Below are 43,317 nucleotides of genomic sequence, written 5' to 3'. Positions count from 1 at the left end.
GGGCCGAAGCGGCCGTCGACGAGCAGGGCCCACACGTTGCCGAAGGTGACGTGCCCCTCGACGAGTTCTTCGATGTCGACGCCGCGGTAGCGCAGCGCGCCGCCGTCCTTGTCGGGTTCGGCGATGTCGCTGGTGAACGCGACCACACCTTCCAGTCCGCTGACAAAGTCAGCCGGTACCAGGGACGCTGATGTTCGGACGACGGCAATCGGCGCAACTGTTTTCATCCGAACTCCTTTAGTGAACTTTGAAGAATGTCGCCCACACCGGGCTACCGCGTCCTGTGAGGTATGCCATTCCCAACCGTCGCGCCCGGCTTGCGAAGTGCGCGGCATCCAGTGTCTATCTGTGTGCGTATTCGATCTAAAGCGAGAGGAAACACGGACGGTCACGTTCTGGCCGCAGGAACGCAGGAACGCAGGTACTGGGTCGTAGGTTCTCTATGAACGCTGGTGTCGGTAGTTCGCAGTCTCCAGCGCGAATTTGGGCATCGCGATACTCCCGTACTGTCCATGGAGGAAGGCAAGTGGTTCTCGCGCGGAGTCTGCATACAGATCCCGAACCAGGCCCAGCACGATATGGTGATCACCCGCGTCGACGATGTCGTGGAACTCGCAGTCAATCCATCCGGCCGTCCCTTCGATGATCGGGGCTCCTGATGGCGCCTCATGCCAGCTCACGGACGCGAATTTGTCTGTGCCGCTCATGGCAAATGTCCGGCAGATAGCTTCCTGATCGTGGGCGAGGATGTTGACACAGAAAGACTTTGCGGTTTTGATCTTCGGAAAGCTAGTCGACGTCTTGGTAGGTAAGAACGCGACAAGAGGCGGCTGGAGCGACACTGAGGTGAACGAGCCCACCGCTAAACCCGCAGGAGAACCCTCCGAATCGACTGCGGTCACGATGGTTACCCCGGTCGGGTAATGCCCAAGTACCTTACGGAAGTGCTGGTTGTCCCACTCCCGGTCCTCGCCCTCCACGTGGGCGCGTACCGCATGACCGTCTGACGAGCACCAACCCTGCCGGCGGGCGTAGTCGAGCATCGCTGCGAACCTATCTGCCCATTCGGGTCCTCGCCCGTATCCCGCTCGGCTACGCAGCGCCGACACAGATAACCAGACGTGGTCCTCGTCCGCGACGGAACCGAGTTCCGCCCGTTCCAACAGTGCACCCAACTCGGAGGCCAACTGACCTCGCGTTCCCTGAACGTGCAGGCGCTTGCAGTCGCCGGGCTGTAAGACACTGACATCCACCGTGTCGTTGTCGTCAGAGACCAGCACAATCACGTAAACCTCCAAGATGCAACTGAAGAGTTGACCATGTCCTCGACCCGCCCCGCGATGAGGCGGCCGAACCTGAACTACGAAACAACTCAGAGAAACTCGATAACTTCGCTAGCGTCGAGTCGAGGCAACCGTTCGAACCAGGCCTCCGGTCCGGGCTTTCCCACGTTCACGATCAAGATGGAATGACGCGTCCCATCGGGGAAGAATTCGGCGTCAACGCCTGACGCATCGAATCCCGACATTGGGCCAGCGGCCAAGCCGGCGGCACGAATCGCCAAGATAAGATAGCCGGCCTGCAGGGCTGCATTGAACTCGCTGTTTTTACTACGGAAATCTCTATCTGCGTGGCGCGCTGCCGGATTTGGAACATAGGGAAGCAGCCGATCGAGATGTAGGTGGTAGTCGGCGTCGGCCGCCAGGATAAGCACGAGTGGCGCTGCTATCGCCTTCTCCTGGTTTGCGCCCAACATGTGAGGCACAAGCCGATGCTTCGCTTCTGGGCTGCGCACCGCATGGATGCGGAGGGGCTGCGAATTCCCGCTGGAGGGCGCCCACTTGAACAACTCATATATTTCCATGAGCTGTTCGTCGGTTACAGGCTCATCCGTGAACGAATTGGCCGTGCGGGCTCCTCGGAAGAGAAGCTCCTGGCCATCCTTATCGAGCGCAATCAAGCTGCCCTGATCCTGCGACGATGTGGTCACGATCGACGCACTCCTCTCTTGATGGATTTCGGCTGAGTCCGGGCCAGTTCACCGGACCCAGCCGATCACGGCCGAGGCGGGCGGCGATCGACCAGCCTTCCGTGTCATCGAATTGTATTCGAGATTTTCATCGGCGTCTAGCTCTGGATGAAACAGTATCCGGAGATTCTTTGCGTGAACGTTCTTGCTGCTGCTCGCGAGACCACACACCGGACGACTTGCGCACTCAGAATTCAGCACAGACCGACCGCCAGGTGGTGCCGGACCCAGTCTGACGAGAGGTGACCATTCGGACGGTAGCTTCCGGGACACGGTTTGGCCCCATACGGACTCGGGTCGAGTTTTGAACACGGGTACGAAGGTTCGAAACTACCCGAAATTCGACCCGTTCTCGCAGACCCGCAGTGGGTCCCCCCGGGTGGGCACAATCGGCCCCGTCAGCGTCGGTGTCCAGGCAGCCGGCAATCACGGCTCGAGGACGATTCAGCGCTCAGCTATGGCAGATGTGCATACGAACAGCGCTGATTGCCCACTGCCCCCTTCTTCACACCCGCGCGGACGCCGGGACAACCAGTTCCTTGAGCGGGGTGGAGATATCCGCCCCTCGCTGCGCAGGGATCGTCGCACCTACCGCAAGCGCCCGGCGGACTGCCATGTACTCCGGTGCGCGATTGACGCAGTCCGCCGCGATGAGCCGGCCGTTCTTGTAATAGAGCGCAGTGAATTTCTCTTCGTCGAGGTTTCCTCGCACGACGACATCGTCGAATCCTAAAGACAGGCCGGTGATTTGAAGCTTGAGCTCGGCCTGGTCTGACCAGAACCATGGCACGGCGGTATACGGAGTGGGTTGCCCCATCACACTCGCCGCCGCAACACGTGATTGGTCTTGGGCATTCTGCACTGACTCCAGACGTACATGGCCAGAAGCTGACATTGGATGCGGCATCGTGGTGCAATCGCCCGCGGCGACCACCCTGTGGTCACTCGTCCGGGCATATTTGTCGACAAGAATGCCACTTTCCACGCCAAGGCCAATCTGCTCGGCAAGTTCGGTCCTCGGAATGACTCCGACACCCACGACCACAAGTTGCGCCCGAACCAATTCACCGTCGTCCAATCGCACGCCGCTGACTGCTCCGTCGACGCTCTCGAGGCCTGCGACCGACCGACCGAGCAGCACCCGGCTTCCTCGCCGTCGATGAGCCTGGGCGAGAAAGTCGGAAACGACGGGAGCGACTGCACGTGCCACGAGACGAGGCGTGGCCTCGATAACAGTGACTTTCTTGCCGCGCACCCGCGCAACAGCAGCCGCTTCCAGCCCAATGAAGCCTCCACCTATGACCACGACATCGCTGACGTCGGGCAACGCCCGCGCGAGGAGATCGGCATCGTCGATGTCACGAAGGTAGAAGACACCATTCAAGTTCGATCCGGGTATCGACAACCGGCGAACCCGCGCACCTGTAGCAAGCGCGAGTGACCCGAACGGGAGTTGCCGTCCGGCCCCCGTTTGAGCGCTGCCCGCATCGAGATCGACGCTCGTGACACGCTCACCTAGGACGAGATCGATCTTGTTATCCGTGTAGAACTCAGGATTACGAAGGCTCAGGGACGAAGGTGTCGCGTCTCCAGCCAAGTAGGCCTTCGACAGAGGAGGGCGTTGGTACGGGTGGTACGGCTCCGCCCCGACCAACGTGATCGGTTCGGTGTAACCAAGTTCTCTCAGGGAGACCGCGATCTGGACACCGGCCTGACACGCTCCGACGATCAGGGTACCGGCGTTCACATCTGTTCCGCGGGGATGACGACGCTCAGGCCGTCGAGTTCGCTGGTGACCTTCAGCTGGCACGACAGTCGACTACCGGCGACTCGCTCGGCGAGCGCCCCGTCGAGCATGTCATCCTCAAGACTGACGGCTGGACCGACTACCGATTGCCATTGCTCGTCGACATACACGTGGCAGCTCGCACACGACAGGGCCCCTCCGCATTCTGCGATAATGCCAGGAACCCCGGCTTTGAGTGCCACGTCGGCGACCGTCTGCCCCACCGGGGCGTCGACTTCGTGTTGCACGCCTGCAGGATCGGTGTATGCGATCGTCGGCATGTGCGGTCCTTTCCTTGTCGAGCGAGACACCTGACCTCGAGCGCCCCAACGGCGACTACTCCCAGATTCGGACGGCCAGGCCAACGGTTCGTGTCCTTGACGAGCTGGTTCGCCCTGCTGCCAATCGCCGCAGTACCACTCTGACACCCGACCATTCTGCATCGAATTTGAATTCGACACAAGTGGTTACAAAATCCAATTTTGCAAAATCAATTCGAAGTTGAAGCTGGGTGGGCGGCACAGCCGACGCCAAGTCGGCAGGTCGGTCGTGCCATCACGAAACGGCATCCAATCATCGCGGGGAGGGACGCTCCAATGCCTCCTTCGCGCTGTACATGCCCATGCGATTGAGGTCGGCCGCATTCCACTACGCACCCTGCGCGCCACCGAAGTCATGGCCAGGTCGAATGACAACTCGGTTAAAGGTAGTCAACGCCGTACCTAGCTGACACTCCCTCGTTGGCTGCCGCGTCGGGAACGCGCCCGGGTGGGGGAAGTTCGAGTGATTCGGCCGGGATCCCGGCTTCGCGAATCAGATTCTCGAATCCAGCCGGCGCAGACACCATGAGCCAACGCGCGCGCTCGCTCTCCACCCCGTATGCATGGGGCGTTCCCTGGGGAGTGGTACAGGATTGACCAGGACCGAGGTGCACCGTCTCTTCGCCGACGTGAACCACCATCCGACCGTCGAGAACGTGAAACGATTCGTTCTCACAGGTATGAACATGCCATGGGCCCGCAAACGTTTCGGCTTCCATCTCAACCAAGGCGAATCTGCCATCGCTCGCCTTACCATCGATGTGAATACGCGCGAGGTAGTGGGCGAACCAGATTGCCTCGACGTTTGATTCTCTGGTCATCTGTACCTTTCCGAATTTCTTCTCCATGTGACAAACGGGGTTGCTCGCATGCCGAAGCCGCGAACGGGCATCAGTTGATTTGGTCATACTTTTCTTGACTTTGGATCAATGCCTCGGTAATCACTTCGAGTACTCGGTGCCCGTTCTGATTGTCCAGAGTCCCGATCGAGGTCACCGCTGCACGACCGCGGCTGTCGACGTTGAGTTGGTCGAGGACGAATCGGCCGGAGAGGCGGTCGCCGGCAGATACCGGCCGTCGGAACCGAACATCACGGATTCCGCGCCCAGCCATTATGTTCCAGTCCCACAGGTGCGACTCGACCGTGAGTTTTTGGAAGACCGCAAGGGTGTGGATCCCACTGGCGACGACATGGCCGAAAAAGCTGTCGCGTGCAGCAACGTGGTCGACATGAAATACCTGAGGATCCCAGGAGGAGGCGAAATCGACGATTTCCTCCGCTGTGATGAGATATGTCCCAAGGTCGTACTCGGCACCGACTTCCAGGTCTTCCGCGAAAATGGTGCGTCTTGCTTGTTCCCGCCCTGGCGATGGAAGGATCATGGTCAATCTCCGGCCTTCTGTTTCTCATCGAATGCTCGGCACACCAGTCAGCCGCACAAGACTTTCCGCCTCGACATCATCGCGAGGCGTGGTCGAGCGGAGCGGCACCGGAGCACGTTCCGGACGCAGTGATGGGTGGTGACACGTTCGGTCACGAGATACCGTCGACGCCTCGCTTCAGAACTGACTGCCCGTCGAACAGGAGCATCTGCATCGTCCACTGCAGTGATTCATAAATAGGGTCGGTCTTCTTACCGCGGCGGTGCAGCTGAAGGTTGTATCCGATGATCGCCGCATACTTGAGGCACGAGGACGCTACGTGCCAACACGCGATATGTGGATCGGCACCGTATTTTTCCAGGAGCGCTGACAACGAGATGTCAACATTTCCTGTGGGGTTCGGGTCGGGTGCATATCGGTGGCGCATCGAGGCGACGGCCAGGCACGCCAGGTCGGTCAAGGGGTGTCCGAGAGATGCAATCTCCCAGTCGAGGACTGCGCGAACGCCATCGGGACCGAAGAGGAGATTTCCATAATGGAAGTCACCGTGTACCAACACCGGCGTAGTAGGTGACGAACGTTCGTCCGCCGAATCCGTCAGGGCCCGGAGCAGTGTGTTGCCCAGATTGCGAGCCGACTCGGGTGAGCGATCGAGAAGAGGAATCCAGCGTTCGATCTCCTGGACAGGGTTGTAGGCGCATTCCGCGGAGATCCCTGATTGGTCCACTGGTACGTGCTGGATCGATTTCAGTGCTGCGATTGCGGCCTCAGCTACTCGAGCTTGGCCGTAACGGTCGGCATGCTCGCCCCACGGCGTACCCTCGACTTTTTCCATTAGGGCGAATGCCCGCCGGTCAATGACGGGATCGCTGCTTTCCGCGAGCACAACGGGGGCAGGCAACCCTTTCGCAGACAGAGCTGCCATGATCCGTCCTTGTCGGCCGATGTCGGCGGGACCACTGATTGAAACTCCTGGTGGCGACAACCGAAGCACGTGCCGACCGGCCCCGCGGTCACCGCCGATTTCCACCGTGAACGTGTGCCCGCTGTGGCCGTCCCCGAACTCGGTCAGATCAGTCACCTCGACGCCGGATGACTCCCACGCATTCCGCAAGTATCGCTGCAAACCGTCAAGAATGGCTTCTTGCTGTTCGATTGCGGTCTCGGTCATCAGTTTCCTCGAATCAGTCGTGCGCGCGTCATCGTCAGTCACTCGCCTCTGTAGTTCGGCGGACGTCGCGCCGCGAAGGCATGCAGGCCCTCGGTTGCGTCGTATGAGGTAGTTGCATAGTCGAAGACCAAGTTCAGTTCTTGTTGTAAGCCTTCGTCGAGCGTTGTCACTTGCGCGATGTTGACCAGCTCTTTCATTCTCGTGCGGCCGAGAGGAGTCAACTTGGCGGACTTCGCGATAAGTTCAAAGGTCCGCGACTCGAGTTCTTCCTTTTGAGCTATCAGTGCAATCAGGCCCGCTTTGTCGGCGGTCGCGGCATCGTACAGTTCCGCGGTCAACAGCCACTTCTTGGCCTGCTGCACGCCAATTGCGCGGACCAGCCGCTGACTTCCGCCCGCTCCCGGAAGCTGAGCGAACTGCAGATGTCCATCGCCGATGCGAGCCCCGTCACTCATCGTGATCAGGTCGCACGCCAGCGAGATCTCCAAGCCGCCCGCGACGCACGTCCCGTTGACCATCGCCACCGTGAGCGCAGAGACCGTTGAGAGCTTGCGACACACGTCTTCGAAATCCTCCATGAAGCGGCGAAAGCGCGCAGGGTCCCGATACAGAGTCTGATAACCCTTGAGATCACCGCCGGCGGAGAAAGTCGACCCGTTGCCGGTGAGAACGATCGCGTCCGGCGTGGCTTCACCTGCCATGAGGAGGTCCAGAAGCTCTGAAAGCGATGCGATCGTCTCTTTGTCGATCGGGTTGCGCTGTTCAGGTCGATTGAAGCGGATCACCGCGATGTCGACCCCATCAAAATCGATTCGATCGAGATTGAGGAGCTGCTGCTTCACCGACTGCGCGTCCCGACCGTGGCGGTGCTCGTGCCCGTTGCTCGAAGGTTCGTTTTGGACAGCGGCGTCTTCTACCAGCGTCTTCTCCATTTGTCCCTACTTTCCATGGGTCGTGGGGCGGCGCAGTGGGAGCGGGAGTTCGCCCGGGGGGCCGGACTGCTCGCTAACGAAATCAGTGGCTGGAGGGCGATACGACCTCCAGCCGGAAGGAATTCGATAGTCGCATTGTAATCCATATACGGCCACACTGCGTACTCACTTCGAACATAGTGAATCAAATCCGATATTCTTGTTCCCGTCGAGCAGTGACGCCATCCGTGTCGCGGCGCTCTATTGCCTCTGATAGTTGGAGCGTGGGTGGCCGAGGAAATGGATACTGCGCAACCGCCTCCCCACGTTGCTTGGCTCTTTTATCAAATCGAGAGCGAAGGCGTTGAAAGTCCACCGCACGAGCAACCACTCGTGTGGTGGACTTCAACGCCTGTCAGCTTCCTGCCATGCAGGGCGGACGGCGCTAGTTTCGTCTCCCCGCTTCAGGGATGGCTACCGGCCGGGCAGTTCACCTGACAACCATGGAGCCAGCGTCGACCGCGAGCGTGCAACCGGTCATCAGAATGGCGGCATCGCTGGCGGCAAAGGTCACCACTCGCGCGACGTCGTCCTCATTGGCATTTCGGCCGAGAGGAAGATCCGCGAAGGCTGCAGGGTTCCCCAGCTCCACGGTTTCACCCGATTCCCGGGCCTTCTGGACGCTGCGTTCACGCAGTTCCAGCAGGCCTGGCGTCTCTACCATGACCGGTGCGATATCGAGGACGCGGATCCCCTGCGGGCCCAGCTCAACCGCCAAGCCCTTGGTGATCGCGTTGACCGCGTGCTTCGAGGTCGTGTAAATGATGGTGCCGGGGTTGGGAACCCGGTAGGAGGCCGTCGAGGCGATATTGATAATGACTCCCTCCCGTCCGGCAGCGACCATCAGGGGTGCGACGACGCGACTGACGTTGAGCACCCCGCGCACGTTGACGGCGAGAACTCGGTCGAAGTCCTCGTCTTTGATCTCGTTGTAGGGACTCGGGACACCAAGCAGGCCGGCGTTGTTGATGAGGATGTCGATCTCACCAAGCTGGTCCCGAATGGACTGCACGGCATCGATCGTCGATTCCGGTGAGGTGACGTCCATATGTACGGCAACGGCTTTCGCTCCCCCTGCCGCAATCTTCTCAGCCGATTCCTGCGCGAGAAGCATGTCGATGTCGGCGATGGCAATGGTCGCGCCGGCCTCGGCCAAGCGTGCAGCGATCGCTGCACCAAGGCCTCGGCCACCGCCCGTCACCAGTGCCACTCGTCCGTTGAGTGAGTAGAGATCAGCGAGTGAACGAGACGACACATCTCGAGCAACCATGACAGTTCCTTCCACTAGATCAGTTCTTGCTTGCACTACATAGCTGCCGCTCAGATGCGTTCGAAGCCGAGCAACGTCACACCGTCGACTACATACGGGACTGCCCGCACCTTGGTGTTCTCGTCGACGTGGCCGTCTGCGATACGGCCGAACAGCCGCACGCCTTCCGCGTCGAGTTGCACTGCGACCACCGTGTAAGGGGTGTGACCGACGAACAGCTCGTCGAGCGCGTGGTGTACGACGATCCACGAATAGACAGTGCCCTCACCGGTGGTGCGGCTCGCGTCGATGTCAGCGCTTCCGCAATGTGGACATCCGGGAATGGGTGGGAAGAAGTGCCGATCACAGGCGCGGCAGTGTGGGATCATCACACGGCCGTCAGCGAGTTCGGTCCACCACCATTCGGTATCGGGGTCGACGTCGGGGGCGATGGTTACTGCCTGCAGCACGTCGGTCATTAGGAGTCCTTCCTGAGAATGATCGCTGAGCCGTCGACCAGTACACCCGAGGTGGCTACGGCAACCTCCGCGCCGGCGACTTGACGTGGTCCTCCGCGGCCTTGGATCTGCAGCGCAGCTTCGGACACGGTGTTCATACCGTGTACGTAGCCCTCGTTGAGCAGGCCACCATGAGTGTTGGTGGGTAGCTCACCGGTGAGTGTCGTCTGCCCGTCACGGACGAAGGCGCCTGCCTGGCCGCGTTCGACGAAACCGAGTGCTTCGAGGCCGTAGAGCACTGCCGGGCTGAAGCAATCGTAGATCTCGGCGACATCGACATCCTTGGGGCCTATTCCGGCTGAACGCCACAGACGATCCGCGAGAGAGTGCTGGCAATTGCGGCTGAGGTCCGGCCAGTAATGGACGTCGGCGATGTCAAGACCCGACCCGCGGCCGGTGACCCAGGCGCCGCCGTCGATGACGGCCGGAGCGACCTCGAGGTCGCGGGCTCGCTCCAACGACGTGACGACGACGGCAACGGCTGCATCCACCTCGACTGTGCAGTCAACCGCGCGGAACGGCTCGACTACGTACCCGCGACTGAAGTAGTCGTCGAGAGTCATCGGTTTACGCCGAACCGCTCGATCGTTGATCGCGGAGTACTCGCGTTGGCGCATCACGACAGCCGCAAGGTCCTCCTCGGTGGTTCCGGTCTCGATCATGAAGCGCCGCGCCCACATGGCGATGTAGTAGGGGTACGCAGAGAAGCCGATCGGATAGCGGAACTGCCCGCTGGGCGAATCAAAACGGGTCGAACCGACCTTCTTTCCGGTGCGCCCGTTGAGAGCCCGGTACACAATCACCGTCTCCGCCAACCCCGATGCCACTGCCATCGCCGCGTTCATGACTGCGAACGAGGGTTGCGAGCCGCCGTTATTCAGGTCCAGCACATAGCTGAGGTCTCCGCACCCCAAACCGGTGGCGACTGCTTGACTGGACACCGAGTCGTTGAAAAGCCCGTACGTGCATACACCGTCGACGTCGGCCGCGGACAGCCCGCAATCGTCTAAAGCACTCCTCGCCGCTTCGAGCGCAAGATCGAGGACCGACCGTCCCCCGGATGCGGTCAGGTCGGTGTATCCGACCCCAGATATCGCGGCCTTGCCGACGAACGCGGGCCGCGCTTTCTCGTGAATGATCATGTGCTGGAGGCTCCTGATGAGAGTGGAAGTACGTAGTAGGAATTCATCGATACCCCGCTCAGCGCCTCAACCGTCTACCAGAAGCCGACTGGCGGGTGAGTTGCAACGATGGATATCCGATGTGGTGCAACGGCAGGCCTATGGCCCGATGATCACCGCATGCCTGTGGCAGCTCGGGGGCCACTCTGCGGTGGACGATCAGCGACTCGTGCACGGGGACACAGGCCTGGGCGCGCCCGAGCATGCTGAAACTCACCGCGACACACCATCGAGTTGATCGGCAGAGCGACCGTTACCTGGCATCGCACCATTAGTGGCTGCGTGATGGGATGTTGCGAAGTTGCCGAATTCCTCGATCAGTCGCATGTGATCGCCGAATGTCCGCAGTCCTTGACCGATTGTGCGGAAAGCTACGCGCGAGATTCCCAGCTTCGCGAAGCGGTCGAGGTCACGAGCCCAGTCGTCACGTCCCCCTTGGACGTCGAGGAAGAACTCTGTCCCGAAATCGGACTGCTCTCTTCCTTCCGCATGCAGGCAGGCGATGATGTCGGCAACGGCGGTCTCGACGGCCTCACCTCGAGCGGGATGGATAAAGCCGTCGCCGAGTCGCGCTGCTCTCTCGTACGCCCGCCGGCTGCTACCGCCGAACCAGATAGGAGGCATCGGTTGCGGTCTCGGGACGATACCCGCTCGATCGATGTGGTGATGTGGCGTGTCTACCGATATCACCGGCTCGGACCACAGGCGCCGCAACACGGCGACTTGGTCCTCGATCATCGCACCACGTTTCGCGTACCCCATGCCGAGGCTTTCGTACTCCACGTAGTTCCAGCCGACTCCTACTCCGAGGACCATGCGCCCTCGCGAGAGAATCTGGACCTCCGCCGCTTGTTTGGCTACCAGGGCGGTCTGACGTTGGGGAAGAACCAGGACACCGGTCATCAGTTCGACGTTCTTGGTCAACGCCGCCAGAAAGCCCATCAGAACAAGTGGTTCGTGAAAGAGGCTGTGTTCGTCATAGGGGCCGGTGAGGGCTGCCGGCCGATTCGACCGTTCTGCCCCCACCACGTGGTCGTAAATCACGACACGGCCGAAGTCGAGCTCCTCGATCAGCTGCGCAAAGTCCACAACTTCATCCGGATCACCGGACATTTCCACCTGCGGCAGCACTATGTCGATCTGCATGGACGTCCGCTCCTTGAGGTTTGCTTGGTCGATTCGCCTCGTGTGCGCGGGCGGGTTAGGCGACTCAATCGACCAGCGATTCCGACGCAATGTTCTGGACCAGAACATGTTTCTGTATCTTGCCCGTGCTCGTCGTGGGAAGGGCATCGAGGATCTCGAGGCGCTCGGGCAACTTGAAGTTGGCGAGGCCCTGGGATTTCAGGGCATCGATCAAGGCCTCGAATGTCAGCGTCGCCTGGGCGTCGAGGACGACGCACGCGCAGGAGATCTCACCGAGGCGGGCGTGTGGGAGTGGGACGACAGCGCAAGCGGCGACGCCCGGCAAACCCTGGATCATCTCCTCGATCTCCCGCGGGGCCACATTCAGGCCACCGCGGATGATGATCTCCTTGCTGCGCCCAACGATGGTGAGGTAGCCGTCGGCATCGAGTATGCCCAGGTCCCCTGTCGCGATCCATCCGGTCGGCGCGAACGTCCTTGCTGTTCTCTCGGGGTCGTCGAAGAATCCGACGGATGCGCTGGGGCTTCGAACAAAAATTTCGCCCGCTTCACCCGTCACCGGCACTCCGTCGACTCCGCGTACCTCGAGCTCGACGCCTGGAAATGCCGCCCCGTCGGTCTCGTAGCGCTTCTCGTCAGCGCTGTCCGGTCGGTTCCAGGTACCGATCAAGATCTCGGTGGACCCGTACAGCCGAAGAACGGTCATTCCGATCGACGATGCTTGCCGAACCAGGGACGACGGAACCGGAGCGCCTCCCGAGGAGAACAGGCGCATCGAGGACATATCCGCGCCCGTCCTGAGCGCTTCGGTGACCACATCGTTGAGGAAGGTGGTCGCCGCAACCGTGTAGCTGCACCGTTCCGCGGCAATCAAACTCACTGCCTCGGCCGCATCCCACCGATCCTGCAAGCACAGCGTCAGGCCGTGGTGAATCGCCATCCGCACCCCGTAATTGAAACCGGTGGAGTGGCCGATCGGCGATGGCATCCACACGATGTCCTCGACGGTGATACCGAGATGCTCGGCGGCCGCACGCACACCAAATCCAGTCGTGGATTCGGTATGCATCACTGCTTTCGGTGTGGATTCGGTCCCCGACGTGAAAAGCAATTCCGACACGGCCTCGGGGTCCTGGCCCGCTATGAAGGGGGCCGCAGCGTGGGTCACGAGGATGTCGGCAAACGCGTCCGGGCTCTCCGTCGGGTCCGGGACAACAACATATGCGGTCAAGGCCGGGAGGTCCGCCGCAAGTTCCGCGGCGAGTTCTGCGTGGTCGAACTTCCGGTAGATCCCGGGCGTGATCAGGAGCTTTGTTCCCGCCGCCGACAACATGTGGCGCAATTCCTTGCCGCGGTAGATCGGCAGCATCGTGTTCAACACTGCTCCCCGCGCCAGAACAGCGAGATCGATCACGACGGTCTCGTACCAATTGGGCAGCTGCACGGCGACGACGTCGCCGTCGGACACCGACAGGTCCTCGAGCATCGCGACCGCGCGGCGGACGTCTGTGTAGAGCTCACCGAAAGTCTTGCGTCGCGCGCCTCCGAGATCGACCACCGCTACCTTGTCGGGCGTCCTCTGTGCGTGCTCGGCAAGACGGTCCGCAAGGGTCTGAGAAGTCCAATAGCCGGCATCGCGGTAGTGCTGGCGCCGCTCGGATGAGGTGACGACGTCCTTGAGTGCGGACGAGTCGACTCGGCTCTCTGCCATGGTTTCACCACGACCTCTCTGCAGGTTTGAACACACGGAACACCACACCACTAGCCATAAAAACCGAAAACGAATACGATCAGAGCGTAAACCAATCGAACTATCTAGGGCAATCGCTACTTTCCGGCTGCCCGGTTCCGACTACTACTCTTCCCATCAAAGGAATTCCGGTGACCTCGATCTCCCGTGACACGACGACCTCACTGACCCGTCCGACGACGACCCCCGTTCACGATCTCCGCGGCAAGACCGTCGTCATCACCGGCGGGAATGGCGGCATCGGGCTTGGCCTTGCCCAGGGTGTGGCCCGGGCGGGCGCACGCGTCGCCATATGGGGCCGCAATGCAGGCAAGAACGAGGCCGCACTGGCTGAACTGAAGAACACCGACCCAGAGGCGGTAGCTTTCACAGTCGACATCGCCAACGAGCAGGCAGTGGAATCCGCATTCGCGGAGTCCGTGCAAGCCCTGGGCCATGTCGACGCGTTCTTCGCGAACGCGGGCATCCCCGGCGAGTCCTCATCTTTTGTCGACATGACGTTCAATCAGTGGCGCGACGTGCTGTCAGTCAATCTCGACGGGACGTTCCTGTGTCTGCGCGAAGCGGCAAGGCACATGGTCGCCCGTGGCACCGGATCGCTCATCCCCGTCGCATCGATCATGAACTTCTACGGCGGCGAGCGCAAAGAGCACTACGCCGCGAGTAAGGCGGGGATCGAAGCCCTCTCGCGTGGCCTCGCTGTTGAACTGGCCAAGCATGGCGTCCGGGTCAATTCGCTCGTGCCCGGCTGGACCGACACGGAATTGGTCAGTCCCGGTGCCGGCTTCATCGACACGGCGAACTACGACAAGGTTCGCGAGTACACCCGCCGGCGGACACCGATCCAGCGATGGGGAACATCGAAGGATATGGCCGATGTCGCTGCCTTCCTCGCTGATCCTTCGCTGGTGTTTCACACGGGAGACACCCTCGTGGTGGACGGTGCCTACACCCGCTTCTGACACCACACGTCCGCGAAATTTTCACACGACGAGTACGACAGTTCCGCCTTTACGTATTATTTTCGTAGCATCCCTATTGTTCAGTGCTATTTTTCGAATAGACTTCGAACCATCGTAGATGAGATGGAAGTCTCAGCAGCTAGGAGTCATCCAATGAAAATGCATCTTCTGACCTTCGGGGATCATCTCCAGGACCCGGTCACGGGCCACACCACGACCGTCGCGGAACGACACCGCGGCATCATCGAGTCCGCCGTCGCCGCCGAAAGCGCCGGTTTCGACGGTGTCAACATCGGAGAGCACCACGCCGGAGAGTTCGTGAGCGTCAGCCCGCCGGTCACGCTGGCGGCCATTGCTGAGCGCACGACAGACCTGCGCCTTGGTACGGCAGTGACCCTTCTCGCCAACCTCGATCCCCTTCGGGCAGCCGAGGACTACGCGGTCCTCGACATCATTTCGGGTGGTCGAGCCGAAATGGTGGTAGGCCGGGGCAACCTTTTCCCCCATACCTACGAGCTTTTCGGACAGTCCCTCGACGATTCCCGGCGCCTGTTCGAGGAGAACGTCGAGCTGGTGCTGCGGCTCTGGACCGAGGAATCGGTGACCTGGAGCGGATCCTCCCGCCCGACGCTTCACGATGTCACTTTGCAGCCTCGTCCTCTCCAGCGACCTCACCCGCCGTTGTGGATCGGTGGCGGAGGTTCCCCGGAAACCGCACAGTTGGCTGCGCGTCTCGGTCTGCCTCTCGCACTCCCCAGCGGGTTCAGCGAGCCGGGAAGGTTCAAGCCGGTAGTGAAGGCATACAAGGATGCTTTCACCTCGACGACCAGTCAACCCACGATCGGTGCGTGCTGGCATGTGCACGTGGCGAAGACAACTCAGCAGGCCCGTGAACGCTGGGAGCCGCGGTTCCGCGCGTACCACAACTGGTTCGGCGAAATTGTCAAGCGGCAAAACCCTTCGTTCAGCACATCCGACCTCGACTTCGAATGGTCACTAACCGAGGGTTCAGCTATCGCCGGATCCCCCGAAGAAGTGATCGACCGACTCGGCCGGCTATCAGCGGCCCTAGAGGTCGACACCAACCTCATCTACCTCGATTCCGGCGGGATGCCCCAAGCGGAAACATTGGACATGATCGAACTGATCGGCCAAGAGGTACTTCCCAAGCTCCGATAGCCGATGCCAGACCCGGGGTATCGCGGCCGCGATACCTCTCCACGATCACCGGTACCCCGCACAGGGCAGACGTATGAAAGCGAGAAACACATGAGAATCGAAATCGACCACGACCGATGCTGCGGCGCAGGGCAGTGCGTACTTGCAGCGCCGGAGGTGTTCGACCAGGCCGACGACACCGGACTCGTCATTCTGCTCGACGAGAATTTGTCCGACGAACTCCTCCCGGTCGTACAGGAAGCCGCGTTGGTGTGTCCCGCGCAATGCATCCAGATACACGCCGAATCCTGATCCGAAAACTGACCACCAAGCGGCACCGCGCGTGCAGTCCTGACAGCAGCGCCGCATCCGTACCCGAGAGGATTAAAGAAGCCATGACCGACACGACGCTCAGGTTCCCGCCCGCCCGCACATGTCCGTTCGATCCCCCGAAGATGATCAGTGAGATCCGAGAGACCTGTCCGGTGACGAAGGCGGAACTGTTTGACGGCAAGCTTGCATGGCTGGTCACTCGGTTCGATGACGTCGTGAAGGTGTGTTCGGATCCGAGGTTCAGTGCGAGTCCGTTGAATCCCGGATTCCCCGAGGTCTTCGAGGGCCGCACACGCCCGGAGGAGAAGGAAACTTCGCTCATCAGCATGGACCCGCCTCAGCATGACGATATCCGCCGCATGCTGACGCGGTGGTTCACGGTCAAACGCGCCGAGGCGATGAGGCCGCGGATCCAGGATCTCGTCAACAGTCTCATCGACGGGATGCTGCGCAAGGGATCTGACGCCGAATTGGTCCGAGACTTTGCCCTGCCGATCCCCACGGCCGTAATCTGCTGGCTGCTGGGCGTTCCCGAAGAAGACCATCTGTTCTTCCAGGAGCGTTCAAGCACTCGGTTGTCGATCGCCTCCGATGGTAGTGCGGTCTCGTCTGCGACCAGCGAGCTGCTCGCGTACCTCGACGATCTTGTCGGCAAGAAGATCGAGTCGCCCGGAGACGACATTCTCAGCGATCTGGTGCACCAGCAGATGTTGCCGGGACACCTTGATCGTGAAACCCTGGTCGACCTGGGTCGACAACTGCTGATCGCCGGCCACGAGAGCACGGCCAGCATGATCGCCTTGAGTACGATGCTGCTGTTGGAACATCCCGACCAGCTCGCGGCTCTCCGCGCAGACAAGGCTCTCGTTCCTGGAGCGGTCGAGGAATTGCTGCGTTACCTGACGATCGCCACCATCCTCGTCGGTCGAGTCGCGACCGCAGATGTCGAAATCGGCAGTGAAGTGATCCGGGCGGGTGAGGGTGTTCGAGCTCTGCTCAACGCCGCGAATCGGGATCCCCGTGCGTTTGCAAATCCGGACGCCCTCGACATCGGTCGACCGGAAGCGCACCGCCACATCGCCTTCGGCTACGGCATCCACCAGTGCCTCGGCCAGGGCTACGCCCGGGTCGAAATGCAGGTTGCCCTCGAAACCCTCTTCCGTCGGTTGCCCAACCTCGCCATGGAGGTCCCGCTGGACGAAGTGCATTTCAAATATGAAAGCGGAGTCCACGGTGTCCATGAGTTGCCGGTCACGTTCTGATCACCTTCCCCATCCATGCAAAGAAAGGCTCACACCTGATGGTCCTCAAGCACGAAAACTTGTTCCATGTTGGTGTCGTGGTCGAGGATCTCGATCAAGGTATGGCCGAGTTCCGTGAGTCGTTGGGGGTATCCTGGCGACAGCCATTTTTTCCATCAGCTGACGTCAAGACCCCGCACGGACGCAGCACGATGAAGGTCGGCGCTGTCTACACCGAGCACGGGCCGGTCCACTACGAACTTCTGCAGCGAATCGACTCGGGCCTATGGCAGACGTGCGGGCTCCATCATCTCGGGTACTGGAGCAACGACGTGGCCGGTGACACGGAACGCCTCGTGAAGCTAGGTTACGTTCTGGAAGGGATGATGATGCGCGAGGACGAAGTGATCGGCGCATATCTACTGCTGAACGGTTCCTCGCGCATCGAGTTGACTCCACGTTCTTCCTCACAGCGTCTGCTCGGTAAGTGACCGTTCCCCGACGATCAGTTCGAGCAACTCCAATTGAGCAACGTCCACTCGTCGCGTGAGGTGATCGACCATGGTGTCACTTGGCTATGAAAGCATCCAGTTTTCACCAAAGTTCGATCCAAACGCCCCCGACCTGCCGCGGCAGATCCGCGCGGCAAAGTCGGCGGGCTTCGGGTGGATAGCGTTCGACCGGCATTCTCTCGCCGCCGCCGCCCGAACGCCCGGCGGTCTCACTGCAGTCGCCGAATGCTGCGCTGAGATCGGACTACCGTGCAGGGAGATTCAATCCCTGCGGGTCGTGGCCGATGCGCACACGACGCTTAGCGCATGCGAGATCTTGTGCCGACAGGTTGCCCTCCTACGACCGGCTGTTGTACCGCTGATCTTCTTCGTCGATCCTACCGATCAGCAGCTCGCCATCGTTCGTTCGGCGATCACGATGCTCATGGAAGCCCACCCGACCGTAGGATTCGGAATCGAGTTCAGCCCACTGTTCCCGGTGGAAAACCTCAACGCCTCCCGTTCTGTCGCAGCGCGACTCGGACTTCCGGGCGTGGGAGCCGTCATCGATACTTGGCACGTCTTCAACGGGACCACGACCTGGAAGGATCTCGAGGAGATCCCAGTCGAGGACATCGCAATGATCCAGTTCAACGACCACGGGCCTTTGAACGGCACCGATATCCACATAGCCAAGGATCATCGTCTGCTTCCCGGCGAAGGGTCCTTTCCACTGCACCAATTCGTTGATCTCATGAACAACAAAGGGTTTGACGGAATGGTCGGTGTGGAGATCGTTTCAGAAGAACTCCGGCGGGTGTCACCTGAGGAGTTCGCGCGGCGCAGTTATGATGCCGCCATTGCAATGTGGAAATGAGCTGACCATCGATCGACTCATCGCTCTAGACTGGAGAGTGGCCAAGAACGAGGCCGTCCTCGACCCACTACCAGGTCCGCGCCGCGCAGGGCAGGTACGTCCCCGGAACTTTGCCGCAGCCCTTGGCGCGTGATCCTTAGGCGCTACGTAGATCTCATACTATCTGCCACTGGTGTGGCGGGCGTGGGAGATACACGTGTGTCACGGCTACCCGCATCACCGTGCGGTGGTGTGGGTTGGACCGTGTCCCACACCGACGCTTGTGATGCAGGAACACGCTGTTGCGGAGTCACCCCCACCCGCGGTGTCACGGTGGGCAGGCTGCGGCGGACCGCGGCGATGCCGCGGTCGACGCGGTGTCGGACCGTTCTTGTCCCGGCACCGCCGCACCGGCGCATCCTCGGCCACCCCGGACCGCGGGCAACCGCCCACGCCGGCGGGTGGCCTTGCCTCTGCCGAGCAGCACGCGTTTGGCCAGGTTCACCCCCGCCACATGGTCCCGGTTGCCGCCGACCCGACAGCGTGAACACCACGCGTCGTGGTAGCCGCCGGGGCGCGCAAGTGGTTCGTCGCATCCCGGACACAGTGCGGAGGATCCCCGGGCCGGCACCGAGACCACCGCGATCCCGACACCGGCGGCGGTGTGCGCGAGGGCGGCGACCGCTTGGCGGCGGGCGGACTGCGCGGCCCGATTGTTGTTGACCCGCCCGTGTCCGCGGGTCTCGAGGGTGGTGAGATCCTCCACCGCGATCACCTGCGCCTGGGCGTCGGCGGCGTAGTCGGTGACCTGGCGGCCGAAGGGGAACGCCAGCTCCCGGTTAATCCTATCGATCTCGCCACACCACCGGCAGTGAACCGGCGCTCGGCCGCGTCGTCGAACATCCGGCCACGCCCCGCCCCGCCCGCTGCCCCCTCCGACTCGAACCGCGATCCTTGCAGACCCGCTATACCTCACCAGTAGCGCTCTCCCGCAACATCTTTTCCCGATTAGCCAGCGACGATTCCTGCCCTGGCGAGCCCGACACCCGGCAATACAATGCCTCCACCCGCTCCGGCGTCGCTCCCACAACACTCCCATGCAGGCCTGCCCGAATAGGCGTCGAGGTCCGCGAGGTCAAAGATTCGGTGACCCGAACCGGTGCACCGAGCGGCAACCGGCCCTCCGATGCCGCCTTGCGCACCCCAAGTGCCAGAACATACCAGATAGTATTAGATATAGTGGCAACAGTTGGGAGCCTGACGTCAACCATGGCGGTCGGGGGCGTCGGTAGCTAGAAAATTTGCACGGGTGTACTTCGCTTTCGTGGGATCGGTGGCGGTGTAGTGGTGTAGCGATTCGGTGAGACGGCTCAAGGTCTTCCGCAGGGCGACAGTTCTTCGACGTCCATGCCCGTCGAGCGCGCCAGTTCGGCCGGAATGCCGACGGCGGAATGCCGATGCTCGTTCCCGGCCTCGGTGAAGTGGATACCGACCCGCCGCTCCTCGGCCGAGTCGCCACGAAGCTCGACCAACCTTAGCGATTCGGGTCTCTTGAGTAGTGGTGACAGGGTAAGGCGAAAGCGACCGTTCCTACGCCCGCAGTACCCCTGATTCTGGAAGCCAGCACTCCAACCACATGCAGTACCGGCACGTTCTGCGCATCCCCGCGAACGGGGGGTGCGCGACACTTCGGTGCAATCGATCTTCCTGTCTTGGCTTTGCGCGGGTGTGGGGTGGATCGGGAAGTCGATCCACCCCACACCGGCAAGTTGATATCTCGTTGCTCAGAAAACGATGACTCCACGCATGTTCTTGCCCGCGTGCATGTCGCGGTAGCCCTGGGCGATCTGATCCAGGCTGTAGCGGGTCGTCACGAGCTCATCGAGTTTCAGCGCCCCCTCCTGATACATCCGAATAACTCGCGGGATGTCGGCGGTCGGGTTCGCAGCTCCGAACAGCGAGCCTTGAATTCTCTTCTGATACAACGTGAGTTCCGCGGGCACAATCGGAATACCGATATTCATCGGCCCAATTCCGGTCACGACGACAATGCCGGTCTTGCAGATGGATGCAAAGGCGCTCGCGACATGCTCACCGGTCGTAACGCCAACAGTCACGATGGCCGCGTGGGCTCCCTGCCCATTGGTCCTGCTGCGGGCAAAGTCAGTCGCCTCTTCCATCGTAGCGAAGGCTTCGGTGGCACCGAGCTTCAGCGCCATATCCCGTTTGAACGGAACAGGATCGACCGCGATGACATCGCCTGCCCCGGCTTGTGCGGCACCTTGCACCGCGTGAATTCCAATGCCGCCGACTCCCATCACGATGACGGTGTCACCAGGCTTGGTCTCCGCGGAGTTGACCGCCGCACCCCAGCCCGTCACCACACCACAGCCGACCAGGCAGGCAGCTTCGAAGGGAACGTCTTTGTCGAGGACGATCACGGATCTGACGTCCACGGTGGTGTACTCGGAAAACGTCGAGGTACCGGACATTTGTCCGACATCACGTCCTTCGTAGGACATGCGGAATGTGTTTGAGCCATCGAACCGGCCGCCGACCAGGAGATGGGCGCCGAGATCACAAAGATTCTGGTGCCCGGTGGCGCACCAATGACACCGTCCGCAGACCGGGAGGAACGAGAAGACGACGTGGTCGCCGACCTTCACGCCCTCGGCATTCGGGCCGACTGCCTCGACGACCCCGGCACCTTCGTGTCCACCGCACATCGGGTACGTCGCAACGGGAAGATCCCCTGTCGCGATGTGGTCATCGGAATGACACAGGCCTGCGGCAACAAGCCTCACCAGAACCTCGCCCGCCTGCGGCTCGTCCAGGTCGACAGTGACGACCTCATAGTCGCCGGGGGCTTCGAGCACAACTGCTGCCCGTGTCTTCATGATTTCCTCTTTCGTTGGCAAGGGCTGCCCGCCGGTGAGACGCGAGCCGCATCGACAGTGTGACCTTCAAGGGGACACGGTTGCGGTGAGTAGTTGTTGTGTGAGAAGCCACTTCAGATAGCCATAACGACGTTCTTCAGATGGGTGAACCCGTAGATTGCTTCGGGTCCCATGTCGTAGCCGACACCGGAGTTCTTCAATCCACCAACACTGACTGACGGGTCACCGATCATGTAGTTGTTGACCCAAACTATTCCGGCCTCGAGCTGCCGGGCCGCACGAGCGGCGGTCGTGGCGTTGGACGTCCACACCGGCCGACAGACCGTACTCACTGTCATTGCTCGCTGAAACAACCTCGTCGAACGTATCGAACGGCTGCACCACGACGACGGGACCGAAGATTTCCTCGCGGACGATCCGCATATCCGGACGATCGACTGAAAACACCGTCGGCGAATAGAAGTATCCGGGGCGACTGGCATCGCCACCCGTCACAACGACGCCCCCTTCGTCCCTGCCGAGGTCGACGTAGCTGCTGACCTGATCCAGCTGCTCCGCCGAGATCAGCGGACCGAGTTGCGTTTCCGGATCGAGGCCGTTTCCAACCTTCATCGTCCGTGCTGCCGCAGCGATTCCTTCCAGGACCTGGTCATGCACCGAGCGCTCGACGTACAGCCTGGACGCAGCCGTGCATACCTGTCCGGAGTTCATGAACGCCGCCTGTGCGGCGCCGACGATGGCCGATTCGATGTCGGCGTCCGCGAAGATAACTCCCGGGCTCTTGCCGCCGAGCTCGAGGGTGACCTTCTTCATGTTGCCGGCGGACGCCGTCAGCACTTTCCGCCCCACGCTGGTCGAGCCCGTAAAGGAGATCTTGTCAACGCCCTCGTGCGCTGCCAATGCCGCGCCGGCCACTCCATCGCCGGTGACGATGTTGACGACGCCGTCCGGGAGGCCGGCCTCGGCGATGATCTGCCCGAGCCGCAGAGCGGTGAGCGGTGTCTGTTCGGCTGGTTTGAGAACGACCGTATTGCCCGCGGTCAACGCTGGCGCAAGCTTGTAACTCGCTTCGACCAGCGGGAAGTTCCAAGGAACAATCAGTCCCACGACTCCGAGCGGCTGACGAAGCCCGTACCTCTGGAACTGCATGCCGGGGATAGGCGACGAGATGTCGCTGGTGGTGCCTTCGATTTTGTCCGCCCAGCCAGCGAAATAGTGCCAGTGCGAGGCGGCCGTGCCGACCTCCGCGGTGGAAAGCGCGAGCGGCTTGCCGGTATCGAGGGTCTCCAGCAAGGCCAATTCAGCTTGATTTTCCAGAATCAGGTCACCAACACGCGACAGCAGCCGGCCCCGCTGGTAGGGAGTCGTCGAACTCCATGTGCCACGGAATGCTTTCCGGGCTGCAGCAACCGCGCGGTCGATGTCCTCGGCGGACCCTGAGGCCACCGCAGCCAGGACTTGCTCGTCGGCCGGGTTCAGCGTGTCGAACGTCGATCCGTCCGCTGCGTCGACCCACCCGCCGCCCACAAACAGTTGCTTCCGGCCCGTGGCGAATGCCATCTCGGATGGATCAAGAACTTGGGTCATGTGTTCCTTCTCGATTCTGGGTGAGGAGTGAGCCTCAGCTGCGGGTGAATCGATCCTGAACGGAAATCGCGCGTTCCGGACAATTCAGGGATGCGTCGAGTGCGGCATCGAGCGTGCTCTGATCGTGAGGCGTGGAATTCACCACTGCAAACCCGAGGTCATCGGTTGTGAAGAGCTGTGGGTGAAGGTCGTAGCAGCGTCCGTGGCCGACACATCGGTCACGATCGACGGCAATGACGACACCGTGTTCTGTGGTCATGAAGGAGGTACCTGCCTATCCGAGATCACTGGGGATGCGCAGCCGCAGTTCCAGCGTGTTCATGATGAGTCCAAAGTCCCGCCGCGGGGTACCGGCGAGTTCGAACTTGGGGATGGCCTCTCGTAGCTCCTCGACCGCGATCTTGAGCTCGAGCCGGGCGAGAGGCGATCCGAGGCAGCGGTGCGGGCCACCGCCGAAGGTCATGTGCCTGTTGGGGCGGCGTTCGAAATCAACGGTGCGGGCGTCCGGGAACTCGTCTTCGTCGAACGCTGCCGCGGAGAGAAGCAGCAGCACCTGTTCACCGGCCTTGAACTTCTGGCCTCCGATTTCAACGTCCTCCGTAACCAAGCGAGCCAGCGTCACGATTGCGTTGTGGCGGAGCAGTTCCTCGACCGCACCAGGAATCCGCTCGGGATGGTTCGCGAGTTCTTGCCATCGATCCTGGTTCTCGGCGAAGTAGGTCGTAAAGAATGCAAGTTGTGCGGTCGTGGTGTCGAGGCCCGCGCTGATCAGCAGCGCGATCATGTTGACCATCTCCATCACCGTCAGCGAGCGCTCGTCAGCGAACTTGGCGTGCACGATGCGGGTGATGAAGTCGTCTGGCGCGGTGGACGGGTCGCGGCGTGCATCGATGTGCTTCGTGAAGTAGGCGACGATCTCCGGAATCCTATTGTCGACGAAGGCTTGACGGACAGCATCATCCGGGGAGAACTGGTCCGTGAGCATGTCGTTCTTCATCTCGATCAGCAGATCAAGATCCTCTTCGGGCAGACCCAGCAGGTGCAGGATGGCCAGGCAGGGCAGCGGTATCGCGAAGGCCTCGAGGAAATCGATCTCGTTCGGCGTCTCGAGCATCTTCTCGATCAGCGCTCTCGCGGAGGCTCTGAGGCTTTCCTCGAGAGCGGCGACCCGGGCAGGGCTGAACAGCGGACCGAGGATCCGGCGATACTCGGTGTGGTCTGGCGGGTCCATCTGGACGGGAATGCTGTTGATCGTGATGTCGACCGGCGGCATCGGGATCGTCGGCTTTGTGCTGCTGAAGACCGAGGGGTTCGACAGTACGTCTCGGATGTTCTCGTACTTCGACAGGATCCAATAGCCACCGAACATCTCGCTGTGCGCGATCGGCCTCTCCGTACGTAGCCGGTGGAGCACCGGGAACGGATCGCCCTGCAGTTCAGGCGCGAAGACATTGAACGCTGCACTGATCTGATCGATGTCACCGTCGCGTTCGATCTGTTGAATGGTCATTCCCTGGGAACCTCCGCGTGAAACGGACCTCGGGCGGCAGCCAAGTCTGAGCGGAAAGCCCCGACTCGCCTGTGCCCTACGTCACAACAGTATGTGAAACGCTATTCTGTATTACGAATCACAATCAGTCAATGCCGAATCTCATTCGAACACCAAGACTTGATGACAGGGTATGCTCCACGCTGACTCCTAGATGCCCTCTCGACATGCTCCTTGAGAAAGGCATCGCTATCAGCGCAGTTGCAGTCTGAGCTGAAACCCATTGCTGGCGTGCGGATGAAACCCTCCACTATGAAGGCCAGATTGGAGAATGAAGCAGCCTCGCCATGACCGATGCGGCTTTCGTCTTTGGCCCCGCATTGATCCCCGACTCGAGCACCGATCGAGACGCCGAGGCGTCGAGGCGTCGCGCTTCGTGCACTACCCGACGCGTGAAGGAGTTGGCCCAGCAGAAATCGCGCATCCAGACATCGCGTACTGCCGAGCTTCCACCCGTAACGGCGCTATAGAAAAGGACCCCACATGACCGAGATGGATGCGTACCGCTTGCTCGATTGGAAGCGCGGTGGATACGAAAAGGTACCGATCCCCGAACCCGGTCCACTCGAGGTACTACTCGAGGTGAAAGGTGCTGGTCTCTGTGCCAGCGACCTGCACTTCCTCCATACCGAACCCGGTAGCTGGAGCTCGTCCCCGCCGTGGACCCTCGGCCACGAGAACGCGGGAATCGTTGCTGCCCTCGGCCCCCAAGCGAGCCGGTTCGAGGTAGGCCAGCCCGTTGTGGCGACGGGCATTCACAGCTGCGGGGTGTGCCGTCTTTGTCTTCGTGGTCACGACAACCTGTGCGCCACAGCGGTAAGCGGCCGGGGCGCCGGCATCGACGGCGGCATGGCTCAATACGTTGTCGTGCCGGAACGAGAGCTGATCGCGCTGTCGACACTCGAGCCGCGAGTCGCGGCACCACTCGCCGACGCCGGACATACCTCCTACGGCGCGGTCGCACACGTACTCGACCGGCTGACTCCCGACGCGACGGCTCTCGTGATCGGCGCCGGCGGTGTTGGATCGTACGCGGTGCAGTACCTCAAGCTACTTTCCAGCGCCCAGGTCGTCGTCGCGGAACTGTCCGAACAGCGTCGATCGTACGTCGCCCAGCTAGGTGCGGATGTCACGCTGCCCTCGGACTCGTTCACATGCGACGTAATCCGGGAACTCACCAATGGTCGAGGCGCAGATGTTGTCATCGATTTCGTCGGGTCTGCCGAGACGATCGCGATGTCGTTGTCGAGCGCCGCCACCCTGGGCAAGGTCGCTCTCGTCGGGATGGGCAACGCTGACGTCAGATTGGCCTGGGGACGCACGCCCCCGCTCGGCTGTGAGGTGTCGTGGCGAATGGGTGCAACGCTGGGCCAACTCGCCGAAGTCGTGGCACTCGCTGAAGCGGGAAAGCTCCGGATCGACAACCAGTACTTCGCCTTTGACGAGATAGAGGTTGCGATGGGTCTACTGGAGTCTGGGGACCTCACCGGGCGCGCAGTGATCGAGCCGCACCGCCTCTCTTCGACCACTACATAAGCGACCGATCGAGACGACCTCGGATACCGCGTTTCCGCGCCCTCCGAGGTCGCTCCCGTGAGGATCGTCCATTGCCGACTTTGTCCCCAACCATTCCCAGCTCCTCCGAGCGCAGGGAATCGGCCCTTAGAGGAGCTCGACGATGGTGGCGTTCGCTTGTCCCCCACCCTCACACATCGTCTGCAACCCGAACCGAATCCCATTGTCACGCATACGATGCACCATCGTGGTCATCAACCGCGCCCCAGACCCCCCGAGGGGGTGGCCAAGAGCAATCGCCCCGCCCTGCGGGTTCAGCAGTGCGGGATCGGCGCCGGTTTCCAGCAGCCACGCGAGCGCTACAGAAGCGAATGCTTCGTTGACCTCGAATGTCCCGATGTCGGACAAGCTGAGGCCAGCCTTGCGGAGCACCTTCGCAGTTGCCGGAATTGGACCTGTGAGCATGATGTTCGGTTCACTGCCCACTACCGCCGCCGAGTGGATCCGCGCAATCGGTGCCAATCCAAGAAGCGTCGCGTGCTCGGAGGTTGTGATCAGGAGAGCTGCCGCCCCGTCGCTGATCTGCGAAGCATTCCCGGCCGTGACCACACCGTCGCTCCGAAAAGGCGTCTTGAGTCCGCCGAGCGCTTCCAGCGTCCCGCCACGGCGCACGCCCTCGTCACGTGTGACTTTCGTGCCATCTTCCGTGGGTACGTGGACAATCTCCCTGTCGAAAACACCAGAATCGATTGCGCGCGCTGCCCTCTCGTGAGACTGAAGAGCATACTCGTCAAGCTGGGTGCGGCTGAGATTCCACTTCTCCGCAATCGTCTCCGCGCTAACGCCCTGATCGGGGAAGTCCTCCGAGTACCGGCGGGCATATTTTGCTCCGAGCGGAGACTGTTCGCCGGCGGCCGAGCCCATAGGGACTCGTGACATGGATTCGACTCCTCCGGCAACGACCACGTCGTAGTGCCCTGCGATCACACCCGCCGCCGCAAAATGGAGTGCCTGCTGTGACGACCCACACTGCCTGTCGACGGTAACCCCCGGCACCGACTCGGGCCAGCCGGCGCTCAGCACCGCTGTTCGAGCAATATCGAACGTCTGCTCGCCAACTTGGCTGACACAACCCCACACCACATCGTCGACCACGACCGGATCAATCGCGGTGCGATCGGCGATCGCTTCGAGGACAACGGCAGAGAGATCAGCGGAATGCACTCCCGACAGACCCCCGTTCCGCTTCCCGATGGGGGTTCGGACAGCTTCGACGATGACAGCGTCTCGCATCTTATCTTCCATTCGTTCCATGGCGGATCTCGCGATCCAACCTCCAATTTGATGAATATACTTCAAAATATACGTACTGTATTCCGCTATCTACGAATCATATTCGACATCAAACTGGTTGTCCTGCCACGCTCAATGGTGCCCGACCCCAGATGCTCCGGATAGCGAACCCGACCACTGCAACTGACGAAGGATGATGGCGACCTCGATTGCCGTCCACGGGATCCAATGGCCCTAGTTGTACTTCCCGGAGACGTTGTGAACGCCGATGCGGGCGATGGGTGACTTGCCGCCGATTCCGGTGTGGCGGCGGTGATTGTAGTGATGCAACCAGTCTTTGGTAGGTCGATGAGCGGGCCGCGTCGCTGGGGTAGAGGTCCGCATATGCCCATTCTGCGGCGAGGGTCCGATTGAAGCGCTCCACCTTCCCGTGGGTCTGGGGACGGTACGGGCGGGTCCGCTTGTGCGCAGCATCCGGGCCGAGTACTGCAGCGAAAACGTGTGAGCGGTAGCAGGATCCATTGTCCGTCAACACCCGTATGACGGCGATGTGGTGGGCTGCGAAGAAGTCGCTCGCTCGGGTCCAGAAGCCGACGGCGGTCTCCTTCTTCTCGTTCCACAGGATCTGGCGAGTACGCGAGCCGGGAATGATCGTCGACGGCGTGGTGCAGGTACGAGTAGCCCACCCCGGAGCGGTTGCGCCGTCCGGCGGCGCGGCCGAGTTTGCGGTGTCCGCCCCCGTCCGGGATCCGACCGAGTTTCTTGATGTCGACGTGCACGAGGTCACCGGGCTTGTCGTGCTCGTATCGGACTGCCGGTGGGCGGCGGACCGGTCGCCTGGTCGAGGTGGGCGAGCGGGGGCATCCGGTAGCGGCGCAGCACCGCGGAGACGGTGGATCTGGCCAGGTGCAGGTTGCTCGCCCCCGTCACCATCGCACTCCGGGTTCGCGCCGACCCGCCACTCCTCCGCGTCGACCCCCTGGGGGGTCGTCACCCCGACCGGGGCACGCGCTTGCATTCGGATTAGAACGCAAGGAAGAGGATCTCGTCTCGGGTATACCCCCGACCAGGGTGGCGCTGCTGGAGGTGCGCTTGGGCGCGCTCGACGATCTCGTCTTCAGTTTCTCCGCTCAGTCGTAGCCCGCACGGGCAGTCCAGCGTCCATATCTTGGTCCGCGATGCTTCCGTCATTTTTCCGTCCGTTCGTCGTACCTTTGTTGAACACGATTGATCATGTTTGCGCTCTAGCCGGCCATTTCGATCCTCGTGAGGCGCGTCAGATGCAGTCGTGAAATGCGCCAGGAACCATCGACCTTGCGATACTCCTCCCTGCAGTAGCCGGCCCCCTCGAACGGCACACCATCGCTCGCCTGTCCCGGTTCGACGAAGTCCGCCATGGCCCAGATCCCTCGAGCCGTCGTTTGGGCGAGCACCTCGATCTCCGGGGTATGGCCGCGATGGACGAGGCTCCGCCACCTCAGGAAGATCCAAAACTAGTTCCTCCGTGAAGATCTCACGGTACGCGTCCCGCATCCGAAGGTCGAGACACCGGAAGTATCGAGCTTTGAGTTGCTTGATCGCTTCGATCGCACCAAACGCTCCACAGCGTCGATCATCGCAATCTCCTGTCCCTGCGTGCACTGCCGCTCGAATGTGGATCTGCTAGCAGCGTGGCACCCCGGCCACCGGCTGCATAGGCCTTGACCGAAAAGTAATTCTCTTTATACTAATCCTAGGACGGGTATATTGAATAGTCTTTGGCGATTAGATCGAGCTCTCGCCGAAACATCGAGGAGACGTACATGAGTGTGATCAGGGCCAGAGCTGTCAACCAAGCGCGGCCGGAAACCTGGGCGCGCGCGAAGAGCACGGCCGCAAAGATGGTCCGGTCGGCGCGGGACTTCAATGGCATCGGGCATTACGAGATGTATGTGGACGAGGCCCGGCTTCAGTTGGTGAACCTAGCCGAGTACGAAGATGAGGCCGCGTGGCGTCGATGGATCGAAGCCAACCGCCCCAATGGCGCAGCACTCATGCAGAGCGTCCACGTCGCTTCCATGGAAGTGTACGGCACACTATCGCCCGAATTGTCCCATTCGATTTCAGGTTATGCCGACTCCACGATCTACCAGAATCTGGACATCTGCTAGCTTCCGCATACGCGCCAATCCACGATCCGGTGATGGCCGTCCGCAATTCGCGGGTCCAGGCTGGTCGTTACCCGTTCGACACCAGACAGCCCTCGGTGCGACCACCGGCATCAGTCCCGGTGAGGCGATTTGCGAAACCACGCCCGATGAGCCTTCCTGGTGCTGTAGAGGTACTTTGGTCGCCGTTTCAAATTGGCGACCCGATGTCTTCGAAAGCGCCCGACGAACGACAGGTCGGGCACGATCGCCGGGCCACGCTTCACCCGCACGGCGGTTGGTTGAACCGATCCGAATATGTGCGGCACAGAGAGTGACCGGGCCGGGGTCGTAACGACCAGCCGGCCCGGTCACTCCGGCTATCCAGATTCAGGAGGCTTTCAGTGTCAGGGGGAGGCTGTCGAAACCTCGAACGTTCTTGAACGGATGCCAATTCGGGTCTCCCTCGAGTGCGATATCGCTCGTTCGAGTTGCCAACGATTGGATCGCGATCTCGATCTCCGCGCGAGCGAGATTCGTGCCGAGGCAGAAGTGAATGCCAGAGCCGAAGCTGATGGCGCGCTTCTCCTTACGGAGGATGTCGAAGGTTCCGGCGTCCGGCATGCCCTCGGTGTCCCGGGCCGCGGAGGCGATGCACACTCCCACCGGAACACCCTTAGGCAGGTGAACACCCGAGATCTCGATATCCTTCACCGGCTGGCGCGTAGTGAAGGTAACTGTCGACTCGTAGCGCATCACCTCATCGACGGCGTCGCGGGCGCGAGTGGGGTCATCCCGGATCAACTGCATCTGGTCAGGGTGCGTGGCAAGCAGCATGGAGGCGATCGAGAGCGCGCCGCGTGTGGTGTCGTGCCCCGCGAAGAGCATGAAAATGATGTGGTTGACCACCTCGTCGTCGGTCAATCGATCGACACCGTCGTGCTCTTCGATCAGCGCCGAGATGAGGTCGGGTCCGGGCTCACGATGCTTGCGCGCCACCACCTCTCGGCTATACTGGTACAGCTCAGTGACCGCCGCGTTGACCCTCCCCAACAGCTCGGGATTGCCGGCGGTCGCGTGACTGAATCCGGCACCGACGAGAATCGTAAGTTCCTCGTACCGTGCGTGGTCGCCGCTGGGAATGCCGAGAAGCGTGGCCATTACTCGCATCGGGAGCACATGGGCGAAGTCGCTAATGTCCATCGTCCCTCGATCCAGACAGACACCCAGCGCCTCGTCCGTGATCTGCTGGATTATCACGCGCAATGGGTTCACACGCTTCGGGGTGAACGCCCCACCCAGCAGGCGGCGGAGCCGAGTGTGGTCGGGCGGGTTGTACGAGGAGATCGTCTGGTGCCACCAGTCGTAGAAGGTGCCCGAGGTAGTACCGACGGCGGCGATGAGATCGCCGAACTCGAACGCGTCCGAGCGCAGAACGGATTCGACCTCGGCATGACGTACTGCCATCTTGAGCCCGGACTCGGTGACGGCGAACGGCGATGCTGCACGCGCCTGGGCGAGATGACCGTGCAGATCCTGCCACGTGTCGGGGTCGTCGAGCCTCAACAGGGGAAGGTGCATGTGGGTCGGGTCGGTTGCGCTCATCGGTCTTTCCTCACTGCTATCTGGTCACAAGGTGTTGGGAAGGCATTCCCAGGTGGTCAGCTCTGAATAGACAGTCGGGGTCTCGGAATTGTTGAGGTCCAGGACATCGGCCGGATCGAACGCGGCGCGGAATCGACTCCGATCTCCTCACCGAAGATCTGGCACGAGCAAGTTGACGACCCGGTGAGCCGCCAAGCGCTGCAACGAACCCAAACAGGATCAGTGAATCCTTCCGTCAGATTGCACGGGCCACTGCCGGTCGACCTCCTCGGCGCCTTGTCCGTTGACTGCCTCTGGACGCGCATTCTAGGCTGGATCTTCGCCGCGTCCCATCAACGTCAAATATAGTTCGAGATCAATGCTACTTCAACAATCTTTTATCGAAACTATTTTCAGTCATGCTTGCCGCCGGTCGAGGCACATCAGGACTCCGGTGGCCACGCAGCCGCCAACGAAACCTGAGCAATCGTCCATGCGGCGCCGTCCTTCACGTTTCGCGGGGCGTACACAACTCATCGCACGGATTTCGTAGTGACAGCTTCCCTGTCGCCACCCCAAGCCACTCGGATCGGTCGCTCTATCTATCTAACCCTGGCGCGGAGCGGCGTACAGGTACGGGGTCACTTCCTGCAGCGCTCGACACACCTGTTCCTGATCGACTCGGTCCGCCAGTGTCGTTGCTCCTGCCTCACGCAACATTACGCAGATGCGGGTGCCGAGTCTGTCGATGACCCAGTCTCGGATGTCTCCATTTGCCGCGGCGTCGAATGGGATCTGGTGCCAGAAGCCATTCATCACGACGCTGTCGGCGTGACCCGTAATGTGTTGATAGTCCAGAGTGACCTCGACACCGGCCGCCTTGAGGTCGTGCAAGTGATGATAGTGGTAGTGGGGTTCACGTTCGAAGCAATCGAATCGCAGGTAGTCGTTGCCTGATTCTGTGTCATTGACATAGACGGACACTCCGCGATCGTAATATCCATCGTTGCGAATCTTATCGAGGATCTCCGCGACACCCGGCTGACCCTCATACTTCAGCATGGAACTCTCGGTGAACTCACGGTGGATGACGACCACCGTGACGGCGCCTGCAGGGAAACGATAGGCGATCTCGAATTCGACGTCGGCCGAGGCGACCGGAGCGCCGGCGCCCGCACCTGTATCCGCGTAGCTCACGATTACCTCCAGAAAATAGATGTTCCTACCTGCTTGCGCCTGCACCAGAGAACAAGGCAGTTCGGAAAATGGATGTCATTTGACTAGGCCCATCCGCTTGTCGAATACCGAAATAGATTCTTCGGCCACGAATGTAGATTCACAAGACTTCTTGCCGCGGCCGGTTCATCGAGCACTGAACTGGGGCTCGCGCCGTTCTCTTGCTGCAGCGATACCTTCCACGAAGTCAGCACTTTCGAACAGGGGCGTCTGTTGGGCGAGTTCGTGTTTGACCGCCGACCTCAGTCGACCGACGAGTGTGCGCCCCCTCAGCGTCTCACGAATGCTGCGGACTGCGAGAGGTGCGCATCGGGCGAACTCGTGGGCCCAGGCGATCGCCTCGGCCCTCAACGAATCGTCGGTGGTACTGAGTCGATCGAACACACCTCGATGCTGTGCCTCGTCCGCGTTGATGCGGCGGCCGGACAGCAACAGATCAGCCGCTACCTGGCTGCCCACTGCCGATGGCAATGTCACGGTCAGCCCGAAGCCATGATGGATACCCAGGGCAGCGAAGTTTGCACTGACCCGTGCCGAGGGTGCGCCAACTCGAAAGTCAGCGGACATCGCCAACCCAAGTCCACCGCCTACGGTGGCACCCTGCACCGCGGCGACAACGGGCAGCGGCGACTCGAACAGACGCACTGCGTTGTCGTAGATTTCGGCTACCACCGGGACAATATCTAAACCCGACCCGAAATCCATTCCAGCACAAAAGTTGCGGCCTGCAGAACAGAGCACGATCACTCGCGCGCGAGGGTCGCGGCTGAGCGAATCGTAGGCATCGGCGATGCTCTTGATCATCGCGGCATCGAAGTAGTTGGCCTTCCCTCGCTCGAACTCGACCACGGCGACTCCGGCGGAGTCGACTTCCACCCGCACGCAATCTTCGGTGTGCGCTGCATCCGTAGTCATCGATCCATTCTCGCTTTCTCTCCTGGTCGGACGATCTGTCGCGTGCTTTCGCTCGTCATCTCGTCCGCGTCCGCGCCTACCCATACCGAGGGAAGTTTCTCGTAGACAGCGCAGACCCGAGATGGTGCTGTGGTATCAGACTGCCGCCATCGACCCGTTTCGCGGTGACGCTCGAGTGACGCTATCGCTGTCCGGACATCCTCGCAGTCGATCTCATATACCGTCAGGTACCGAAGGTCGGGCACACCACTGGCGAACGCGGGTTGGTGGTTGCTGAGACGGAATCTGCGGGCACTGACGAGGCCATCGGCCTGGAGCACGTCGCCGATGTGCACGTCATCGAGGAACCGATTGAACTCCTCTTCCATACCGAGATTGGCATCCGTCATCACCAGCATCACGAACCTGCCCATCGATCCCCCCGAATGTCGTCATCCATGTGGACGAGAATGCCCCAGCACCCACAGACTCCCGTGCGGGTCGTCACGCTGCACCCGCACGAGAAGAAGGCGGCACCGATCCCACCACCATGCCACCGTCCACGGTCAATTCCGCGCCAGACATGTAACTGGATTCATCGGACGCCAAGAACCGGACCACATTCGCGATTTCGTGCGGCTTGCCGGCGCGCGCGATCGGCTGTCCATCGAAGACTCGAGAACTCGACGGATCGAACTTCAGCATCGGCGTGTCGATTACCCCAGGGTGAACCGAATTGACGCGAATGCCGGCGGGCCCGAGTTCCAGGGCTGCTGCCTTTGTCAACCCCCGAAGGCCCCACTTGGACGCCACGTATGCCCCGACACCGGCGTAACCGATGATGCCGGCATTTGACGAGATGTTGATGATGGAACCACCCGCGGGCATAGCGGGGGCGACAGCTCGTATACCGAGCCAGCAGCCGGTGAGGTTGATATCAAGTACCCGCTGCCAGTGCGCCAATTCCTCATCGAGCAGACTCGCGTGTCGGACGATGCCGGCATTGTTCACCAACACCGTTGGATCGCCGAAGCTGGATCGGGCGATGTCAACCGCATCTGACCACGCCTGTTCGGAGGCGACGTCGAGGGGGGCGAATACTGCGGCGTCGCCTAACTCGTCCGCAAGTGCATTACCCTCGGCTTCGAGGATGTCGCCGATGACAACCTTTGCGCCTTCGGCCACGAAGCGACGTGCGTGTGCCTCGCCCTGGCCTCGCGCACCTCCTGTGATGATCGCGATCTTTCCCGCTAACGTGCTCAACTCATACTCCTCGCTCGATTTACGTGCCGCCGCGGACTGGAGAGCCTGCCGACGTGGCGTCAGCTCTGAACTAGCCCTCCGTCGATGTTGTAAGCCTGACCGGTGATACTGCGCGCCGCCGGGGACGCAAGAAATACGCACAGTTCGGCAATGTGGGTGGGATCTATCAGCCGCCCTTGCGGGCTGACCAGATTTTCCATCGCCTGTTCCTCGGTCCTCCCCGTTTTCTCGACAATGTTCGCAATCGTGGCCCGAGTCATTTCCGTGTCGACATAGAAAGGGCAAATACAGTTGAATGTGACGCCTGCGGAGGCGAATTCGGCCGCAGCAGAACGCGTCATTCCCAGCATCGCGTGCTTGGCGGCTGTGTAGGCCGCGACATAGGGGAGTCCGAGCTTGGCCGCGACGGAGGCGATGTTGATGACTGCCCCTGCGCCAGACGCAAGCATGCCCGGGAGCACGGACTGAGTGAGAATGAAGGGGGCTTCGACGTCTACGGTCATCGTCCGGCGCCACTGATCGAGCGTCGTCCGCATGAAGGGCGATGATTCCGCGATGCCCGCGTTGTTGACCAGCGTCGTTATCGGGCCCAGTTCCGCAGCCGCAGTGGCAACGGCGTTCCGACACGCATATTCGTCGGTCACGTCGAATGGCAATACGACGGTTTCCTGGCTTCCGAGGCCACCGCACTCCTTCGCAACGCCCTCGAGTGCTGCGACGTCCCGGCCGCCGAGCGCGATCTTCGCTCCCGTTGCCGCGAATGCGCGGGCAACGGCGCGCCCGACTCCTCGACTCGCCCCCGTTACGAGAACAATGTGCGGTGTGGCAGTGGCATCAGATGGCATTGTGCGCCCATGTCGCTAGTGCGGCGCGATAGTTGCGCAGTTCGCGAGCGCTGTTCCAGCCGACCACGCCGAGGACTTGGTCGTCCACGCTGTACGTTGCGACGAATGATTTCGTGGCGACATCTCCCGACACGACCTCGACCTTGGCGTCCGGTGGTGTGATGCCGTATGCCTGGATTTTGTACTCGTACTGATCGGTCCAAAAGTACGGAATCGGTTCGAAGGCAACACGATCTTCGGGTTCGGCGAGCAGATTTGCCGCTGCAATCTGACTCTGCTCGGTCGCATTCATGCGGTGCTCGAGGCGCAAGCTCCTGCCGTAGCCGCGGTGGTGGAAGCGCGCGACGTCGCCGGCCGCTGCGATAGTGTCGGTGGCCAGGCAGAACTGATCCGTGACGACGCCGTCATCCACGGCCAGTCCGCTGCCCTCCAGCCAGCCGACGCAGGGGGCGGAACCAATTGCAATGACCGCGAGATCAGCTGCAACGTGACTGCCGTCGGACAAATTGGCTCCGACCAGGCGGTGATCGCGCTCTTCGAAATTATCGAGTCCCACGCCGGTTCGGATGTCGACGCCGTGCTCGGTGTGCACGTCGCGGACCAAATTGCCCATCCACTGCCCGAGGCCTCGTACCAGGGGCGACTCCAACGGATCGACCACGACCACTTCTGAGCCGAGTTTGCGCGCAGTGGCCGCAATCTCTGTTCCCAGGAACCCGGCTCCGACGACAAGCACCCTTCCCGCGGAACTCACTGCGGCACGGAGCGCCAAGGCATCGTCGATCGACTTGAGCGTGTGCACGCCTGCGAGATGGCGGCCGAATGGGAGGTGACGGGGGGCAACACCCGTAGCGATGATGAGCTTGTCATAGTCGACCGTTGATCCCGAGCCGAGGGAAAGACGATGCGCAGTCCGGTCCAAGCCTGTGACAGGGTCCCCCAGAATGAAGTCGAGGCTCTGTGCTTCGAGATGCTCGGACTTGCGTAGCTGGATTCGATCAGTTTCCCAATCACCGGCCAGGATCTGCTTCGACAGGGGTGGCCGATCGTAGGGCTGATGGACCTCTTCCCCGATGATCGTGATGCATCCGGCGTGGCCGGCGCGCCGGAGCGCCTCCCCTGCGGTGAGACCCGCCGCGCCGGCACCGACGATGACGGCGTGGGTCATAGTGAATCGAGGTAGTGCGCTAGGTCGAGAGTCCACTCCCACGGAGTGTCATGGGGATAGCCCACCCAATGCAGGTCGAAGTACTCCAACGTGATTGCGCCCTGATAGTCCAATGCCTCAAGATCACGTTTGACACGTTTGAAATCCATCACGCCGTCTCCGACATGAAGCTGCTGCTTGCCCGGTGCGCAATCGCGAAGTTGAACGATATCGGCGTACGGGAGGAGTTCATACGGATCTTCATCTTTGTAGACGAGATGACCGACGTCGACGATCAGACGCAGTCCGGGGATCTCCTTGAGCAACTCCTTGGTTACCTCGTTTGTCGAACACACCGAACCTGCCCAGGGCTCTACCAACGACTTTGGTGCGCGTCGTAGTTCGGCGAGGGTGTGCTCCCATGCACCGTCCATGTTCGGCGGAGGCACATAGCCCCATCCGTCACGGGCGCGCGGCCACTGTGAGAGCTTGTCACTGCTGGCGGCCACCTCGGAGAGCTCCACATCGGGATTGCCGGTGTTGACTATCCTGTTGCCGATCGGCAGGGCAAGTTTGCCTTCGTCACCATCATCCCAGTACGAGTGCAGGTCCAGGTGCGAGAACCCGGCGTCCTTCGCTCGTCGGGCCGCTTCGTAGTTGTCCACGCGCGGCTTGAAGCAGACGTCTCCCACACCCATCGTCCAACGGCCCAATGTCAAAACATCCGTCATCGAAGACTCCTATGTCGATTGCGTTTAGCGGGTTTCTGCCACTAGAGGTGCGGAATGATCTCTGCGCCGACGAGGTCGATCATCTCCAGCGTTTCCTCCACCGGGATCCCACCCATGTCCAGGTAGACCAAATGGTCCTCGGCCTCAAGCAGATCGGCCATTCTCGACAGCTTGTCGATGACTTCGGCGGGGCTACCACAGAGTGCGGATCCGTCGCTGAGCATCCAGTCGAAGTCGAACGCACCGGCCTTGTACTGTCCACCGTGCTCAGTAACCTGCTTGCCGAACCATTGGTGATATGCCTCGTAGCGGGGAGCCCAACGTTTCTTGGCTTCTTGACTGTTCCTGGCAACGTTCATGTGCCAACTGGCCGCCACCCGTGGTACCTCGGCGTCCCTGCCCTGGGCGTTCGCAAATCGTTCGCGATAGTCCTTCACCACCGGCTTGAACCGGGTCGCCTCAGCGAAGGCGCTCGGCAGTGCCAGCGGCAGCCCCAGACGGGCGGCGAGTTCTGCGGTTTCAGGCGATCCTCCACCGCCGATCCAGAGGGGGGGATGTGGAGCCTGCACTGGACGAGGGGTCAGCGACAGATTCTCGAAGGGTGCCCGTTCTGCGCCACTCCAGCTCACCGCGTCCTTGGTCCATAGATCGAGCACCAGCTCGACGTTGTCCTCGAGCAGACGGCGCGAGTCGTCGAGGGACAGACCGAACAGCTCGTAGGTTGACGGGAACAGATTTCCGCGTCCGACAACAACTTCCGCTCGCCCACCGGACAGGACGTCGAGCATCGCATAGTCTTCGGCGACTCGCACTGGATCGAGATTTGCGATCAGGGTCACCGCAGTCCCCAATCGCAGGGTGCTGGTTCGTGCTCCGATTGCCGCCAGGGTGACCGGCGGACTGCTCGACACGAACGCTCCCGCATGATGCTCACCGATGTTGACCCCGTGGAATCCGGCCGCTTCGGCGGCGACAGCGCTCTCGACGATACCGTTGAGACGCTCGGCTACCGAAGTTCTGCGTCCGGTAATGGGATCGGCTAGATGGTCGCCGAATGTAAGAAAATTCAATCTCATTGTGTCCGCTCCTTAAGCAGCCAAGATGTCCACTGCAGGGTGTGAGGTGACTATCGCCGCATGAGCGGCACTAACGCCTCATCGACGAAAACCGACGAATGGGGTCTCTCACATCGCCACTCCGCCGTCCACCGGCAGGACAACACCGGTGATGTACGCCGCCTCATCCGAAGACAGGAACTGGAATGCCGACGACATCTCAGATGGCTCTGCGAACCTGCCTATTGGCACCTGCTCGGTCAACGCCTTCAGTTTGTCCGCTGGGATGGCTGCAACCATCGCGGTCGACGCGTTGGGCGAGACTGCGTTCACCGTGATTCCGAAGTGCGCGACCTCCTTGGCGGTCGCCTTGGTGAATCCGATGATGCCAGCCTTGGCCGCTGCATAGTTCGCCTGCCCGACCATGCCATGCATCCCCGTGTAGGAAGTGACGTTGATGATGCGACCAGCGCCCTTGGCCCGCATTCGAGGGATCGCTGCCTTCGTGAAATGGAACGTGCCGGTGAGGTGGACGTCGAGCACAGCCCGCCACTGGTCGGCAGTCATCTTCCACACGACGACGTCGCGGGTGATCCCAGCGTTGTTGATGACGACATCGGGTCCACCTCGCCACGCTTCCACCGACGCGACAGCCGCGTCGACAGCCTCCTCGTCGACAACGTCGAGTGCGAGCCTGAGCACCTTGTCGCCGGCGTGATTCCACGCCTCGTTGAGCCGATCCTCATCACGGTCGACCACCGCAACATCCGCTCCGGCTTCGACGAAGGAGCTGGCAATCGCGTATCCGATGCCCTGGGCGGCGCCGGTAATCAGGACGGAGCGTCCGCTGAAATCGAAATTGATACTCACAGGTCTGCACCAGCTTTCGCCGTCCGATTACGAAGCTCGTTTCGAGCGATGGAACGGCGGTGTACTTCGTCCGGGCCGTCGGCGAGTTGGAGAATGCGAGTGTGGGCATACATCTTTGCGAGTCCGAAGTCGTCGGAGACTCCCCCGCCGCCGTGTACCTGAATCGCGCGATCGATGACGCGAAGAGCCATCTGTGGCACCGCTACCTTGATTCCCGCGATCTCCGTCGCCGCGGCCTTGTTTCCGAACTGGTCCATCTTCCACGCCGTGTACAGAGTGTAGAGCCTGGCCTGGTCGATGTTCATACGGGCATCTGCAATCCAGTCCTGGATCTGACCCCGATCGGCGATCGGCGATCCGAACGTGACGCGTTCCTGTGCGCGCGCCGTCATCTTCTCCAAGGCTCGCTCGGTCACACCGATTGTCCGCATGCAGTGGTGGATGCGCCCCGGCCCGAGCCGGGCCTGCGCGATCGCGAATCCTGAACCTTCTTCACCGAGGATATTCGACACGGGTACTCGGACATTCTCAAACGTGATCTCGCAGTGACCTTCTCGATCGACATAGCCGAAGACAGGAAGACTCCGGACTACTGTGACCCCGGGGGTATCGATGGGGACAAGTACCATCGACTGTTGCCGATGTCGGGCGGCGTCCGGATCGGTTTTGCCCATGACGATGAGAATGCGACAGCGAGGGTCCGCCGAACCGGAGATCCACCACTTTCTGCCGTTGATGACGTACTCGTCGCCCTTGCGCACGATGCTGCACTCGATGTTGGTTGCGTCGGAGGACGCCACCGCCGGCTCCGTCATCGCGAACGAGGATCGAATCTCGCCATGCAGAAGTGGCTTCAGCCAGCGGTCTTGCTGCTCAGGGGTGCCGAACATGGTGAGGATTTCCATGTTCCCGGTGTCCGGAGCGGAGCAGTTGAGGGCCTCCGCTGCGAAGGACACACGCCCGGTGATTTCGGCCAGCGGTGCATAGTCCAGGTTGCTGAGGCCGTCGTTCCACTCGGTCTTGTGCGGCAGGAACAGGTTCCACAAGCCGCGTCGACGTGCTTCGGCCTTGAGGTCCTCGAGCACCTGAGGGGTGTCGTGGGGGCTCGGGAGTTCGGCCATCTGACTGTCGAAGACAGACTCGGCTGGATAGACGAAGTCGTCCATGAAGGCGAGTAGTTCACCCTGCAATTTCTGGGCGCGCGATGAAAATTCGAAATCCATATCAGTACCTTGGGGTTGTCGGTGAGAGAAAGAATGTTGGGGGCCTTGGTGGACTCGCTACGCCACTGGGACCAGTGCGCCGGTCCATTCAGCGACAGTGACCACGTCGGCCTGCCGGGGGAAGACCTTCTCCACCAATACCCGATGAACTTCCTCGTCATTGTCTTTCACCCCGTCCGACAGCACGGTCAGAGAGAAGTCCTGGTCGGCCGCGGCCCGGACGGTCGAGAGGACCACACCACTGGTCGCGATTCCCAGGAGAGCAAGGTCTGTCACCCCGCGCGAACGCAGCACCACGTCGAGATCACTACCCGCAAAGGCACTTACACGACGCTTGGTAATGACCACATCTCCCGGCTGCGGGGCAATCCGGGCATCGATCTGGGTGTCCTCGGAGGCTTCGCGAAGTCCTCTGTTCTGGGCGACTGCCGCAAAGCCTCGGTTGCGAGGACTGATGTCGGCGTAGTCGTCGCGGAAGCAGACGCGCACGTAAACAACCAGTACGTCAGCGGCCCGAGCCGCGTCGATTGCTGCACCGACCCGTTCGACAAAGGCGTCATCATCGCCGAAGGCCTTGACTATGCCGTTCTGAATATCGCCGACGATCAGAGCGGTCCGTCCGCGCAGGTCAGGAGTGGTCATTGGGGTTCCGTTTCTTTGTCGAGTGCTGATGCATCAGGCATTAGGCGTCTGACCTGGACACGGAAAAACTGCCTGCTGCCTTCGGCGTGGTTGCGGCTTCGGTTCGGTGGTACGTGGGCATTCCAGCAGCGATCAGTTCGCGGGCTTCCTGGCTGATCTCCCCGTACACGTCAAAGGAGACAGGGGAAGCGATGGCGTAGAGGGCCGCGCGCAGTTCGGGATCGACTCCCTTGGCATGAGCGATGAATGCTTCCGAGTCTACGTAGCACTCGATAAAGGTTCCCTGCGACGCCTGGGGATCGAGGAATGCCGCGAAGAAGTCGACGCCTACCTCGTCCTGCGTCGGGGCGACCCAGGCGCGCACGACCTCGCCGAACCTATCCTCGAACGGCGAGTCGACCGCAAGCACGGTTCTCAGTACCAATTTAGTCATAAACTGAACCCTTCACGTATTTTTTCGGATAGCGTTCGTTACAGTCGAATCTACTTGCAACATGTCGTGAAGGCAACCTAGTCTTGGTCGGGTTCGTTCCACTTACAGCGCGAAGTGACACGAAGGCATCCTGCTCGTGAGGCCGTCGATCGCCGTCGGGATATGGGTGCGCGATGAGTCTTCGGGTAAGAACAACCGTGATGCGACCGCGTTCCTGCGTCCGACCGACCGCAAGCGCGGACACCCGTTGTCGAGATCGATGATTGCTAAAAGGGTCTGCACGTCCCCGTCGATGGCTCTGCGCCACCCCGATCCGCCCTCGGCGCGGGCAGTCGGCGACCCACACACCAGGAAGGACGACAAAACAATATGACGAATGAGGAACTCGGGGCACGCGTTGCCCAGTTGGAAGATCTGGAGTCGATCAAGCGCGTCAAGGCCCGGTACTTCCGCTTGGTCGACGCCCACGATTTCGCGGGGCTGAGTCAGCTGTTCTGGGAGGATGCCGTCATCAACAGCTCGACCGCTTCGGGATCTCGCGACGAATTCTTGCAGGCATTGAAGAAACGCGTCGGCGCCAGGATGTTCCATGCGGGACATAGCGGCGAAGTTGAGTTCACCGATTCGACTACCGCAGTCGGCCACTGGGCGATGTCGTTCACGATGCGGAGTGAGACTGACGACGGAATTGTGATCACAACCGGGTTCCGGCGCTACGAAGACTCGTACGCCAAGCGAGACGGAGAGTGGCGAATCGCTCGCATGGCAATGGACGATGTCGGTCTCGACTCGACCTATCTAGAACCTCGAATCTTCTAGTGTGGCCATCCAATGAGGCCGTCTTGCGGTCTTCCTGTGGACTGCTACACCGATGAACGAGGCCGGTGTGACTGCGCACAAACGACCGACCGACCCGTACACAGGACTCATTCCGAGAAGGACATTGATGAGCGACTCACACACCGACCGACTGTCCGCGACTGCAGCACGACCATTCACAATCGAACTCTCTGATCAGGTTCTCGATGACCTTCGTCTTCGCCTCTCCCACACCCGCCTCGCCCCGGACATCGCGAACGAAGACTGGAGCTATGGTGTCAGGGGCAGCTACCTCGATGACCTTGTGCGCTACTGGCGCGACGGGTTCGATTGGCGTGCCCAAGAACGAAAAATGAACGAGTTTCCGCATTTCCGGACAACAATCGATGGCTTGCCGATCCATTTCGTCCATGTTCGAGGGAAGGGTCCGGACCCCACACCACTGGTCCTTACTCACGGCTGGCCTTGGACGTTCTGGGATTTCCACAAGCTCATTGGTCCTCTCGCCGATCCCGTATCCTACGGAGGCGCCGCCGAAGACAGCTTCGATGTCGTGATCCCTTCCCTCCCCGGATTCGGATTCTCGAATCCGCTGAAGCGCGCCGGGCTCACAATATGGCAGGTGGCGGATATCTGGGTAACTCTCATGCGCGACGTGCTTGGTTACAAGCGATTTGGTGCGCACGGCGGAGACTACGGCGTGATGGTGACCGCACAGCTAGGGCACAAGTTCCCCGAACACCTGATTGGTCTGCATTTCGCCCCGCGACCGTTGCCGCTACACGTCTGGAACACCGACCGGCCCTGGGCAGAGGTGTTTTCCGGCACGTTGCCTGACGGCGTCGGCGAGAGAGCGACCTTTATCGAGTACGAGCGGCGTAAGGTTGGCCATCTGGTCGCGCACGTGCTGAATCCGCAGACACTCGCATATGCCCTTCACGATTCGCCGGCGGGGTTGGCCGCGTGGCTTCTGGAGCGAAGGCGGTCGTGGAGCGATTGCCACGGCGACGTCGAAACCGTCTTTACCCGAGATGAACTGCTCACCAGCTTCACTATCTACTGG

Annotated in this window: 43 protein-coding genes and 4 pseudogenes (1 of these 47 cut by a window edge); 10 read left to right on the top strand and 37 right to left on the bottom strand. The window is 61.2% G+C overall.

Annotated features, from left to right (window positions below; all coding sequences use genetic code 11):
* The 14 genes from ACFWAY_RS26515 to ACFWAY_RS26450 form a co-directional block, all read right to left on the bottom strand.
* Window positions 1-227 (bottom strand): citrate/2-methylcitrate synthase (locus tag ACFWAY_RS26515; protein WP_378512752.1); only part of this gene is annotated, 227 nt, incomplete at its 3' end.
* 213 nt (window positions 228-440) lie between these two features.
* Window positions 441-1,286 carry a flavin reductase family protein gene (locus ACFWAY_RS26510; RefSeq protein WP_378512751.1) on the bottom strand — a complete coding sequence of 282 codons (846 nt, stop codon included), beginning with the start codon at window positions 1,284-1,286 and terminating at the stop codon, window positions 441-443.
* An 86-nt stretch (window positions 1,287-1,372) separates the two neighbouring features.
* Window positions 1,373-1,990, bottom strand: coding sequence for a malonic semialdehyde reductase (locus ACFWAY_RS26505; RefSeq protein ID WP_378512750.1), 618 nt, complete (start codon window positions 1,988-1,990; stop codon window positions 1,373-1,375).
* 544 nt (window positions 1,991-2,534) lie between these two features.
* Window positions 2,535-3,776: an NAD(P)/FAD-dependent oxidoreductase gene (locus ACFWAY_RS26500; protein WP_378512749.1), complete on the bottom strand. Its 1,242-nt coding sequence runs from the start codon at window positions 3,774-3,776 to the stop codon at window positions 2,535-2,537.
* Window positions 3,773-4,096 (bottom strand): 2Fe-2S iron-sulfur cluster-binding protein, encoded by a 324-nt coding sequence (locus tag ACFWAY_RS26495; protein WP_378512748.1) that lies wholly within the window; start codon window positions 4,094-4,096, stop codon window positions 3,773-3,775. Before ACFWAY_RS26495 ends, ACFWAY_RS26500 begins: the two co-directional genes overlap by 4 nt.
* 419 nt (window positions 4,097-4,515) lie before the next feature.
* Window positions 4,516-4,983 carry a cupin domain-containing protein gene (locus ACFWAY_RS26490; protein ID WP_378512747.1) on the bottom strand — a complete coding sequence of 156 codons (468 nt, stop codon included), beginning with the start codon at window positions 4,981-4,983 and terminating at the stop codon, window positions 4,516-4,518.
* Window positions 4,984-5,026: 43 nt separating this feature from the next.
* On the bottom strand, window positions 5,027-5,518 hold the full coding sequence (locus ACFWAY_RS26485; RefSeq protein ID WP_378512746.1) for a MaoC/PaaZ C-terminal domain-containing protein: 492 nt from the start codon (window positions 5,516-5,518) through the stop codon (window positions 5,027-5,029).
* A 151-nt stretch (window positions 5,519-5,669) separates the two neighbouring features.
* Window positions 5,670-6,689, bottom strand: coding sequence for a phosphotransferase family protein (locus ACFWAY_RS26480; RefSeq protein WP_378512745.1), 1,020 nt, complete (start codon window positions 6,687-6,689; stop codon window positions 5,670-5,672).
* Between the two features lie 38 nt (window positions 6,690-6,727).
* A complete protein-coding gene (locus ACFWAY_RS26475; RefSeq protein ID WP_378512744.1) occupies window positions 6,728-7,621 on the bottom strand; it encodes an enoyl-CoA hydratase/isomerase family protein in 894 nt (297 codons plus the stop codon).
* A 469-nt stretch (window positions 7,622-8,090) separates the two neighbouring features.
* On the bottom strand, window positions 8,091-8,930 hold the full coding sequence (locus ACFWAY_RS26470) for an SDR family NAD(P)-dependent oxidoreductase (RefSeq protein ID WP_378512743.1): 840 nt from the start codon (window positions 8,928-8,930) through the stop codon (window positions 8,091-8,093).
* 50 nt (window positions 8,931-8,980) lie between these two features.
* Window positions 8,981-9,388 (bottom strand): Zn-ribbon domain-containing OB-fold protein, encoded by a 408-nt coding sequence (locus tag ACFWAY_RS26465; RefSeq protein ID WP_378512742.1) that lies wholly within the window; start codon window positions 9,386-9,388, stop codon window positions 8,981-8,983.
* Entirely contained in the window at window positions 9,388-10,569 is a 1,182-nt protein-coding gene (locus tag ACFWAY_RS26460) for a hypothetical protein (protein ID WP_378512741.1), read from the bottom strand. Before ACFWAY_RS26460 ends, ACFWAY_RS26465 begins: the two co-directional genes overlap by 1 nt.
* Window positions 10,570-10,821: 252 nt before the next feature.
* Window positions 10,822-11,901, bottom strand: a complete 1,080-nt coding sequence (locus ACFWAY_RS26455) for an LLM class F420-dependent oxidoreductase (protein WP_378512740.1) — start codon at window positions 11,899-11,901, stop codon at window positions 10,822-10,824.
* On the bottom strand, window positions 11,819-13,465 hold the full coding sequence (locus tag ACFWAY_RS26450) for an AMP-binding protein (protein WP_378512739.1): 1,647 nt from the start codon (window positions 13,463-13,465) through the stop codon (window positions 11,819-11,821). The genes ACFWAY_RS26455 and ACFWAY_RS26450 overlap by 83 nt, the downstream gene beginning before the upstream one ends.
* A 26-nt stretch (window positions 13,466-13,491) precedes the next feature.
* Between ACFWAY_RS26450 and ACFWAY_RS26445 the strand changes: the two genes are divergently transcribed.
* From ACFWAY_RS26445 to ACFWAY_RS26420, 6 genes are all read left to right on the top strand, one after another.
* Window positions 13,492-14,466, top strand: a complete 975-nt coding sequence (locus ACFWAY_RS26445; RefSeq protein ID WP_378512738.1) for an SDR family NAD(P)-dependent oxidoreductase — start codon at window positions 13,492-13,494, stop codon at window positions 14,464-14,466.
* A gap of 153 nt (window positions 14,467-14,619) precedes the next feature.
* Window positions 14,620-15,645 (top strand): LLM class flavin-dependent oxidoreductase, encoded by a 1,026-nt coding sequence (locus ACFWAY_RS26440; protein ID WP_378512737.1) that lies wholly within the window; start codon window positions 14,620-14,622, stop codon window positions 15,643-15,645.
* Between the two features lie 90 nt (window positions 15,646-15,735).
* A complete protein-coding gene (locus ACFWAY_RS26435) occupies window positions 15,736-15,936 on the top strand; it encodes a ferredoxin (protein WP_378512736.1) in 201 nt (66 codons plus the stop codon).
* Window positions 15,937-16,019: 83 nt separating this feature from the next.
* Window positions 16,020-17,219, top strand: a complete 1,200-nt coding sequence (locus ACFWAY_RS26430; RefSeq protein ID WP_378512735.1) for a cytochrome P450 — start codon at window positions 16,020-16,022, stop codon at window positions 17,217-17,219.
* A 38-nt stretch (window positions 17,220-17,257) separates the two neighbouring features.
* Window positions 17,258-17,689: a VOC family protein gene (locus ACFWAY_RS26425; RefSeq protein WP_378512734.1), complete on the top strand. Its 432-nt coding sequence runs from the start codon at window positions 17,258-17,260 to the stop codon at window positions 17,687-17,689.
* A 70-nt stretch (window positions 17,690-17,759) separates the two neighbouring features.
* Window positions 17,760-18,566, top strand: coding sequence for a sugar phosphate isomerase/epimerase family protein (locus ACFWAY_RS26420; protein WP_378512733.1), 807 nt, complete (start codon window positions 17,760-17,762; stop codon window positions 18,564-18,566).
* A gap of 143 nt (window positions 18,567-18,709) precedes the next feature.
* Here ACFWAY_RS26420 and ACFWAY_RS26415 read toward each other — a convergent pair.
* The 6 genes and pseudogenes from ACFWAY_RS26415 to ACFWAY_RS26390 form a co-directional block, all read right to left on the bottom strand.
* A pseudogene (locus ACFWAY_RS26415) lies at window positions 18,710-19,392 on the bottom strand (zinc ribbon domain-containing protein); the annotation flags it as partial.
* Between the two features lie 523 nt (window positions 19,393-19,915).
* On the bottom strand, window positions 19,916-20,077 hold the full coding sequence (locus tag ACFWAY_RS26410; RefSeq protein WP_378512732.1) for a hypothetical protein: 162 nt from the start codon (window positions 20,075-20,077) through the stop codon (window positions 19,916-19,918).
* Window positions 20,078-20,329: 252 nt separating this feature from the next.
* On the bottom strand, window positions 20,330-21,442 hold the full coding sequence (locus ACFWAY_RS26405) for an NDMA-dependent alcohol dehydrogenase (protein ID WP_378512731.1): 1,113 nt from the start codon (window positions 21,440-21,442) through the stop codon (window positions 20,330-20,332).
* A 113-nt stretch (window positions 21,443-21,555) separates the two neighbouring features.
* Window positions 21,556-23,029, bottom strand: a pseudogene (locus tag ACFWAY_RS26400) (aldehyde dehydrogenase family protein).
* A 34-nt stretch (window positions 23,030-23,063) separates the two neighbouring features.
* Window positions 23,064-23,288 (bottom strand): ferredoxin, encoded by a 225-nt coding sequence (locus ACFWAY_RS26395; protein ID WP_378512730.1) that lies wholly within the window; start codon window positions 23,286-23,288, stop codon window positions 23,064-23,066.
* Between the two features lie 15 nt (window positions 23,289-23,303).
* Window positions 23,304-24,539: a cytochrome P450 gene (locus tag ACFWAY_RS26390; RefSeq protein WP_378512729.1), complete on the bottom strand. Its 1,236-nt coding sequence runs from the start codon at window positions 24,537-24,539 to the stop codon at window positions 23,304-23,306.
* Window positions 24,540-25,061: 522 nt separating this feature from the next.
* Here ACFWAY_RS26390 and ACFWAY_RS26385 point away from each other — a divergent pair.
* Window positions 25,062-26,114 carry an alcohol dehydrogenase catalytic domain-containing protein gene (locus ACFWAY_RS26385; protein ID WP_378512728.1) on the top strand — a complete coding sequence of 351 codons (1,053 nt, stop codon included), beginning with the start codon at window positions 25,062-25,064 and terminating at the stop codon, window positions 26,112-26,114.
* A 126-nt stretch (window positions 26,115-26,240) separates the two neighbouring features.
* Here ACFWAY_RS26385 and ACFWAY_RS26380 read toward each other — a convergent pair whose 3' ends face one another.
* The 4 genes and pseudogenes from ACFWAY_RS26380 to ACFWAY_RS26365 all read right to left on the bottom strand — a co-directional run.
* Window positions 26,241-27,386 carry a thiolase family protein gene (locus tag ACFWAY_RS26380; protein WP_378512757.1) on the bottom strand — a complete coding sequence of 382 codons (1,146 nt, stop codon included), beginning with the start codon at window positions 27,384-27,386 and terminating at the stop codon, window positions 26,241-26,243.
* Between the two features lie 234 nt (window positions 27,387-27,620).
* Window positions 27,621-28,307, bottom strand: a pseudogene (locus ACFWAY_RS26375) (IS481 family transposase); the annotation flags it as partial.
* Between the two features lie 323 nt (window positions 28,308-28,630).
* Window positions 28,631-28,819, bottom strand: coding sequence for a nuclear transport factor 2 family protein (locus tag ACFWAY_RS26370; RefSeq protein WP_378512727.1), 189 nt, complete (start codon window positions 28,817-28,819; stop codon window positions 28,631-28,633).
* Between the two features lie 94 nt (window positions 28,820-28,913).
* A pseudogene (locus ACFWAY_RS26365) lies at window positions 28,914-29,027 on the bottom strand (hypothetical protein); the annotation flags it as partial.
* 161 nt (window positions 29,028-29,188) lie between these two features.
* Here ACFWAY_RS26365 and ACFWAY_RS26360 point away from each other — a divergent pair.
* Entirely contained in the window at window positions 29,189-29,536 is a 348-nt protein-coding gene (locus ACFWAY_RS26360) for a hypothetical protein (protein ID WP_378512726.1), read from the top strand.
* 366 nt (window positions 29,537-29,902) lie between these two features.
* Here the strand turns inward: ACFWAY_RS26360 and ACFWAY_RS26355 are convergent, their stop codons facing one another.
* The 13 genes from ACFWAY_RS26355 to ACFWAY_RS26295 all read right to left on the bottom strand — a co-directional run bounded on the left by ACFWAY_RS26355 (window position 29,903) and on the right by ACFWAY_RS26295 (window position 41,411).
* Complete coding sequence (locus tag ACFWAY_RS26355; RefSeq protein WP_378512725.1) at window positions 29,903-31,117, bottom strand: cytochrome P450; 1,215 nt, start codon at window positions 31,115-31,117, stop codon at window positions 29,903-29,905.
* Between the two features lie 585 nt (window positions 31,118-31,702).
* On the bottom strand, window positions 31,703-32,293 hold the full coding sequence (locus ACFWAY_RS26350; RefSeq protein WP_378512724.1) for a hypothetical protein: 591 nt from the start codon (window positions 32,291-32,293) through the stop codon (window positions 31,703-31,705).
* 165 nt (window positions 32,294-32,458) lie between these two features.
* Window positions 32,459-33,247 carry an enoyl-CoA hydratase/isomerase family protein gene (locus tag ACFWAY_RS26345; RefSeq protein WP_378512756.1) on the bottom strand — a complete coding sequence of 263 codons (789 nt, stop codon included), beginning with the start codon at window positions 33,245-33,247 and terminating at the stop codon, window positions 32,459-32,461.
* Window positions 33,244-33,645, bottom strand: a complete 402-nt coding sequence (locus ACFWAY_RS26340) for a hypothetical protein (protein WP_378512759.1) — start codon at window positions 33,643-33,645, stop codon at window positions 33,244-33,246. The genes ACFWAY_RS26345 and ACFWAY_RS26340 overlap by 4 nt, the downstream gene beginning before the upstream one ends.
* 85 nt (window positions 33,646-33,730) lie before the next feature.
* A complete protein-coding gene (locus tag ACFWAY_RS26335) occupies window positions 33,731-34,489 on the bottom strand; it encodes a glucose 1-dehydrogenase (RefSeq protein WP_378512723.1) in 759 nt (252 codons plus the stop codon).
* 59 nt (window positions 34,490-34,548) lie between these two features.
* Window positions 34,549-35,334 (bottom strand): SDR family NAD(P)-dependent oxidoreductase, encoded by a 786-nt coding sequence (locus ACFWAY_RS26330; RefSeq protein ID WP_378512722.1) that lies wholly within the window; start codon window positions 35,332-35,334, stop codon window positions 34,549-34,551.
* Window positions 35,324-36,502 carry an NAD(P)/FAD-dependent oxidoreductase gene (locus ACFWAY_RS26325; RefSeq protein WP_378512721.1) on the bottom strand — a complete coding sequence of 393 codons (1,179 nt, stop codon included), beginning with the start codon at window positions 36,500-36,502 and terminating at the stop codon, window positions 35,324-35,326. Before ACFWAY_RS26325 ends, ACFWAY_RS26330 begins: the two co-directional genes overlap by 11 nt.
* Window positions 36,499-37,212: a sugar phosphate isomerase/epimerase family protein gene (locus tag ACFWAY_RS26320; RefSeq protein ID WP_378512720.1), complete on the bottom strand. Its 714-nt coding sequence runs from the start codon at window positions 37,210-37,212 to the stop codon at window positions 36,499-36,501. Before ACFWAY_RS26320 ends, ACFWAY_RS26325 begins: the two co-directional genes overlap by 4 nt.
* A gap of 41 nt (window positions 37,213-37,253) precedes the next feature.
* Entirely contained in the window at window positions 37,254-38,288 is a 1,035-nt protein-coding gene (locus ACFWAY_RS26315; RefSeq protein ID WP_378512719.1) for an LLM class flavin-dependent oxidoreductase, read from the bottom strand.
* Between the two features lie 108 nt (window positions 38,289-38,396).
* Complete coding sequence (fabG, locus tag ACFWAY_RS26310) at window positions 38,397-39,137, bottom strand: 3-oxoacyl-ACP reductase FabG (protein WP_378512718.1); 741 nt, start codon at window positions 39,135-39,137, stop codon at window positions 38,397-38,399.
* Window positions 39,134-40,360 (bottom strand): acyl-CoA dehydrogenase family protein, encoded by a 1,227-nt coding sequence (locus ACFWAY_RS26305; protein ID WP_378512717.1) that lies wholly within the window; start codon window positions 40,358-40,360, stop codon window positions 39,134-39,136. Before ACFWAY_RS26305 ends, fabG begins: the two co-directional genes overlap by 4 nt.
* A gap of 57 nt (window positions 40,361-40,417) precedes the next feature.
* Window positions 40,418-41,002, bottom strand: a complete 585-nt coding sequence (locus ACFWAY_RS26300) for a cysteine hydrolase family protein (protein ID WP_378512716.1) — start codon at window positions 41,000-41,002, stop codon at window positions 40,418-40,420.
* A 40-nt stretch (window positions 41,003-41,042) separates the two neighbouring features.
* On the bottom strand, window positions 41,043-41,411 hold the full coding sequence (locus ACFWAY_RS26295; protein ID WP_378512715.1) for a hypothetical protein: 369 nt from the start codon (window positions 41,409-41,411) through the stop codon (window positions 41,043-41,045).
* Window positions 41,412-41,804: 393 nt separating this feature from the next.
* On the opposite strand from ACFWAY_RS26295, the gene ACFWAY_RS26290 reads away from it, so the two are divergent.
* Together ACFWAY_RS26290 and ACFWAY_RS26285 are read left to right on the top strand one after the other, a co-directional pair.
* Window positions 41,805-42,254, top strand: a complete 450-nt coding sequence (locus tag ACFWAY_RS26290) for a nuclear transport factor 2 family protein (RefSeq protein ID WP_378512714.1) — start codon at window positions 41,805-41,807, stop codon at window positions 42,252-42,254.
* 127 nt (window positions 42,255-42,381) lie between these two features.
* A protein-coding gene (locus tag ACFWAY_RS26285; protein WP_378512713.1) for an epoxide hydrolase family protein crosses the window boundary here: on the top strand, window positions 42,382-43,317 show its 5' portion. 276 nt of this gene lie beyond the right edge of the window; the window shows 936 of its 1,212 coding nt (coding positions 1-936); it begins with the start codon at window positions 42,382-42,384; its stop codon lies beyond the right edge, outside the window.

This window comes from Rhodococcus sp. NPDC059968, from assembly GCF_042738615.1.
Taxonomy (GTDB): domain Bacteria; phylum Actinomycetota; class Actinomycetes; order Mycobacteriales; family Mycobacteriaceae; genus Rhodococcus_F.
The sequence above is the reverse complement of the archived record's forward strand: the minus strand, read 5'-3'. Positions and strand labels throughout refer to the sequence as shown.

Coding starts and splice junctions, on each gene's coding strand:
- ACFWAY_RS26390 (WP_378512729.1), bottom strand. CDS start 24,539: ATGACCATTCAACAGATCGAACGCGACGGTGACATCGATCAGATCAGT.
- ACFWAY_RS26315 (WP_378512719.1), bottom strand. CDS start 38,288: ATGAGATTGAATTTTCTTACATTCGGCGACCATCTAGCCGATCCCATT.
- ACFWAY_RS26440 (WP_378512737.1), top strand. CDS start 14,620: ATGAAAATGCATCTTCTGACCTTCGGGGATCATCTCCAGGACCCGGTC.
- ACFWAY_RS26430 (WP_378512735.1), top strand. CDS start 16,020: ATGACCGACACGACGCTCAGGTTCCCGCCCGCCCGCACATGTCCGTTC.
- ACFWAY_RS26290 (WP_378512714.1), top strand. CDS start 41,805: ATGACGAATGAGGAACTCGGGGCACGCGTTGCCCAGTTGGAAGATCTG.
- ACFWAY_RS26340 (WP_378512759.1), bottom strand. CDS start 33,645: ATGCTGGTGATGACGGATGCCAATCTCGGTATGGAAGAGGAGTTCAAT.
- ACFWAY_RS26380 (WP_378512757.1), bottom strand. CDS start 27,386: ATGCGAGACGCTGTCATCGTCGAAGCTGTCCGAACCCCCATCGGGAAG.
- ACFWAY_RS26405 (WP_378512731.1), bottom strand. CDS start 21,442: ATGAAGACACGGGCAGCAGTTGTGCTCGAAGCCCCCGGCGACTATGAG.
- ACFWAY_RS26475 (WP_378512744.1), bottom strand. CDS start 7,621: ATGGAGAAGACGCTGGTAGAAGACGCCGCTGTCCAAAACGAACCTTCG.
- ACFWAY_RS26495 (WP_378512748.1), bottom strand. CDS start 4,096: ATGCCGACGATCGCATACACCGATCCTGCAGGCGTGCAACACGAAGTC.
- ACFWAY_RS26455 (WP_378512740.1), bottom strand. CDS start 11,901: ATGCCCTTCCCACGACGAGCACGGGCAAGATACAGAAACATGTTCTGG.
- ACFWAY_RS26460 (WP_378512741.1), bottom strand. CDS start 10,569: ATGATCATTCACGAGAAAGCGCGGCCCGCGTTCGTCGGCAAGGCCGCG.
- ACFWAY_RS26470 (WP_378512743.1), bottom strand. CDS start 8,930: ATGGTTGCTCGAGATGTGTCGTCTCGTTCACTCGCTGATCTCTACTCA.
- ACFWAY_RS26480 (WP_378512745.1), bottom strand. CDS start 6,689: ATGACCGAGACCGCAATCGAACAGCAAGAAGCCATTCTTGACGGTTTG.
- ACFWAY_RS26300 (WP_378512716.1), bottom strand. CDS start 41,002: ATGACCACTCCTGACCTGCGCGGACGGACCGCTCTGATCGTCGGCGAT.
- ACFWAY_RS26320 (WP_378512720.1), bottom strand. CDS start 37,212: ATGACGGATGTTTTGACATTGGGCCGTTGGACGATGGGTGTGGGAGAC.
- ACFWAY_RS26305 (WP_378512717.1), bottom strand. CDS start 40,360: ATGGATTTCGAATTTTCATCGCGCGCCCAGAAATTGCAGGGTGAACTA.
- ACFWAY_RS26435 (WP_378512736.1), top strand. CDS start 15,736: ATGAGAATCGAAATCGACCACGACCGATGCTGCGGCGCAGGGCAGTGC.
- ACFWAY_RS26325 (WP_378512721.1), bottom strand. CDS start 36,502: ATGACCCACGCCGTCATCGTCGGTGCCGGCGCGGCGGGTCTCACCGCA.
- ACFWAY_RS26465 (WP_378512742.1), bottom strand. CDS start 9,388: ATGACCGACGTGCTGCAGGCAGTAACCATCGCCCCCGACGTCGACCCC.
- ACFWAY_RS26360 (WP_378512726.1), top strand. CDS start 29,189: ATGAGTGTGATCAGGGCCAGAGCTGTCAACCAAGCGCGGCCGGAAACC.
- ACFWAY_RS26330 (WP_378512722.1), bottom strand. CDS start 35,334: ATGCCATCTGATGCCACTGCCACACCGCACATTGTTCTCGTAACGGGG.
- ACFWAY_RS26450 (WP_378512739.1), bottom strand. CDS start 13,465: ATGGCAGAGAGCCGAGTCGACTCGTCCGCACTCAAGGACGTCGTCACC.
- ACFWAY_RS26420 (WP_378512733.1), top strand. CDS start 17,760: ATGGTGTCACTTGGCTATGAAAGCATCCAGTTTTCACCAAAGTTCGAT.
- ACFWAY_RS26345 (WP_378512756.1), bottom strand. CDS start 33,247: ATGACTACGGATGCAGCGCACACCGAAGATTGCGTGCGGGTGGAAGTC.
- ACFWAY_RS26395 (WP_378512730.1), bottom strand. CDS start 23,288: ATGACCACAGAACACGGTGTCGTCATTGCCGTCGATCGTGACCGATGT.
- ACFWAY_RS26490 (WP_378512747.1), bottom strand. CDS start 4,983: ATGGAGAAGAAATTCGGAAAGGTACAGATGACCAGAGAATCAAACGTC.
- ACFWAY_RS26355 (WP_378512725.1), bottom strand. CDS start 31,117: ATGAGCGCAACCGACCCGACCCACATGCACCTTCCCCTGTTGAGGCTC.
- ACFWAY_RS26385 (WP_378512728.1), top strand. CDS start 25,062: ATGACCGAGATGGATGCGTACCGCTTGCTCGATTGGAAGCGCGGTGGA.
- ACFWAY_RS26485 (WP_378512746.1), bottom strand. CDS start 5,518: ATGATCCTTCCATCGCCAGGGCGGGAACAAGCAAGACGCACCATTTTC.
- ACFWAY_RS26425 (WP_378512734.1), top strand. CDS start 17,258: ATGGTCCTCAAGCACGAAAACTTGTTCCATGTTGGTGTCGTGGTCGAG.